At 70.5% G+C, this 57,671-nt stretch carries 43 protein-coding genes (2 of these 43 cut by a window edge); 22 read left to right on the plus strand and 21 right to left on the minus strand.

Features of this window, described 5'->3' with window-relative positions:
- On the plus strand, positions 1–1,026 hold the 3' end of the coding sequence (locus OG878_RS07580) for an NADP-dependent isocitrate dehydrogenase (RefSeq protein ID WP_328886061.1). Its footprint begins 1,194 nt before the window's first position; the window shows 1,026 of its 2,220 coding nt (coding positions 1,195–2,220); its start codon lies off the left edge, out of view; it ends in the stop codon at positions 1,024–1,026.
- A 142-nt stretch (positions 1,027–1,168) separates the two neighbouring features.
- Here the strand turns inward: OG878_RS07580 and OG878_RS07585 are convergent, their stop codons facing one another.
- The 8 genes from OG878_RS07585 to OG878_RS07620 all read right to left on the minus strand — a co-directional run bounded on the left by OG878_RS07585 (position 1,169) and on the right by OG878_RS07620 (position 10,824).
- Positions 1,169–1,408: a LapA family protein gene (locus OG878_RS07585; protein ID WP_328886062.1), complete on the minus strand. Its 240-nt coding sequence runs from the start codon at positions 1,406–1,408 to the stop codon at positions 1,169–1,171.
- Positions 1,409–1,553: 145 nt separating this feature from the next.
- Positions 1,554–3,368, minus strand: a complete 1,815-nt coding sequence (locus OG878_RS07590) for a CocE/NonD family hydrolase (RefSeq protein ID WP_328886063.1) — start codon at positions 3,366–3,368, stop codon at positions 1,554–1,556.
- A 127-nt stretch (positions 3,369–3,495) separates the two neighbouring features.
- Complete coding sequence (locus OG878_RS07595) at positions 3,496–4,440, minus strand: S66 peptidase family protein (protein WP_328886064.1); 945 nt, start codon at positions 4,438–4,440, stop codon at positions 3,496–3,498.
- Positions 4,437–6,425: a dipeptidyl-peptidase 5 gene (locus tag OG878_RS07600; RefSeq protein WP_328886065.1), complete on the minus strand. Its 1,989-nt coding sequence runs from the start codon at positions 6,423–6,425 to the stop codon at positions 4,437–4,439. Before OG878_RS07600 ends, OG878_RS07595 begins: the two co-directional genes overlap by 4 nt.
- Positions 6,426–6,447: 22 nt before the next feature.
- Positions 6,448–7,791 (minus strand): M20/M25/M40 family metallo-hydrolase, encoded by a 1,344-nt coding sequence (locus OG878_RS07605; RefSeq protein ID WP_328886066.1) that lies wholly within the window; start codon positions 7,789–7,791, stop codon positions 6,448–6,450.
- The gene (locus OG878_RS07610) at positions 7,784–8,617 is read right to left on the minus strand and encodes a M55 family metallopeptidase (protein ID WP_328886067.1); all 834 of its coding nucleotides are present in this window, start codon (positions 8,615–8,617) and stop codon (positions 7,784–7,786) included. Before OG878_RS07610 ends, OG878_RS07605 begins: the two co-directional genes overlap by 8 nt.
- A gap of 177 nt (positions 8,618–8,794) precedes the next feature.
- Positions 8,795–9,619 carry an alpha/beta fold hydrolase gene (locus OG878_RS07615; RefSeq protein WP_328886068.1) on the minus strand — a complete coding sequence of 275 codons (825 nt, stop codon included), beginning with the start codon at positions 9,617–9,619 and terminating at the stop codon, positions 8,795–8,797.
- A 212-nt stretch (positions 9,620–9,831) separates the two neighbouring features.
- The gene (locus OG878_RS07620; RefSeq protein WP_328886069.1) at positions 9,832–10,824 is read right to left on the minus strand and encodes an aldo/keto reductase; all 993 of its coding nucleotides are present in this window, start codon (positions 10,822–10,824) and stop codon (positions 9,832–9,834) included.
- Positions 10,825–10,942: 118 nt separating this feature from the next.
- On the opposite strand from OG878_RS07620, the gene OG878_RS07625 reads away from it, so the two are divergent.
- Positions 10,943–11,845: a LysR family transcriptional regulator gene (locus OG878_RS07625; RefSeq protein ID WP_328886070.1), complete on the plus strand. Its 903-nt coding sequence runs from the start codon at positions 10,943–10,945 to the stop codon at positions 11,843–11,845.
- Between the two features lie 10 nt (positions 11,846–11,855).
- Here OG878_RS07625 and OG878_RS07630 read toward each other — a convergent pair whose 3' ends face one another.
- Positions 11,856–12,896, minus strand: a complete 1,041-nt coding sequence (locus OG878_RS07630) for a chitinase (protein ID WP_328886071.1) — start codon at positions 12,894–12,896, stop codon at positions 11,856–11,858.
- A 307-nt stretch (positions 12,897–13,203) separates the two neighbouring features.
- On the opposite strand from OG878_RS07630, the gene OG878_RS07635 reads away from it, so the two are divergent.
- From OG878_RS07635 to OG878_RS07645, 3 genes are read left to right on the plus strand one after another with little or no spacing between them, the layout of a single operon-like run.
- On the plus strand, positions 13,204–13,608 hold the full coding sequence (locus OG878_RS07635; protein ID WP_328886072.1) for a hypothetical protein: 405 nt from the start codon (positions 13,204–13,206) through the stop codon (positions 13,606–13,608).
- A gap of 6 nt (positions 13,609–13,614) precedes the next feature.
- Positions 13,615–15,876 carry a bifunctional polysaccharide deacetylase/glycosyltransferase family 2 protein gene (locus tag OG878_RS07640; RefSeq protein ID WP_328886073.1) on the plus strand — a complete coding sequence of 754 codons (2,262 nt, stop codon included), beginning with the start codon at positions 13,615–13,617 and terminating at the stop codon, positions 15,874–15,876.
- Positions 15,876–16,982: an acyltransferase family protein gene (locus OG878_RS07645; RefSeq protein ID WP_328886074.1), complete on the plus strand. Its 1,107-nt coding sequence runs from the start codon at positions 15,876–15,878 to the stop codon at positions 16,980–16,982. The genes OG878_RS07640 and OG878_RS07645 overlap by 1 nt, the downstream gene beginning before the upstream one ends.
- Positions 16,983–16,990: 8 nt before the next feature.
- Here the strand turns inward: OG878_RS07645 and OG878_RS07650 are convergent, their stop codons facing one another.
- The 4 genes from OG878_RS07650 to OG878_RS07665 form a co-directional block, all read right to left on the minus strand.
- On the minus strand, positions 16,991–17,710 hold the full coding sequence (locus OG878_RS07650) for a class I SAM-dependent methyltransferase (RefSeq protein WP_328886075.1): 720 nt from the start codon (positions 17,708–17,710) through the stop codon (positions 16,991–16,993).
- Positions 17,711–17,822: 112 nt separating this feature from the next.
- Positions 17,823–20,321, minus strand: coding sequence for an ATP-binding SpoIIE family protein phosphatase (locus OG878_RS07655; RefSeq protein ID WP_328886076.1), 2,499 nt, complete (start codon positions 20,319–20,321; stop codon positions 17,823–17,825).
- Between the two features lie 183 nt (positions 20,322–20,504).
- Complete coding sequence (locus tag OG878_RS07660) at positions 20,505–22,958, minus strand: MFS transporter (protein ID WP_328891165.1); 2,454 nt, start codon at positions 22,956–22,958, stop codon at positions 20,505–20,507.
- Between the two features lie 189 nt (positions 22,959–23,147).
- The gene (locus tag OG878_RS07665; protein ID WP_328886077.1) at positions 23,148–23,591 is read right to left on the minus strand and encodes an SRPBCC family protein; all 444 of its coding nucleotides are present in this window, start codon (positions 23,589–23,591) and stop codon (positions 23,148–23,150) included.
- A 149-nt stretch (positions 23,592–23,740) separates the two neighbouring features.
- Here OG878_RS07665 and OG878_RS07670 point away from each other — a divergent pair, with 149 nt between their 5' ends.
- The 3 genes from OG878_RS07670 (at position 23,741) to OG878_RS07680 (ending at position 27,235) form a co-directional block, all read left to right on the plus strand.
- Positions 23,741–24,781, plus strand: coding sequence for an Rv2578c family radical SAM protein (locus tag OG878_RS07670; protein ID WP_328886078.1), 1,041 nt, complete (start codon positions 23,741–23,743; stop codon positions 24,779–24,781).
- Positions 24,782–24,967: 186 nt separating this feature from the next.
- Positions 24,968–26,569, plus strand: coding sequence for an alpha/beta hydrolase (locus OG878_RS07675; RefSeq protein ID WP_328886079.1), 1,602 nt, complete (start codon positions 24,968–24,970; stop codon positions 26,567–26,569).
- A gap of 96 nt (positions 26,570–26,665) precedes the next feature.
- Positions 26,666–27,235 (plus strand): GNAT family N-acetyltransferase, encoded by a 570-nt coding sequence (locus OG878_RS07680; RefSeq protein ID WP_328886080.1) that lies wholly within the window; start codon positions 26,666–26,668, stop codon positions 27,233–27,235.
- Here OG878_RS07680 and OG878_RS07685 read toward each other — a convergent pair.
- Positions 27,207–27,785: an adenylosuccinate lyase gene (locus OG878_RS07685; RefSeq protein WP_443049072.1), complete on the minus strand. Its 579-nt coding sequence runs from the start codon at positions 27,783–27,785 to the stop codon at positions 27,207–27,209. The genes OG878_RS07680 and OG878_RS07685 overlap by 29 nt on opposite strands.
- Positions 27,786–28,140: 355 nt before the next feature.
- Here OG878_RS07685 and OG878_RS07690 point away from each other — a divergent pair, with 355 nt between their 5' ends.
- From OG878_RS07690 to pssA, 10 genes are all read left to right on the plus strand, one after another.
- Entirely contained in the window at positions 28,141–29,922 is a 1,782-nt protein-coding gene (locus OG878_RS07690; protein WP_328886082.1) for a 3-hydroxyacyl-CoA dehydrogenase family protein, read from the plus strand.
- A 136-nt stretch (positions 29,923–30,058) separates the two neighbouring features.
- Positions 30,059–30,877, plus strand: coding sequence for a TetR family transcriptional regulator (locus tag OG878_RS07695; RefSeq protein ID WP_328886083.1), 819 nt, complete (start codon positions 30,059–30,061; stop codon positions 30,875–30,877).
- A 135-nt stretch (positions 30,878–31,012) separates the two neighbouring features.
- Positions 31,013–31,813 (plus strand): GNAT family N-acetyltransferase, encoded by an 801-nt coding sequence (locus OG878_RS07700; protein ID WP_328886084.1) that lies wholly within the window; start codon positions 31,013–31,015, stop codon positions 31,811–31,813.
- 392 nt (positions 31,814–32,205) lie between these two features.
- On the plus strand, positions 32,206–33,543 hold the full coding sequence (gene ccrA, locus OG878_RS07705; RefSeq protein ID WP_328886085.1) for a crotonyl-CoA carboxylase/reductase: 1,338 nt from the start codon (positions 32,206–32,208) through the stop codon (positions 33,541–33,543).
- Position 33,544: 1 nt separating this feature from the next.
- Positions 33,545–35,557 (plus strand): protein meaA, encoded by a 2,013-nt coding sequence (locus OG878_RS07710; protein WP_328886086.1) that lies wholly within the window; start codon positions 33,545–33,547, stop codon positions 35,555–35,557.
- The gene (locus tag OG878_RS07715; RefSeq protein WP_328886087.1) at positions 35,554–36,519 is read left to right on the plus strand and encodes an HpcH/HpaI aldolase/citrate lyase family protein; all 966 of its coding nucleotides are present in this window, start codon (positions 35,554–35,556) and stop codon (positions 36,517–36,519) included. The genes OG878_RS07710 and OG878_RS07715 overlap by 4 nt, the downstream gene beginning before the upstream one ends.
- Before the next feature lie 2 nt (positions 36,520–36,521).
- A complete protein-coding gene (locus OG878_RS07720; RefSeq protein WP_277329471.1) occupies positions 36,522–37,049 on the plus strand; it encodes a MaoC family dehydratase in 528 nt (175 codons plus the stop codon).
- 2 nt (positions 37,050–37,051) lie between these two features.
- On the plus strand, positions 37,052–38,257 hold the full coding sequence (locus OG878_RS07725) for an acyl-CoA dehydrogenase family protein (protein WP_030971711.1): 1,206 nt from the start codon (positions 37,052–37,054) through the stop codon (positions 38,255–38,257).
- A gap of 181 nt (positions 38,258–38,438) precedes the next feature.
- The gene (locus tag OG878_RS07730) at positions 38,439–39,086 is read left to right on the plus strand and encodes a phosphatidylserine decarboxylase (RefSeq protein ID WP_328886088.1); all 648 of its coding nucleotides are present in this window, start codon (positions 38,439–38,441) and stop codon (positions 39,084–39,086) included.
- Complete coding sequence (gene pssA, locus OG878_RS07735; protein WP_328886089.1) at positions 39,073–39,927, plus strand: CDP-diacylglycerol--serine O-phosphatidyltransferase; 855 nt, start codon at positions 39,073–39,075, stop codon at positions 39,925–39,927. Before OG878_RS07730 ends, pssA begins: the two co-directional genes overlap by 14 nt.
- A gap of 578 nt (positions 39,928–40,505) precedes the next feature.
- On the opposite strand, the gene OG878_RS07740 is transcribed toward pssA, so the two are convergent.
- The 4 genes from OG878_RS07740 to OG878_RS07755 form a co-directional block, all read right to left on the minus strand.
- Positions 40,506–43,952, minus strand: a complete 3,447-nt coding sequence (locus OG878_RS07740; protein ID WP_328886090.1) for a S8 family peptidase — start codon at positions 43,950–43,952, stop codon at positions 40,506–40,508.
- Complete coding sequence (locus OG878_RS07745; RefSeq protein WP_328886091.1) at positions 43,949–44,215, minus strand: sulfurtransferase TusA family protein; 267 nt, start codon at positions 44,213–44,215, stop codon at positions 43,949–43,951. The genes OG878_RS07740 and OG878_RS07745 overlap by 4 nt, the downstream gene beginning before the upstream one ends.
- Positions 44,216–44,312: 97 nt before the next feature.
- Positions 44,313–47,879: an ATP-binding protein gene (locus OG878_RS07750; protein WP_328886092.1), complete on the minus strand. Its 3,567-nt coding sequence runs from the start codon at positions 47,877–47,879 to the stop codon at positions 44,313–44,315.
- A 143-nt stretch (positions 47,880–48,022) separates the two neighbouring features.
- Positions 48,023–50,530, minus strand: coding sequence for a SpoIIE family protein phosphatase (locus OG878_RS07755; protein WP_443049073.1), 2,508 nt, complete (start codon positions 50,528–50,530; stop codon positions 48,023–48,025).
- 326 nt (positions 50,531–50,856) lie between these two features.
- On the opposite strand from OG878_RS07755, the gene OG878_RS07760 reads away from it, so the two are divergent.
- Positions 50,857–53,211 (plus strand): discoidin domain-containing protein, encoded by a 2,355-nt coding sequence (locus OG878_RS07760; RefSeq protein WP_328886093.1) that lies wholly within the window; start codon positions 50,857–50,859, stop codon positions 53,209–53,211.
- A gap of 63 nt (positions 53,212–53,274) precedes the next feature.
- On the opposite strand, the gene OG878_RS07765 is transcribed toward OG878_RS07760, so the two are convergent.
- From OG878_RS07765 to OG878_RS07775, 3 genes are all read right to left on the minus strand, one after another.
- The gene (locus OG878_RS07765; RefSeq protein WP_328886094.1) at positions 53,275–53,733 is read right to left on the minus strand and encodes a CBS domain-containing protein; all 459 of its coding nucleotides are present in this window, start codon (positions 53,731–53,733) and stop codon (positions 53,275–53,277) included.
- 113 nt (positions 53,734–53,846) lie between these two features.
- Positions 53,847–54,146, minus strand: a complete 300-nt coding sequence (locus OG878_RS07770) for a hypothetical protein (RefSeq protein ID WP_328886095.1) — start codon at positions 54,144–54,146, stop codon at positions 53,847–53,849.
- A gap of 282 nt (positions 54,147–54,428) precedes the next feature.
- Complete coding sequence (locus OG878_RS07775; RefSeq protein WP_328891167.1) at positions 54,429–55,544, minus strand: glycerate kinase; 1,116 nt, start codon at positions 55,542–55,544, stop codon at positions 54,429–54,431.
- A 153-nt stretch (positions 55,545–55,697) separates the two neighbouring features.
- Here OG878_RS07775 and OG878_RS07780 point away from each other — a divergent pair, with 153 nt between their 5' ends.
- The 3 genes from OG878_RS07780 to OG878_RS07790 all read left to right on the plus strand — a co-directional run.
- A complete protein-coding gene (locus OG878_RS07780) occupies positions 55,698–56,192 on the plus strand; it encodes an NUDIX hydrolase (protein WP_328886096.1) in 495 nt (164 codons plus the stop codon).
- A gap of 152 nt (positions 56,193–56,344) precedes the next feature.
- A complete protein-coding gene (locus OG878_RS07785) occupies positions 56,345–57,088 on the plus strand; it encodes an SIR2 family NAD-dependent protein deacylase (protein WP_328886097.1) in 744 nt (247 codons plus the stop codon).
- Positions 57,089–57,458: 370 nt separating this feature from the next.
- Positions 57,459–57,671 carry the beginning of a TMEM165/GDT1 family protein gene (locus OG878_RS07790; protein WP_328886098.1) on the plus strand. 372 nt of this gene lie beyond the right edge of the window, so 213 of the gene's 585 nt are visible here — the first part of the coding sequence; it begins with the start codon at positions 57,459–57,461; its stop codon lies beyond the right edge, outside the window.

Below are 57,671 nucleotides of genomic sequence, written 5' to 3' on the forward strand. Positions count from 1 at the left end.
CCGTCCACCATGGGCTCGGTCTCGAACGTCGGCCTCATGGCGCAGAAGGCCGAGGAGTACGGCAGCCACGACAAGACGTTCGAGATCCCCGCCGCGGGCACCGTGCGCCTCGTCGACCAGGCGGGCAACGTCGTACTGGAGCAGCAGGTCGGCCCGGGCGACATCTTCCGCGCCTGCCAGGCCAAGGACCTGCCGATCCAGGACTGGGTCAAGCTCGCCGTCACCCGCGCCCGCGCGACCGGCGCCCCGGCCGTGTTCTGGCTCGACGAGGACCGTGCGCACGACGCCGTCCTCATCGAGAAGGTCCGGACGTACCTCGCCGACCACGACACCGAGGGTCTGCAGATCGAGATCATGTCGCCGGTCAAGGCGACGGCGTTCTCCCTGGAGCGCATCCGCCGCGGCGAGGACACGATCTCCGTCACCGGCAACGTGCTCCGCGACTACCTGACCGACCTGTTCCCGATCCTGGAGCTCGGCACCAGCGCGAAGATGCTGTCGGTCGTTCCGCTGATGGCGGGCGGCGGTCTCTTCGAGACGGGTGCCGGCGGCTCCGCCCCGAAGCACGTCCAGCAGCTCGTCAAGGAGAACTACCTGCGCTGGGACAGCCTCGGCGAGTTCTTCGCCCTCGCGGCCAGCTTCGAGCACCTCGCGACGACCACGGGCAACGCCCGTGCCCAGGTCCTCGCCGACACCCTCGACCGCGCCACGGGCACCTTCCTCAACGAGGACAAGTCGCCGAGCCGGAAGCTGGGTGGCATCGACAACCGCGGCAGCCACTTCTACCTGGCGATGTACTGGGCGCAGGAGCTGGCGAAGCAGACGGACGACACGCAGCTCGCGGAGGCGTTCGCCGGTCTCGCCAAGACGCTGACCGAGCAGGAGCAGACGATCGTCGACGAGCTCATCGCCGTGCAGGGCTCGCCCGTCGACCTCGGCGGCTACTACCGCCCGGACGCCGCCAAGGCCTCGGCCGCCATGCGTCCGTCGGCAACGTTCAACGAGGCCATCGCGTCCCTCGGCTAGAACAGCATCGCCCTGTCCCCCGGGCAGGGCGTCCGAACCGCCCCGGCTGCACTTCTGTGCGGCCGGGGCGGTTCCCGTTCACGGCGGTACGGACCCCGCCGCGGATGAGCGTGCCCGGACATCCGGACCGCTTTGGGCGGGCTCACTTCGGGCGACGTCGGAAGAGGTAGCCGCCGCACACCATCCCGGCGACGAACATCGCCAGCAGCGCCAGCGAGAGCGGCATCGTCACCAGGGGGATCAGCAGACGGATGGTGACCTCATCGGCGTTCTCCACGATGAGGACGAGCGACAGGATCGCGATGACGAGAACGACGATGCGCTGCGGCGAGAACGCCCCGATGGGGCCCTTGGCGCCGCTCGACACATCCTTCGGGCTCATGTGGTCCGGCCCCTTCCCTGGTCCTGGTGCTCCGCCGCCCCCGCCACCAGGATGTCTCCATTCCGGCGCCCGGGGGCGGTGGTGCGCGGCCGTACGGGTGACGGCCTGTCCCCCGTCGGTCGGCCCGCTGTCGGTCCGGCCGGTGTCAGTTCACCCGGCCGGCGACCACGGGCAGCTCCAGCACGCCCGTGTCGTCCGGGGCGCTGACGACCGTGACCGGCTTGATGCCGCGGTTGCCGACGTACGCGCTGTCGCTGGCCGCGATCACGAATTCGAGCCGGTGACCCGCCGCGTACCGGTGCACGATGCCCGGCAGCTGCAGGGTGAACGACCGGGTGACGTCCGCTACCCGCACCGGCGACACGAGGCGGTTCACCAGGGTCCTGGAGCCGTCCGGTGCCACGTCGTACACCTTGGCGAACAGGACCAGCTTGTCGGCGGCGTCACCGCTGTTCTGCACCCGCTCCGTCCTCGGCGAGACGACCTTCAGCGTGGCCTTCGGCGCGCCGACGACATCGACGGCGGAGGTCAGCGGGGCGCTGGTCCAGCCGAGGTAGGTGCCCTTGGTGTCGTACGGTTCGGGGTCGGGCAGTCCGATGAGGCCGGCCAGCGAGCTCTCCGAATGGCTCGTCGGGACGAGCCGGTTGGTGTACTGGCGGCTGCCGCGGGCGACCTTGGAGCGGTTGTCGACGAGTTTGCCGTCACCGGAGAGGTAGATCTTCTGCGACAGCGCGGGCACGGCGGCCGCGGTGCCGTAGCCGCTCGTCCAGTCACGGTAGTAGGCGAACTCCGGCCCGGTGTCGGTGTTCTTGTGGTGTCCGAGGTAGCGGTCGAACCAGGCGAGGACGCGCTGTCCGACGTAACTGGTCTCCAGATTGCCTTCACCCAGGTCGAGTTCACCGGGCACCTGGCCGCCGCTGTGGCCCCAGGACTGCCAGATCATCTTGGTGGTGGTGCCCTGCGACGTGAGCGTCCGGTACGTGGCGGTCGCCTCGTTCAGGTTGAACAGGCTGTCGGTCTGGCCCTGGACCAGCAGGGTGGGTGCCTTGACCTTGCCGAGGTAGGAGACCGGCGAGACGCTGCGCGCGTACGCGAGCATCGCCGCCGCCTTGTCGGCGGGGTAGCGGCCGGAGTTGAGCAGCCGGATCGTGTCGCAGGCCTGCGTGGCGAAGTGCAGACAGGTGAGACTGCCGAACCGGGACGGGTCGAGGCCGGGAGCGGTGATCGTCTGCCCCTCCCCCAGCAGGTAGAAGCCGTTGGTCCACTGCCACTTGAAAACACCGGGGGTGTCCGAGGAGACGCCCTTGCCGGTGGCCGTGTTGTCGGGCGCGAGTGCGTACGCGAGGTCGTTCCAGGTGATCAGCGGGACGAGGGCGTCGACGCGGCGGTCGACGGAGGCGGTGGCCAGCTGGATGGCGCCGCCGTACGAGCCGCCGATCATGCCGACACGCGGGTCGCCCTTGCCGTCCTTGGTGACGAAGTCGGCCCGCGTCCCGTCGTCGGCGGCGCGGGTCCCGGCGAGGAAGTCGATGAGTCCGGTGGCGGCCCTGCCGTCGACCGCCGGGTCGTCGAGCGTGATCAGGCAGCCGGACTTGCCGAAGCCGAGGCCGGAGTAGACGAGTCCGACATAGCCGCGGGCGGCGAAGGCCTTGCCGATGGCGTCGGTCGAGCCGTCCGACTTGCTGCCGCCGAAGCCGTTGGTGGCGAGGACCGCGGGGGCGGGATGCCGGGCGTCGGCTCCGGCGGGGCGGTAGAGGTCGGCGTCGACGGTGCAGGAGCGGCTGCCCGCCCCGACGGTGAACTTCAGTGCGGTGACGGTGTATGCGGAGGCCGCCGATGCGGTCCCGGCGTGTGCCGTACCGGTGAGGGCCAGGGGGGCGACGAGCGCCGCCCCGGCCACGTGGGCGAGTGACGTGCGGGACAGGGACCTGCGAGCAGCGCGCGACACGAAGACCTCCACACCGAGGACACCTTACCGACCGGTAAGTACCGGGTCGCGCCCATGCTGTGACATATGTCATGGCAAAGTCAACGACCGTGACGGTGTTTCCTGAGGGTTGTTCAGCTTCTTCGCATACGCGCGCGGTTCAGATCAGCGCGGGCACCTCGACGGTCAGCGTGCCCGGGCTTCCGTCCTCCGGGGCGTCCAGTACGGCGGGGACACCGAACGGAATCGTGAGCGCCGTCGGACCGTGCCCGAAGCCCAGCTCCTCGACGACGGGCACACCCAGCCCGCCGAGCCGGTCGGCCAGCACCGTCCGCACCTCCTCGTACGGCCCGCAGTCCGCCCAGGAGCCACAGGCCACTCCGGATATCCCGGCGAACGCCCCGGCCCGCAGCAGCTGGGTGAAGATGCGGTCGAGATGGTACGGCTCCTCCGTCGTGTCCTCGATCATCAGCAGCCCGCCCCGGGCCGACGTCCACGCGTGCGGGGCACCGATGCCGGCGGCGAGCAGGCTCACACACCCGCCGTACGTGATGCCGCGGGCCCGGCCGGGCACCAGTACCCCGGCCGTGCGAAGCCCCAGGGTCCGTACCGACTCCGGCTCGAACAGGGTGGCCCGCAGCGACTCCTGGGTGTCCGGGTCCTTGAGGAAGGTTCCCGTGGCGACCATCGGGCCGTGCAGCGTCGAGAGCGCCATACGCCGGGCGAACGCCTCATGCAGCACGGTGATGTCGCTGTAGCCGACGAACACCTTCGGCCCGGCCGCGCGCATCGCCGCCCAGTCGACCAGGTCGACCATCCGGTGCGCCCCGTACCCCCCGCGCGCGCACAGCACCGCGTCGACCGACGGATCGCACCAGGCCTCCTGGAGGTCCCGGGCGCGCGCCTCGTCCGTACCGGCGAGATAGTCCAACTCCGGGTGCACAGCACGAACGTGGGGCATCTCGACGGGCTCGAGGCCCCAGCCCAGCAGGACATCGAGGCCCGCTTCCAGCCGGTCGGCGGGCACCGGCCCGCTGGGCGCCACGACGGCGACCCTGGCCCCCGGTCGCAGACGGGCGGCACGGGTCAGAGGAGTCGGAGTCACTTCTTCAGCTCCAGTTGCGGTACGTCGGGGCGGTCGATGCCGAACGTCTGGGCGTAGAGGGAGAGTTCGGCCTCCAGCGCGGCGATCATGGTGTCGGCTCGCCGGAATCCATGGCTCTCCCCCTCGAACGCGAGATACGCATGCGGGATGCCTCGGCCTTCGATCGCAGCGAGGAACCGCTCGCACTGAGCCGGCGGGCAGATCACGTCGTCGAGCCCCTGGAGCAGCAGGAACGGGGTGGTCAGCCAATCCGTCCGGTTGATCGGCGACCGTTCGCGGTAGCGGTCCGGGACCTCGGCGAGCGGGCCGACCAGGGACTCCAGGTACTGCGACTCGAAGTCATGGGTCTCGTCGGTGCCCCAGCCGGTCAGGTCGAGGATGGGGTAGCTGATGGCGCCGCATGCGTAGACATCGGTGCCGGTCAGCGAGGCGGCGGTGGTCCAGCCACCGGCGCTGCCGCCGCGGATGGCGAGCCGGTTCGGGTCGGCCGCGCCCTCGGCCGCCAGCGCCTGGGCCACGGCGGCGCAGTCCTCCACGTCGACGACGCCCCACTGTTGGCGCAGCCGGTTGCGGTACGTCCTGCCGTAGCCGGTGGAGCCGCCGTAGTTGACCTCGGCAACGCCGATGCCGCGTGAGGTGAAGTAGGCGATCTCCAGGTCGAGCACGAGCGCCGCATGGCCGGTGGGACCGCCGTGCGCCCACACCACGTAAGGCGGCAACTCGCCTTCCGGACCGACCCGTTCGGGGTTGCGCGGCGGGTAGATGTGGGTGTGGATGTCGCGGCTGTCGGGCCCGGTGAAGGTGCGCTCGTGAGGTTCGGGGTAGTACGCGGGATCGACTTCGTCCCGGTGCCGGGCGCCGATGATCCGGCTGCGGCCGGTCGTGGTGTCCAGCTCCACGATCTCGTACGCGCTCCGCGGGCTCGCGGCGACACCGATGACCCGGCTGCCGTGCACGGCGAGCGTCTCGGCCCATTCGGTCCAGGGCCCGGCGATGTCGGCGAGTTCGCCGGTCTCCGGATCGAGGATGCCGAGGGTGGTGGTGCCCTTGCCGTGGATGGTGGCGATCAGTCCGTTCTCCAGGGGCCGGAACCAGCCGAGCCCGATCTTCCAGAGCGGCCCGGCGAACTCCTGCTCCCGTGTGCAGAGCGCCACCGTGCCCCGGTGCGGATCGGCACGGTACAGGTTCCACCAGCCGCTGCGGTCGCTCGCGAACAGCAGCTGCCCGTCGGCGGCCCATTCGATCTGCGGCACCGATTCCTCGGGTCCGCCGCCGAAGCTCCGGGCGCTGTGGAACGTGCCGTCGTCGGCGACGTCGGCGAGCATCACCTCGGTGCCGTCCCACGGCATCCGCGGATGGTCCCAGGCGATCCACGCCACCCGGTTCCCGTCGGGCGAGACCTTCGGTCCGGTGACGAACCGGTGCCCGTCGCCGGTGAGTTCGCGCACCGCGCCGCGGTCGTCGGCCGCCGATCCGTCGAGCGGCACGGCGGCGATGACGCGGCGCACATCGGTGGGCCGCTCGCCGGTGAACTCCTCCAGGACGCACCACACCTCGCCCTGCTCGCCCCGGTCGAGATGCAGCTGCGGATCGGCCCAGCGCAGTCCGTCGCCGACGTCCGACAGCGGGGTGAGCGGCCAGGGATCACCGGGCCCGTCCGGCGCATGCGCGTACAGCCGCTGGTCGGTGAAGTCCACGAAGACGACGATCGGTCCGCCGTCGGCGCGGACGGCCCCGGCCCAGGGTCGTCCGCCGTACTCGATGACGCGGCTGCGGACGTTCCACGGCGCGGGCAGCACGGAGTCCGTGCTGCCGTCCGCCCTGCGGCGGACCAGGGCGCGGCGGCCCGCCTCGGCAGGGCGCGGCTCCGTCCACCACACCTCGTCGCCGACCGTGCCGACGAACTCCGGGCGGCCGTCGTGCGACGCGGCCAGCCGTGCGTCGATCGGCGACGGCCACGTCCCGTAGGCCCCTGTGGACACCATGATCAATCTCCCCCCGTGCGGGTCAGGCCGTACGCAGATAGTGGTCGAGTACGCGGACGCCGAAGTGCAGCGCCTCGACAGGGACGCGTTCGTCCACGCCGTGGAAGAGCGCCTGGTAGTCGAAGCCGGCCGGGAGCTTCAGCGGCGAGAAGCCGTAACCCGTGATGCCGAGCCGGGAGAACTGCTTGGCGTCCGTGCCACCCGACATGCAGTACGGCACGACATGGCCGTCCGGGTCGAAGCGCTCGACGGCGGCACGCAGTTTCGCGTACGTCGGCGAGTCGACCGGGGCCTGCAGGGGGACCTCGCGGTGGTGGAACTCCCACTCGACATCGGGTCCGGTCAGCCGGTCGAGGGTGGCATGGAACTCGTCCTCGCCACCGGGCACCATCCGGCCGTCGACATACGCCGTGGCGTGGCCCGGGATCACGTTGACCTTGTAACCGGCGTCCAGCATCGTCGGGTTGGCGCTGTTCCTGACGGTCGCTTCGACCAGTGCGGCGGCCGGACCGAGCTTGCCGAGGAGTTCGTCGACGTCGAAACCGGGGGCGTCGACGTCGACATGGATACCGTGCAGCGCGGCGATCTCGGTGAGGGCGGCACGCACCGTCGGGGTGAGCCGCACCGGCCATACGTGCGCGCCGATCCGGGCGACGGCGGCGGAGAGCGCGGTGACCGCGTTCGCCTTGTTGACCTTGGAGCCGTGGCCCGCCTTGCCGTGCGCGGTGAGCTTCAGCCATCCGGTACCGCGTTCGCCCGCGGCGATCGGGTAGAGCTGCATCCCCGGTCCGGCGTGGAAGGTGAAGGCACCGGACTCGCTGATGCCCTCGGTGCACCCTTCGAAGAGATCGGCGTGCTGGTCGGCGAGAAAACCGGAGCCGTCGGCCGCGCTGGCCTCCTCGTCGGCGGTGTACGCGATGACGATGTCGCGGCGGGGGCGGATGCCGGCCCGCGCCCAGGACCGGACGACGGCGAGGATCATCGCGTCCATGTTCTTCATGTCGACGGCGCCACGGCCCCAGACGACCCCGTCGCGGACCTCTCCGGAGAACGGGTGCACGGTCCAGTCGTCGGCCTCGGCGGGCACGACGTCCAGATGTCCGTGAACGAGAAGCGCGTCGGCGGACGGGTCCGTGCCCTCGATCCTGGCGACCACGTTCGTGCGGCCCGGCGTGCGTTCCAGCAGCGTGGGCGTCAGTCCGGCGGCGGCGAGCCGTTCGGCGACGTACTCGGCGGCCGGGCGCTCCCTGCATTCGCCGTCGCCACGGTTCGTCGTGTCGATCCGGATCAGTTCGGAGGTGAACGTCACCGATTCGTCGAGCGCCAGATCGTCGACGGAGTCCTGGGGGGTGGTGGCCTCAGCCATACTGCTCCTCCACGGCCGACGACACGATCGTCGTCACGGCCTTGAACGTGCGAATGCCTTCGTACATCGTCGTGCTGGTGTAGGCGACACGTCGTTCGCCGCTGGGCGCCACGCCGGGAACGACGGTCGCGGCCGCCGCCAGATGCTCGGCGTCGAACTCCAGCTCCACGGTGAACGAACCGCCCCGCGCCGGTTCGCGACGCACCGCGAGCGCGGTCGCCTCCTTGGCCGCCGCACGGATGTCCGCGGCGGTACGGGTCGGGGTGCGGCACACCGCCGCGTACCGCGACACGTAGTCCTTCACCGCGACCTTGCGGGCCTCGGGGGCGTATCCGTCCGCGTCCACGCAGGTCAGGTCGTCGCCGGTGACGAGGACGACGGGCACACCGTACTCGGCGGCGACATGGGCGTTGAGCAGCCCCTCGCTGGCGCGGACACCGTTCAGCCAGACACCGGTGATCGAGTTGGCGAGGTAGGTGTGGGCGAGCACGCCCTCCGTACCGGCACCGGTGTGGTAGCCGATGAACGCGACCGCGTCGACGTCACCGTGCTGGATGCCCTCCACCATGCTGAGGGACTTGTGCCTGCCGGTGAGCATCTGGATCCGGTCGTCGAGCTGCTCCAGCAGCAGGTTGCGCATGGACCAGTGGGCCTCGTTGACGAGCACCTCGTCGGCGCCCCCGTCGTAGAAGCCGAGAGCCGCCGCGTTCACATCGGAGGTGAACATCGAGCGGCAGCGCTCCCACTGCGGGGTGCCGGGCAGCACGTCGGCAGGCCAGGTCACCCCCGTGGCCCCCTCCATGTCCGCGCTGATGAGGATCTTCACGATGTACCAGTCCTCCCACAGGTCAGAATTCTGTGCAATCTTCCTGCCGCCACACCGTACGCGGCGACAGAGCCCCAGGCCAGCGGCGTTTTCGGCTCCAGAGGTCCAGTCCTTTGCCGGGCTGCTCATGGTCCCTGCCCGCGGGCCGTGCAGAACTCGGCCGGGGCCGGGGTCCGGTCAGCGTGTGGGTTCGCGCCGCTTGCGGGCGGCCCCGATCAGTCCGCAGCCCGTCAGCACGGTCACGCCCGCGAGACCACCGAGTCCCACGAGGGCCAGGGTGCCGACACTGCCCGTCGCGGCCATCGCCGGCTGTGCGGGTGGCGCGTCGGCGGCGGCCTGGCGGATGAGTGCGGTGATGGCCACCGCGTTCGGCACCGGGGCGAGGCGGGAGCCGGCGGTCGTGACGGCGGAGACCCCGGGGAGGTTCGAGGCCAAGGTCTCGTGGGGCCTGGCGGTCTGCACGTAGAGGTCGGACACCCCCGTGCCACCGTTGTTCCGGAGCGGTCCGGCCCGCAGGGCCGAGCCGGGTCCGCCGCCCAAAAGCCCGCCACGCAGGACGTCGGGGGCCGGGCCCTTGTCCGGAGTGAGCGGGGAGACGTACACCAGCGACTTCACCTGGGGGTTCCCGGCGGCGGCGGTTCTGATCGCGGCACCGGCGTAGGAGTGGCCGACCAGCACGATCGGCCCCTGGATGCTCTTGAGGAAGTCGGCTATGTACAGGGAGTCCCGCGCCAGTCCGCGGAGCGGATCGGCCGGCGCGAGAGCGCCGTATCCGTCGTGCTGCAGGCATTCGGTGACACCGTCCCAGCCGGAGGCGTCGGCGCACGCGCCCTGCACCAGCACCACGGTCGGCTTGGTACCGACGTCGGCTGCGGCCGTTCCGGCTGCTGCGGCGAGGACCGTCGTGGTGAGCACGGCGATTGCCCGCCCGCGGCGCGAACACAGCGAGAACATCGAACGTATCCACCGGTTCCGGGGGGCGAGGACGGGTGACACTGTCATGCGGATCTCTCTTCGGAAGGAGGGACGACGCACCCAGCGTTTCCGGGGCCGGCCGGTGTGGCGCGGTCCGGAAAGCAGCGGAGTGACGTCGGCCCACCGTCCGGGTGAAGACGGCACCCGATCGCATGCCGACGGGGAGATCGGGGCATCCCTGCGGGCCGCCCGGCCGGCTGCGCCCCACGACGACGCAGCCGTTCCCGACGCGAGGGGCTTCAGGCGGTCTTCAGAAGGTCCTCGATCCGGGCCAGTTCCACGTCGCTGAACTCCAGGTTCCGTACCGCGTCGACGCTGTTCTCCAGCTGGGCGACACTGCTCGCCCCGACCACGGCGGACGTGACCCGTCCACCTCGCAGCACCCAGGCCAGCGCCAGCTGCGCCAGGGACTGCCCGCGCTCCGAGGCGATCGCGTCGAGCGCACGCAGGCGGCTGATCAGTTCGGGGGTGACCGCCTCGGGTGTCAGGAAGGGGCTGCTGCCCGCCGCGCGCGACCCCTCCGGGATCCCCTGCAGATATCGGTCGGAGAGGATGCCCTGTTCCAGGGGCGAGTAGGCGATGGAACCGACGCCCAGTTCGTCCAGCGCGGTGAGCAGTCCGTCCTCGGGCCGGCGGTCCAGCATCGAGTAGCGCGGCTGGTGGATGAGCAGCGGGGTGCCGAGGTCCTTGAGGATCCGGGCCGCCTCCCGGGTCTGCTCCGGCGAGTAGTTGGAGAGGCCGACGTAGAGCGCCTTGCCCTGCCGGACCGCCGAGTCCAGCGCCCCCATCGTCTCCTCGAGAGGGGTGTCGGGGTCGGGCCGGTGGGAGTAGAAGATGTCGACGTAGTCGAGGCCGAGCCGGGTGAGGCTGCGGTCGAGGGAGGCGAGCACCGACTTGCGGGACCCCCACTCGCCGTACGGCCCGTCCCACATGAGGTAGCCCGCCTTGGTGGAAATGACGATCTCGTCCCGGAGCCGGGCGAAGTCCGTGCTCAGGGCGCGTCCCATCGCGCTCTCGGCGGCGCCGGGCGGCGGGCCGTAGTTGTTGGCGAGATCGAAGTGGGTGATACCGAGGTCGAACGCCCTGCGGAGGATCTGCCCCTGGGTCTCCGGGGTCCGGTCGCTGCCGAAGTTGTGCCAGAGGCCGAGCGAGAGCGCGGGGAGCAGCAGGCCGCTGCGTCCGGTGCGGCGGTACGGCATGGCCTGGTAGCGGTCGGGCGACGGGAGGTACATGCGGGTCTCCACGGGGAGGAAGGGGGTGCGGCGATGCGCGGGGCTCCAGCCTTCCCGACAACGATCCAGCAGTCCAACAGAAGATTCAGGTTGGATTTATCGTCTATGTTTCTCAATCATGGAGCTGCGCCAGCTGGAACATTTCATCGCCGTCGCCGAGGAACAGCACTTCACGCGCGCCGCCGAGCGCGTCGCCGTGTCCCAGTCCGGGCTGTCGGCCTCCATCCGCTCCTTGGAGCAGGAGTTGAAGACCCCGCTGTTCAGCCGGACCACCCGCACCGTGCGGCTGACCGAGGCGGGCCGCGCACTGCTGGTGGAGGCGGAGCGCACGCTGGCGGGAGCACGGGCGGCGAAGGACGCCGTCGACGCGGTACGGGGACTGCTGCGCGGCACACTGACGGTGGGCGTCGAGCAGTGTGTGGCCGGGGTACAGGTTCCGCGGCTGCTCGCGGCGTTTCACCACAAGCATCCGCAGATGGAGATCCGGCTCCGTCAGGAGGGCACATCGAGCCTGGTGGACGGGGTGGCGGGCGGCCGGCTCGACGTCGCGTTCGCCTCGACGGTCAGCGCCGGGGAGTGGCGTGGCGGCCTCGTGCCGCTGGCGCGGGAGCGGATGGTGCTGCTCTGCGCCCCCGGTCACCGGTTCGCACCGTCGGTCCGTGTCGCGTGGGACGAGCTTCCCGGCGAGTCGTTCATCGACTTCCATCCGGACTGGGGTCCGCGGCGCGCCGCCGACGAGGCGTTCGCCGCCGCGCGGGTGCGCCGCACGGTGGGCCTCGAGGTGAACGACGTGCACACCTTGCTGGAACTGGTGCACGAGGGGCTGGGGATCGCGGTGGTGCCGCACCACTTCTCCCGGAAGCCGGAGGCCCGGGGGCTGGTCGCCGTGGAGCTGGACGGGGCGGCCCAGCCGTTCTACGAGAGTGTCGTGGTCCTTCCGGCCGCCGGGGCGATGAGCCCCGGCGCGCGGTCGCTGATGGCCCTGGTGCGCAGCGACGTGCACGACGGCGCCGTGCGCTGACCGCGACGGGTCACCCGCCCAGCGCCGTCGCGAAGGCTCCCGGCTTCTGCTCGACTCCGCTGCATGTGTCGCTCGCCGTCGAGGTGTCCTCGCCGGCGGCGCACTCCCGGTCGCGGAAGGTGGCCCACATGGAGAGCGCGCCGACGCCTGTCCGTCGGGCGAAGGCGCGCAGCGAGGCCGCGTCGGCGAGGGTGAACGTCTCCCCGGCCATGTCGTTGACACCGAGCATCACCGTGATGTGCAGCGCCTTCCAGGCCGCGGTGTCCGACAGGCCGAGTACGTCGGTGAGCTGGTCGTGGGTGGCCTCGGCGGCCTGCTGCGCATAGTCGCTCATGTCGCCGTCGTGGGACGTGCTGTAGTTCATGGCCATGATGTTCACCGCGGAGAGGTCGACCTTCTGCTCGGCGGCGTCGTCGAGGAGGTCCGTACCGGTGGACTCCAGGCCGTCCGGCATCACGGGCAGGGTGTACGTGACGTCGAGGTGCCGCTTCTTCTGGAGCAGGCGGAGCGCCTTGTCGCGGAGCGTGATGGACGCCCGGTCGGTGAGTGCGTCGCCCTCGATGTCGAAGTCGGCCTTGGTGGCGCCCACGGCGTCGAGCACCCCGGCGTAGGCGTCGGCCAGTTCCTCGGCGCTGTCGCAGGCGAGTGCCAGCTCGGTTCCCGCGGCCCCGCCGAACGAGACCCGGATGTCCGCGCCGGTCGCGGTGAGTGCGGCGACGCGTGAGGTCACCGCGGTACTGGTGGGCTCGGCGGTGCCGCCCCAGAGCGGGGTGCAGGCGTCGTCGGCGACGACGAAGGCGAGGTTGTACGTGTCGGGCGAACCGGCGGAGTCGGTACCGGCCGCGGTCGTGGCGCTGACGTACGGGGTGTAGGCGGTCGTGGCGACGGAGGCCGTGGGGCCGCCGGAGCGGGAGCGGGAGTCTCCGCCCTGCTCCGCCGCAGCGCCCGTCGTGCACGCCGAGCAGGCGAGCCCGAGTGCGACGAGTCCGGCGACGGCGGCGGTCACCCGCCTCGCGCGGCCCCCCGGAGAGCGCCCCGGTGACATACGCATGAAGTGTGCACCTGCTCTCGTGAGAATTGTTCCGGAACAGCAACAGCGAAGAAAGCTGAACACCGAAAACCTCTCACACATCACCATGTGTCCGAATCCGGAGAATTTTCTCCCGAGTCCGCCGAGACACTTCATGGAATTGCCCATTCGGCCACCGGCAAAGTCCATATGACGATGCGTCATGCAGGTCGGAAGCCACGTGGAGAGCCGTCATGTTCTCAGTCCGCCCACAGGCTTCCCCCGTTCTCACAGCGTTCGGCCAGGAACGGCTCAGACTTCGCACAAAGCAGTTCGTCAGCATGCGCACATGCATTCCGACACCGCCATCGAGAAGAATCCGACCGGACACGGCCGGCGCAGACACGCCGGTGGACGCAGGCCCCGGACCGGCGCCGAAGCGCAGGAAGGTCCCGTCTTCGTGGACAGTTCCGGACGCCGGGCCCGGCTGCTCCGCCGCGCGGGCGTCGCTCTGGGCATCGCCTGCGTCGGTTACGCGGCTGTGCTGGGGCTCGCCTTCATGGGCGGCATCTCCATGTCGCCCTCGGATCTGCTTCCCTTCGACGGCGCCCCTTCCGCCCAGGGTGGCCCGCAGGGGATCACGCCGCCGGGAGTGACCGGCGCATCCCCGAGCGGCCCTCCCGCCGACGGGGCGGGCCCGTCTCCCTCGGCGTCCGTATCCGTGTCCCTGTCCGCGACCGCGGCGACCGGCTGATCCTCGATGAACCGGAATCAGCTGCGACCCCAGGGACGCCACGCCACACCGAGCCGGATCGGACGGGTCCGCCGCCAGGCCGTTCCCGGACCGCGGGCGATCATCGCCCTGCTGCTCCTGCTCGGTCTCGTCTCCACGATGCTGCTCGACGGCTATCTGCGGGCCGAGGTCGGAAACGACCAGCGTGTCCGCTCCGAGGCGAGCGCGAGCAAGGTGCCGGACAGCGTCCTCGACGGCGGCCCGTTCCTCAGCTTCGAGGGCGGCACGGCGCGGACCCGGTCCGTGCCGGACAAGACGATCGTGCTCACCTTCGACGACGGCCCGGACCCCGAGTGGACGGAGCAGGTGCTCGACATCCTGGACGACAACGACGTGCCCGGCACGTTCTTCCTGGTCGGCTCGATGATCTCGCGCTATCCGGACGTGGTGCGCCGGATGGTCGACGACGGCAACGAGGTGGGCGTCCACACCTTCACCCATGTCGATCTCTCGTACCGGAGCGCGGCCCGCGTCACACGGGAGATCGCACAGACCCAGCTCGCCCTGGCCGGCGCCGCGGGCATCACGACGACCCTGTTCCGCGCCCCGTACTCGTCGACGAACGACGCGATCGACAACTACAGCTGGCCCGTCTACAAGAAGCTCGGCGCGATGGGCTACACCAGCGTCTTCATCGACACGGACAGCGAGGACTGGCAGCAGCCGGGCGTGTCCAAGATCGTCAAGTGGGCCACGCCGAAGGCCGGGAAGGGTGCCTCGGTGCTCTTCCACGACGCGGGCGGCAACCGCACCCAGACGCTCGAAGCGCTGCCCCGGTACATCAAGACGATGAAGTCGAAGGGCTACACCTTCACCACGGTCAGCGGCGCTCAGCAACAGGCACAGGGGCAGCAGGCACAGCAGCAGGCACAGGCACCCCAGGGCGCCCCCGGAGCCCTGGGCAACGCCCGGCAGAGGAACCCCGAGCAGGCCGCGCACCGCACGGCCGACACCGCCACGCTCTGGGAGGGCCGCGCCCTCCTCGGTGCGGTGGCCGTCGCGGAGTGGACCGTGCCCGGTCTGGCCGCCGTGCTGGCGGTCGTGGGCGTCGCCGTACTGGGCAGGTTCGCGATGATGCTCGTCCTCGCCCGGCGCCACCACCGGCTACGCAACGGACGGAGATTCGTCTGGGGCCCCGAGATCACCGAGCCGGTCAGCGTGATCGTCCCCGCATACAACGAGAAGGAGTGCATCGCCAACACCCTCAACTCGCTGGCCGCCAGCACCCATCCCATCGAGATCGTGGTCGTCGACGACGGTTCGACCGACGGCACCGCCGAGATCGCCGAGTCCCTGGGACTGCCGAACGTGCGGGTGATCCGCCAGGCGAACGCGGGCAAGCCCGCCGCGCTCAACAACGGTGTGCGGCATGCGCGTCACGACATCGTGGTGATGATGGACGGCGACACCGTCTTCGAACCCGACACCGTGCAAAGGCTCGTGCAGCCGTTCGGCGACCCGGAGGTCGGCGCGGTCGCCGGGAATGCCAAGGTCGGCAACCGCACCACCGTGATCGGCGCCTGGCAGCACATCGAGTACGTGATGGGCTTCAACCTCGACCGCCGGATGTACGACCTGCTGCGCTGCATGCCCACCATCCCGGGTGCGATCGGGGCGTTCCGCCGCGAGGCGGTGCTCGGAGTCGGGGGAATGAGCGAGGACACGCTCGCCGAGGACACCGACATCACGATCGCACTGCACCGCGCCGGATGGCGGGTCGTCTACGCCGAGCACGCGCGTGCCTGGACCGAGGCGCCGGCCTCACTGGGGCAACTGTGGCGGCAGCGCTACCGCTGGAGCTACGGCACGATGCAGGCGCTCTGGAAGCACCGCAGATCGGTCATCGACCGGGGGCCGTCCGGCCGCTTCGGCCGGGTCGGCATGCCGCTGGTGGTCCTGTTCCAGATCGTCACACCCGTCTTCGCGCCACTCATCGACGTGTTCACGGTCTACGCGTTGATCTTTGTGGACTTCCGGGCGTCGCTGCTCGCCTGGCTGGCGGTGCTTCTCGTCCAACTGGTCTGTGCCGCCTACGCGTTCCGGCTCGACCGGGAACGGTACCGGTATCTGCTCATGCTGCCGCTGCAGCAGATCGCGTACCGGCAGCTGATGTATCTGGTGCTGATCCACTCGTGCGTCACTGCCGCGACCGGCGGCCGGCTGCGCTGGCAGAAGCTGAAGCGCACCGGCGAGGTCGGGACACCGGCCCCCGGCACGGGGGCGCGCTGATGGGGGGCGCACACCGCAGGGGTGGACCGCAGACCGCCGTCCGTACGGAGAAGGCCGCCGTCACGCCCGTGGCCGCAGCCGTCCCGAGGGACGGCCGCGACCGCTGGTTCGACGCGCTGCGGGCGTTCGCACTGGTCCGCGTCATCACCTACCACACCTTCGAGTGGCCCTGGCTGGGAGTGGTCTTCCCGTCCATGGGCGTGATGTTCGCACTCGCCGGATCGCTCATGGCGCGGTCGCTGGAGCGGCCCGCACTGCGTGTCGTCCGCAGCCGGCTGCGGAGACTGCTGATCCCGCTCTGGGCGTTCGCGCTGGTCCTCGGTACGGCGATGCTGCTGCACGGCTGGCTGCCGGGACCCGACGTCCTGTACTGGGTGCTGCCGGTGGGCGATCCCCCCGGCAGTGCGTGGGGCGAGCAGGCCTGGTCGGTGCTCTGGTACCTGCGGACGTATCTGTGGTTCGTGCTGCTGTCGCCGGTGCTGCTGCGCGCCTTCCGCCGGGCTCGGCTGCCCGTGCTCGCGCTGTCCCTGGTGCCCGTCGTCGTCCTGGAGACCGTGGGGGGTGTGCCGGACGGGCGCCTCGGCAGTACCCTCAGCGACCTGTCGGTCTTCCTGTTCTGCTGGCTGCTCGGCTTCGCCCACCGCGACGGCGTCCTCGACCGGATGCGCCCCGCACGCGTCGTCACGGTGGCACCGGCCCTTCTGGCGGCGGGCGCCTGGTGGGCCTTCCGCCACCGGGTCGACGGTTCCTACGATCTCGACGACATCCCGCTCGCCCAGGCCCTGTGGTCCGCGGGATTCGTCCTGCTGCTGCTCCGCTTCCGGCCCGACTTCGCCGGGCTCGCGCGTTGTCGCGTGGCCGACCGGATCGTGAAGGTCTTCAACGCCCGTGCCGTGACGATCTATCTGTGGCACGAGGTCGCGCTGATGGCGAGCGTTCCGCTGATCGATCTGATGTGGAACGTACCCGCGTTCGAACGGGATCTGCCGCTGGACAGCGCGTGGTGGCAGTTCGCGGTCGCCTGGGTGCTGATCGCGGCGGCCGTGGCCCTCTTCGGCTGGATCGAGGACATCGCGGCGAAGAGGCGGCCACGACTGCTGCCGTGACCCCCGGATCAGTCGGCTGCGAGGACGAACCAGCGGGCGGGCAGGTCGATGCGGGTGCCGTCGGGGAGGTACTCGGTCTGGGCGAGTGCCCTGTCGCCGGTGGCGAGCGTGGTGAGCCCCGCCGCCAGCAGCAGCTCCGGAACCTCCTCCTCGGTGGCACTCGCCGGCTTGAGCCCGTGCTCGAATACGCGCCGCAGTTTCGCGGGCGGTCCGCCCGGTGCCTGGGCGGCCTGCTGGAGCACGGTCTTGGAGGCGGGGGTCAGCTCGGTGACGAACGCCCGGCCCCGTTTCCCGATCAGCGTCGCCACGGCCGCGGCGACGGCGGGCCGGGCGGCCGGCTCGCTCTGGTGGATCACCGCCCGCATATAGACGTTGGTGTCGCCGATCCGCTCGTGCAGGGCCTGCACCGCATCACCGTCGACCAGGTTGAGCTGGGCGAACTCGGCGACGCCCGCACGGTCCGCGCGTCGTGCGTGCTCGATGGCCGCGTGCGAGAGGTCCACGCCGATCGCGCGCGCGAAGCAGGTGGCGAGGTAGCGGGTCTGGGTGCCATTGCCGCAGCCGAGGTCGACGACGGGCAGGGAGGCGTCGGCGTACGGGAGCAGCAGCTCGCTGTCGCGTACGGAGGTCAGCTCGGGTTCCGAGTCCCAGATCGCCTCGCCGGGTGTGTCGGAGGTGGCCGACCAGAACCCCTCCCACGCCTCGCGGTAGCTCTGTGACACGTCCATACGCACTCCCGAGTCCGTTGCCTGCACGGCTGTTTGCTCAGGTACGGACTACCGTCCCCACGGGTGCAGGGGCAAGGGTGTGTACCTCGTCCGCCGGTCTGGGCGACGTCTTTCACCTGGTGTTCGACCGGGCGTGCGGGAAGCGGCTGAGCGCCTGTTCGAACCAGACGGTCTTGCCGCGTGCCGTGGTGCTCGTCCCCCACTCGCGGGCGAGACTGCTCACCACCAGCAGTCCGCGGCCGGACTCGTCGTGGGCGGAGGCGTTGAGGAGCGCGGCGGGGGCCGGTTCGTCGTCGCTGACCTCACAGAGCAGGGCACCGGTCCGGACGAGGCGCAGCCCGATGTGGTGGGTGCGCCCGTGTTTCACGGCGTTGGTGACGAGTTCGCTGACCATCAGTTCGGCGGACTCGACCGCGTCCGGCAGCTCCCAGTCGAGCAGCCGGCCGCGGACCAGCCGCCGGGCGCGGGCCACTTCGCGCGGGTCCAGGGCGAGTTGCCATTCGGCGACGTCCCCGTCCGCAATGCCGTTCAGCCGGGCCATCAGCAGGGCCACGTCGTCCTTGCGGCCGTCCTTCGGGTTCAGGGCGCGGATGATCGCGTCGCAGGCGTCGTCCATGGACGCGGCGGGGTGCGCGGCGGAGGCGCAGAGTGCGGCGAGACCGGCGCCGATGTCCTGACCGCGCACCTCGACCAGGCCGTCGGTGCAGAGCACCAGCCGGTCGCCGGGTCGCACCCGCACGGTCGCGGTCTCGAAGGCGACACCTCCGACACCGATGGGCGCACCCGTGGGCAGGTCGAGGAGTTCGGCCCGGCCGTCCTCGGCTCGGACCAGCACGGGTGGGATGTGCCCGGCGTTGGCGATCTGGAGCTCGGAGCGGATCGGGTCGTAGACCGTGTAGAGGCAGGTCGCCAGATACCGCTCGCCGAGCCGCTGGGCCAGGTCGTCGAGGTTGCGCAGGAGCTGGGCGGGCGGCATCTCCATGGTGGCCATGGTCAGTACCGCGGTGCGCAACTGGCCCATCATCGCGGCCGAGTTCAGGCCGTGTCCCATGACGTCGCCGACGACGAGCGCGGTGCGGGATCCGGGCAGTTTCACCGAGTCGAACCAGTCGCCGCCGATCCGGCCGAGCCGGGCACCGGGCAGATAGCGGGTGGCGATGTCGCAGCCCGCCATGCGCGGTTCGACCTGGGGCAGCATGCTGTCCTGGAGGGTGTCGGCGACATTCTCCTGGTGCGTGTACATGCGGGCGTTGTCGAGCACGAGCCCGGCCCGGGCGGCGAGTTCGGCGCCCGTGGTGCGGTCCATGTCGTCGAAGGGCTCGCGGCCGGGGCGGCGCATCAGGACCATGAAGCCGAGCACCACGTCGCGGGCCTTGAGCGGCACGATCAGCAGGGACCGGTGGGTGATCAGCGGGCGCAGATCGCGCTTCTCGAACTCGCCGGAGATCCGGTTGCTCAGCTCCTCGCTGACGTACGGAATGAGGACGGGCTCGCCGGTGACCATGCACTGGAAGAACGGCGTGTGCTCGGGGAAGGCGATGGATTCGCCGACCGGGACGGTGTCGTCCCAGCGGCCGGGTTCGTCGTTGTGCTCGACCCAGACCCGGTGCCAGACGGTGGTGACGTCGGGCGGCCCGTCCGGAAAGCCCTCACCGGCGAGGACCGCGGCGCGCAGATGCGTGCCGGCGAAGTCGGTGAAGCGGGGGACGGCGGCGCTGGTGACCTCACGGATGGTGCGTTCGAGATCGAGGGAGGTGCCGATGCGGCCGCTGACCTCGTTGAGGAACTCCAGCCGTTCGCGGACCGCACCGTATTCGAGGTCGAGTTCGGGGCGGGGCACGGACCGGGGCGCGGGCGACCCGTCGTGGGCGGCCTCCGGATCCTCGGCCGGGCGGCTCGGGGCGCGGCGGGGCACACCCCAGTCGGGGGTGACCGGGACCCGCTCACGCTGACTGAACTCCAGAATCGGGTAACCGAGTTCGAGAACCTGCGAGACGATCCGGGTGGCCTGATGGACGCTCATGTTCGGCAGGATCTCGGGGAGCCGGCCGGCCAGTTCCCGGGAGCCGGGGAAGTCGGTGTGGAGGGCGAAGCCGGGCGCGATCGTCTCGCTGTCCCGGCCGCCGCCGTCGCCCAACTGCCCGCCGTCCGCGGCGAGGACGAGGAGCCGTTCGGTGCCGGGCCCGACCAGCGGGTAGGCCCACCACAACACGTCGATCCGTCCGCGCTGCGACTCGTCGACCCGGGCGCGTCCCGCCGCCGGATAGGCGGTGCTCCCGCTGAGCGAGCCGCCGAGCCCGTGGCCGGGGCCGGCGTACGCACCGTCGCCATGACCCGGCCCGGGGTACGCACCGCCGCCGTCGCCGGGTCCGGTGTACGCACCGTCGCGCCACGGCTCCCCGTCACCCCTCAACGCACCGGAAACTGGAAGGAGTTCACCGGCCGGGCAGCCGATGGCTTCCTCCCTGGCGACACCGAAGAGCCGTCCGGCCCCACTCGACCAGTGCGACACGAGTCCGGCCGTGTCGACGACGACCACGGCGAGCGGCACACGTCCCGTTGCGGCGTCCCGGGGCTGCGGTGCCCTCTGCGGCGGTACACCAAGGTCCATGGCTGGAAGGCTCCTTCCCTACCGCAAGGCTCTGCGGCATGTGACTCCACGGTACGACTCCGTGTCCGGCGCCCGCCGGTCATCGGCGGAATCGCCTCCCGGGGTGGTGCGCCCCGCGCGCGCCGCCGCGCAGGACCGGGCCGGCTGCCGCGGGAGGCGGCCTGCGGCCGCGCGCCCCGGCCGTCAGTCCTCGTGCCCGAGCTGGAGGTCGCGTTCGGTGCGCCCGCCGCCGGCGACCTGGAGGACGGTCGCCACCGGCGGGTACCCGGCTGCGATCACCGTGTACTCGCCGGACGACAGGTCCACGAAGCGGAACGCCCCGTCGGGCCCGGTGGTCAGGGTGTCGACGACATTGCCCGCCGCGTCGAGGAGCGTCACCCGGGCGTCCTCGACGGGCCGGCCGCCGCTCGCCCGCACGATGCCGCGAAGCACCGCCCCGCCCGCCAGTTCGATGTCCTGCCGGGTCTCCCTGGCCGCCTGCACGCTGACCGGCAGCGCGGCGGGCCGGAAGGCGGGGGCGCTGGCGGCGAGGGTGTACTCCCCTGCCACCAGCTCCGAGATCACATAGCCGCCTTCACGGCTGCTGCGGGTGGACGCGACGACCTCTCCGCGGACATCGGTGAGGGTGACGGCGGCGTCCCGCACCGGGATTCCGTCGGCCGTGACGACCGCCCCGGCCAGTCGGCCCGCACCGCCGAGCACCACATCGAGCTCGACCGGCCGTTCGCCGACGGTGACGCTGACGGCCTGAGGCTGATGCCCGCCGGCCGCCGCGATCAGGACGTAACTGCCGGAGCCCGGCACGCTCAGCGCGTACCGCCCGTCGTCACCGCTCGCACCCCGCCCGACCTGCTGTCCCTGGACGTCGATCAGGGTGAGAGCGGCGCGCGGGACCTTCGTGCCGTCGGGGTGCTGGACGCTGCCGCACACGGGCACGCCCGAGAGGTGGACGTGCGGCGCGGTGGCGGTGATGCGGGCGGCGGGGATCGAGGCGGACTCGGCGGCTGTTTCGGGGCTGTGGTGGGACACCAGCGGTTTCTCCTTGAGGAAGCAGGCGATGACGAGGCCGAGCACGAGCACCGGCACGAGGTAGAGGAAGATCCGTGGCATCGCGTCGGCGTACGCCTGGATGTAGCTGTCGCGGAGCGCGGGCTCCATCGCGTGGACCAGCTGCGGAGTGATCGACTCGGGGTCGGGGAGGTCGGCGCCGGACGGCAGGCGGACGGCCAGGGCATCCGCGAGGCGGCCCGCGAAGAGCGTCCCGAACACGGCGGCGCCGACGCTGCCGCCGATCTGCCGGAAGTAGTTGTTCGCGCTGGTGGCGGTGCCGAGGTCGGCGGGCGGGACGGAGTTCTGCACGGCGAGGACGAGCACCGGCATGATCAGGCCGATCCCGATGCCCAGCACGGCCTGCGCCACGCTGTATTCGAGGCGTGGGGTGTCGGTCTCGAGGCGGGAGAGCAGCCACATGCCGACCACCGAGATCGCGCTGCCGAGGATCGGGTAGACGCGGTAGTGGCCGGTACGGGAGATCAACTGGCCGGAGGCGACGGACGCGCCGACGATGCCGCCCATCATCGGGAGCATCAGGAGCCCCGATTCGGTGGCGGTGGCGCCGTCGACCATCTGCAGAAACGTCGGCAGATAGCTGGCGGCGCCGAACAGGGCGACGCCGACGACCGCGCCGACCAGCGCGGTGACATTGAAGATCGAGTCGCGGAACAGCCGCAGCGGGATGACGGGTTCGGGTGCGTGGTGCTCGACCACGAGGAAGAGCAGTGTCGTTCCGGCAGCCCCGGCGGCCAGCCCCAGGATGGTGCGCGAGCCCCACGCGTACTCCGTACCGCCCCAGCTGGTCAGCAGCACCAGGCAGGTGGAGGCGGCGGCCAGCAGCAGTGCGCCGAGCACGTCGAGGCGGGGCCGGACGGTGGGTTTGGGGAGCTTCAGCACGACGGTGATGACGGCGAGGGTGATCAGGCCGAACGGGACGTTGATGTAGAAGCACCAGCGCCAGGAGGCGTGGTCGGTGAAGAAGCCGCCGAGGAGCGGTCCGGCGACGGACGCCAGGCCGAAGGCGGCGCCGATCAGTCCCATGAACCGGCCGCGTTCGCGGGGCGGTACGACGTCCGCGATGATCGCCTGGACCCCGATCATCAGGCCGCCGCCGCCGACACCCTGGACGGCGCGGAAGGCGATCAGCTCGTCCATGGTGCGTGACCAGCCGGCCAGCGCGGAGCCGGTGACGAAGACGACGATCGCGAACTGGAAGACGCCCTTGCGGCCGAAGAGATCGCCGAGTTTGCCGTAGATCGGCAGCCCGATGGTGGAGGCCAGGAGATAAGCGGTGACCGCCCATGACATCTTCTCCAGGCCGTGCAGTTCCCCGACGATCTTCGGCAGCGCGGTGGCGACGATCATCTGGTCGAGCGCCGCGAGCAGCAGGGTGAGCATCAGCCCGAGGAAGACCAGCCGGATACGGCGGGGGCCGATCTCCTGTTCGGCCGGATCCTGCGAGGTCGGGACGGACGGTGGCGAGGACGGGAGCACGGACTCGATGCCGGGCGGGGCGGCCGTCTGCGCACCGGTGTCTCCCGCACCGTCCGGCTCGTCCTTCACCAGAGTGATCCCGCCGCCCACCACGTGCCGCTCCCCTCGTCGCATCTGCGCCGCCCATTTCTCGCATTGCGCGACAAGGGAGGCAAACGCGACGAGGGGGCGCTGACGGCGCACTTGGGGGCTTATCCCCCGGTGGGAGCCACTACGGCGCGCAACTGACGGCCTGGGAAAACCACCCGAACCGGTGAGTCCGGTACGGGGCGCCCGGTGCTACTTCTCGACCTCGGTCGCGAGGTTCTGCAGCAGCTCGTCGTAGATGCGGCCAAGCCCCTTGGGCGCAAAGGTCTTCTCGAAGAACCCGCCGATGCCGCCCGCGCCGTTCCAGACGGTCGAGACGACAGCCTTGGACCTGCCCTCGCCCGCCGGCGTGACGGTCCAGGTGGTGACCATCGACGAGTTGCGGTCCTTCTCGACGAGCTGCCCGTCGGTGGGCTCGCTGACCTCCAGCAGGCAGTCGCGGACGCGCTTGCTGGTGGCCTGGAGCTTCCAGTGGACGACGGTGCCCTCGCCGTCGCCGCCCTCGCGCACCTCGTACTCGCTGAAGTGGCCGGGGAGCACCTTGCCCCGGACCTCCTTGTAGTCGGCAAGCGCGTCGAACACCGCCTCCGCGTCCGCGTCGATGATCCGCTCTGTCGTGGCCTCGACCTGCGCCATGGCTGTTCCTCCACCACTCGGTTGTTCGGGGTGTGCTGAGCCAATCACTTCGGGCACTCCGCTCAAAATCCGGACCGGGGACGAAGGGGAGAAAGCGATCAAGGGAACAAGTGTTCTATTCTGTCGCCAGTGCTACCGAGGAGGCGTCCATGCGCTGGGAGAATCTGGTCGAGAACACCCGGGGGGCCGGAACCGGCGCGCTGTTCGCCGCCGACGCGGTGACCACGCGCACCTTCGACACACCCGAGTTCCGGGGGATCACCTTCCATGAGATCCGGGCCCGCTCGATCGTCAACCGGGTGCCCGGCGCATCGCGGATGCCGTTCGAGTGGACCGTGAACCCGTACCGGGGCTGCACGCACGCCTGCGTCTACTGCTTCGCCCGCAAGACCCACAGCTATCTGGACCTCGACACCGGGCTCGGCTTCGACTCGCAGATCGTCGTCAAGATCAACGCTCCCGAGCTGCTCCGCCGCCACCTCGCCTCCGGCCGGTGGCACGGCGCGCACATCGCGATGGGCACCAATGTCGACTGCTACCAGCGCGCCGAGGGCCGCTACCGGTTGATGCCCGGCATCATCGAGGCGCTCCGCGACCACGCGAACCCCTTCTCGATCCTCACCAAGGGCACGATCGTCCTGCGCGACCTCGAGCTGCTGCGGCAGGCCGCGGAGGTCACCGAGGTCGGCATCTCCGTCTCGGTCGGCTTCGTCGACGCCGAGCTGTGGCGCACGGTCGAACCCGGAACCCCCTCCCCCGAGCGCCGCCTCGACGTCGTGCGGACGCTGAGCGAGAACGGCATCGACTGCGGTGTCCTGATGGCGCCCGTCATCCCGTTCCTCGGCGACCGCCCGGAGCAACTGCGCGCCACGGTCCGTGCGATCGCCGAGGCCGGGGCGACCTCGGTGACCCCGCTCGTACTCCACCTGCGGCCCGGCGCCCGCGAGTGGTTCATGCAGTGGCTCGGCCGGCACCACCCCCAGCTGGTACGGCGGTACGAGCGGATGTACGCGGACGGGTCTTATGCACCCACCTGGTACCAGCGGGCCATCACCCGCCGGGTGCACGAGTTTGCGGCCGAGTACGGGATCGGTCCGGCGCGCCGGGGCGAGGCCCGCCGGATCCCCGCACAGCAGGAGCTGCAGGCGCCGGCGGACGGCTCCGGCCCCACCCAGCTGAGCCTGCTCTGAGACGACGGTTCGACGCCAGGATCCGGGCGGGCCGTAGCAGCAGGTCCGGCATCGGGCCCGTGCGGACCGAGAGCGGGCAAATGGGTCAACTCTCCCCAGAACATGTCCCTCCGTCCCCGAATGTGGGGAGCATGCGGCGGGGGCTGTGCCACGCGCAGCCGCGTTCCCCCCACCACGGGAGGCCATATGACGAACCGTTCAGGAATTCTGTTCGCCGTCGGTGCGACGCTCGCCGGTCTGGTGACCGTCGCACCGTCCCCGACGACCGCCGAAGCGGCTGCGCCACCTGCCGCGCCGCTCCACTGGACCGGCTGCGGCACCAAGAAGTACCCGAAGCTGCAGTGCTCAACCGTGCGCACGCCGCTCAATCATGACGACCCGTCGGGCAGGAGCATCACTCTCGCCCTGTCCCGGATCCCGCACACCGCGAAAACCTCCCAGGGCCCGCTCCTCGTCAACCCGGGCGGCCCCGGCGGCAGTGGGCTCACGATGGCCGGCTTCGTGGCGGGCACGCTGCCCGCGAAGGTCGCCGCGCAGTACGACGTGATCGGCTTCGACCCACGGGGAGTGGGGAAGAGCTCCCCGGCGCTGAACTGCGTACCGGAGTACTTCAAACCGATGCGCCCCGACTCGGTGCCGCTGGACCCCGAGGACGAGCAGGCCAACCGCGACCGTGCCGCGTCCTTCGCCGCGGCGTGCGGCAGCAAGTACCCCGATCTGCTGCCGTACATGGACACGGTCAGCGCCGCCAAGGACCTCGATGTGATCCGGCAGGCCCTCGGCTCCCAGCAGCTCAACTACTTCGGGTACTCGTACGGCACCTATCTGGGCGCGGTGTACGCCAAGCTGTACCCGGTGCGGGTGCGGCGCCTGGTACTCGACTCGAACGTCGACCCGGACGGGGTCTGGTACGACGACAACATCGGCCAGGACTACGCGTTCGACGCCCGCCAGAAGGCGTTCGCCGCCTGGGTCGCGAAGCACAGCTCGACGTACCGGCTCGGCAGCGACCCGGCGGAGGTCGAGGCCGCCTGGTACCGGATGCGCGAGGCGGTCAGGAAGAAGCCCGCGGGCGGAACGATCGGCGCGAGCGAGCTGGAGGACACGTTCCTGCCGGGTGGCTACTACAACGGGTACTGGCCGTACCTGGCGAACGCATTCGCCCGGTACGTGAACCACAAGGACCAGAACGCGCTCGTCGACGCGTACAAGAAGCTCGGCGCCGTCGACGCCGAGAAGGACAACGGCTATTCGGTCTACACCGCCGTGCAGTGCCGCGACGCTCCGTGGACGCGCGACTGGAACACGTGGCGCAACGACAGCTGGCGGGTGCACGCGAAGGCACCGTTCTTCGCCTGGAACAACGCCTGGTACAACGCGCCGTGCGTCTCCTGGCCGGTCGAGTCGCTCAACCCGGTACGGGTCTCCAACGAGGCGCTCCCGCCGGCGCTGCTCTTCCAGGCCACGGAGGACGCGGCCACACCGTACGAGGGCGGGGTGACCATGCACCGCAGGCTCGACGGCTCCAGCCTGGTCGTCGAGCAGGGCGGCGGCAATCACGGCATCACGCTGAGCGGCAACGCGTGCCTGGACGGGTACTTGGCGGACTACCTCGACAAGGGCACCGTCCCGCGCGGCGGCGGCAGCAGCTCCGACGCGGACGCGGTGTGCGCGAAGTCGCCCGACCCCGAGCCGGAGGCTGCCGGGGCGTCGGCGAAGTCGGCACGGAGCGCTGCGGCGGACCCCGCGGGCGCCACGCTGCACGGCATGCTCGGCTTCCGCCGCTGACGGGGTTCGCCGGCTCCCGGCCCGGAACCCCGGAACGGCTCCGGATCCGGTAACCCGGCCGCAGGCCTTCGGGGGGCGTACGCCACCATGGTCCGTATGACCATACGGACCACCTCCGCGTACGCCCCCGGCCTGTCCGTCCGGCCCATGACCGTCGACGACTGCGAGGCCGTCGCGACGGTCCGGGTGCGCGGCTGGCAGGCCGCCTACGCCGGACTGATGCCGCAGGCGCATCTGGACGCCATGGACATCGCCGAGGACGCGGAACGGCGGCGCGGATTCTTCGCCGAGGGCAACACCGTCGTGAACGTGGTGGCCGAGCGGTCGGGCCTGGGAGTGATCGGCTGGGCCTGCTACGGCCCGTACCGCGAGAACGGCAGGCGCCTGGCAGGGGGCGAGCTGTACGCGATCTATGTGCTGCCCGAGCACATCGGCACGGGGGCCGGACGCGCCCTGATGACGGAGATACTCACCCGCGCCACCGCGGACGGCTTCCCGGACCTGGCGCTCTGGGTCCTGGAGGAGAACGCCCCGGCGCGCCGTTTCTACGAACGCGCGGGCTTCCTCCCCGACGGCGCCGAGGAGCCTTTCGAGGTGGACGGCGTACTCGTGCCGGAGGTTCGGTACGTACGCACCCTCACGCCTTCCGTTCCCTCAGCCGGCTGAGGGCTTCCCGCGCCGCGCCGCCCAGCCGCGGGTGCGGCAGCGCCGCCTCCAGGAGCGGGCGGGCCTGTTGGTCCCCGAGCTGTCCGAGCCCTTCCACGCAGGCGAGCGCGACCCGCCAGTGCGGGTCGTCCGTAGCCAGCAGCCGCCTCAGGGTGCTCATCAGCGCCGGCACGGACTCCGGAGCCCCGAGCGCGGTGAGCAGCCGCACCGGGTGCAGGGCGTACGCGGTGCGCAGGGTGTTCGTCGCCAGGGCCGCGGCGGCACGGGGCGTGCGCGGATCACCGAGGCGCACCAGGGCGTGGGCCGCGGAGACACAGCGCTCCGGGTCGCGGTGGTTGAGCAGCAGGACCAGCGCCTCGAAGGCGCGTCCGTCGCCGCTGCAGCCGAGCCGGAACGCGGCGATCTCGCGCGCCCAGAGCGGACGTTCCCGCTCGACGAGGACCCGGGCCAGCTCCTCGTCGTCCTCGGTGGCAAGCAGTCTGCGGTAAGCCGCCGACTCCCCCGCCTCGTCCGCCAGCCGGTCGGCCAGCGACCGGAACTCCTCGTCCATGACTGTCAGCCTATCGGCGGACACGGTGAGTGTGAGCGGGCCCACAGTGATTCGGGGCTGGCGCGCTCGTTACCCACCAGTTAAGCTCATGTGAGCGGGACACACTCCCCGCCGACTCCAGTGGCCTGGTGACGCAGCCACCCGGAGTGCTTGTCGGTTCGGCAGCTTTGCGCGACGTGACTCCGGGACAGAGTCCGTCACCCCCATCCCGGTCCGGGTGTGCTCCACGCATCCCGGCCCTGGGCACCACGACACGCAGTTCCCGCACGCCATGCGCCGGTTGGGCTTCGCGGCCCCACCTGATCCGTACGCACAGTGCGCCCACACAGTCGTCACTCATCCCTGGAGTCCCGTGATGGACATCCCTCTCTCCACCATTGCCGTCGTCGGTCTCGGCACCATGGGCACCGGCATCGCCGAGGTCCTGGCCCGGGCCGGCCGCGAGGTCATCGGTATCGACATCAGCGAGGCGGCCGCCCGCCAGGCCGTCGCCGCCCTGGAGGCCTCCACCGCCCGCAGCGTGCAGAAGGGGCGGATCACCGAGGAGGAGCGCCACGACGTCCTCGCCCGGTTCCGTACCTTCTCCGACCTGCAGGCCGCCGCCGAGGCCCAGCTCGTCATCGAGGTCGTGCCCGAGTCGTACGAGATCAAGCAGCAGGTCTTCCGGGAACTCGACGCGATCACCTCGCCCACCGCGATCCTGGCGACCGGCACCAACGCCCTGTCGGTGACCCGGCTGGCCGCCGAGTCCCGGCGTCCCGAGCGGGTGCTCGGTCTGCACTTCTTCAACCCGGCGCCCGCGATGAAGCTGGTCGAGGTGGTCTCCTCGGTGCTGACCGCGCCGCAGGCCGTCGAGGCGGTCACGGCGCTCGCCCGCGAGCTGGGCAAGGAGCCGGTCGCGGTGGGCGACCGGCCGGGGTTCGTGGCCGACGGGCTGCTGTTCGGCTACCTCAACCAGGCCGCCGCGATGTACGAGGCGAACTACGCCTCCCGTGAGGACATCGACGCGGCGATGAAGCTGGGCTGCGGGCTGCCGATGGGCCCGCTGGCCCTGCTCGACCTGATCGGGGTCGACACCGCGCGTACCGTCCTGGAGGCGATGTACTCCGCGTCGCACGACCGGCTGCACGCCCCGGCGCCGATCCTCAGGCAGCTCAGCGAGGCCGGGCTGACCGGCCGCAAGTCGGGCCGCGGCTTCTACACGTACGCGGCGACCGGCAGCCAGACCGTCGTGCCGGACGCGAAGACGCCGCAGGAGAGCGCCGGAGCGGTGGCCGGACGCACCGTGCGGTCGGTGGGTGTCGCCGGTTCCGGGACCATGGCCTCGGGCATCGCGGAGGTCTTCGCGAAGGCCGGCTACGACGTGGTGCTCGCCGCCCGCAGCCAGGAGAAGGCGGACACCGCGAAGGGCCGGATCGCCAAGTCGCTGGAGCGTTCGGTCACCAAGGGGCGGCTGACGGCCGAGGCGCGGGACGAGACCCTCGGCCGCATCACCACGGCCGGTTCGCTGGACTCGTTCGACGACGTCGATCTCGCGGTCGAGGCGGTCGCCGAGGACCTGGCGGTCAAGCAGCAGCTGTTCACCACGCTGGACAAGGTCTGCAAGCCGGGTGCGGTGCTCGCCACCACCACGTCGTCGCTGCCGGTCGTGGCGTGCGCGCGGGCCACCTCACGTCCGCAGGACGTCATCGGGATGCACTTCTTCAACCCGGCCCCCGCGATGAAGCTGGTCGAGGTGGTCCGCACGGTGCTCACCGCGGACGACGTCCACGCCACCGTCCGTGACGTGTGCGTGAAGATCCGCAAGCACCCGGTGGACTGCGGGGACCGGGCCGGGTTCATCGTGAACGCGCTGCTGTTCCCGTACCTCAACAACGCGATCAAGATGGTCGGCGAGCACTACGCGACGCTCGACGACATCGACGCGGCGATGAAGCTGGGCGGCGGCTACCCGATGGGCCCGTTCGAGCTCCTCGACGTCGTCGGGCTCGATGTCTCGCTCGCCATCGAGAAGGTGCTGCACAGCGAGTTCCGCGACCCGGGCCTGGCCCCTGCACCGCTGCTGGAGCATCTGGTGGCCGCGGGCTGCCTCGGCCGCAAGACGGGGCGCGGCTTCCGCGAATATGCCCGCCGCTGAGGGCCGGCCGACGGCCGCGGGGCCGGCCGGCCCCGCGGTTCCGGGGCCGGGGGCCGGCTGGGGCGGGCTGCTCGATCCTCCGGGCGGTCCGCCCCCGCAGGCGCGCTCCCCTGCGCCGATGCAGTACGTTCACACCATGTCCCAGCCTGCCAGGTCCCCCCGTGCCTCCGCCGCGCCCGACGCCCCGGAGAGTGCCGCAGGCACGCGCGCCGCCGCCCAACGGCTCAAAATGCGCCGCGAACTGGCCGCTGCGGCGATGGAGCTCTTCGCCACCAAGGGGTACGAGGCGACTACGGTCGACGAGATCGCGGGCGCCGCAGGAGTCGCCCGGCGGACCTTTTTCCGCCACTTCCGCTCCAAGGAAGAGGCGATCTTCCCGGATCACGACGACACCCTCGTCCGGGCCGAGGCCGTCCTCAATGCCGCTCCTGCGCACGAGCACCCGCTCGACACCGTCTGCCGCGGCATCAAGGAAGTCATGAAGATGTACGCGGCCAAGCCCGCGGTCTCCGTGGCCCGCTACAAACTGACCCGTGAGGTCCCCACGCTGCGGGAGGCCGAGATCGCGTCGGTGGCCCGCTACGAGCGGCTGTTCACGCGCTATCTGCTGGGCCATTTCGACGAGCGCGACCACCATGTCGGCAACGACGATCCGCTGCTGGCGGAGGTCGCGGCGTCCGCTGTCGTCACCGCGCACAACCACGTGCTGCGCCGCTGGCTGCGGGCAGGCGGCCAGGGCGATGTGGAGGCCCAGCTCGACCACGCGTTCGCGATCGTCCGGGACACGTTCGGGACCGGGATCGGTGCGGGCCGGATCGCCGGGACCGAACCCCCGTCGACGCCGCCCGCCGCTTCGGTGAGCACGGAGGGCGAGGTGCTGGTCGCGGTGGCGCGCACCGACGCACCGCTCGACGAAGTGATGCGCACGATCCAGCAGGCGCTCAAGGACCGCTGAGCGGGGGCCAGTCGGCCGATCCGCCGCGTCGGACTACACGCCGGACGGGCTCGCTGCCGAGCCCGCCCGGCGTTCGCGTACCCGGGCGCCGAAACCTGGTTGCTCGCCCGGATCCCCCGGTGTTGTGGTGGGCGCATGACCCCTGATCACAACACCTTGCTGTCCCTCTTCGACCACGAGATGCGCGAGCACGCCCGCCCCGACGGCCCCGGTGTCCGCGTCGAGCGCACCGCCGACGTCGTGCGTCAGGTCGGCGCGGCCGACGACTGGAACGGCGTCGTCTGGTCGGCGCCGGATCTGGACGGCGTCCGGGCGGATGCCGCGATCGCGGCGCAGGTGGAACACTTCGGCGCGCTCGGCCTCGACGAGTTCGAGTGGAAGCTGTACGCGCACGACCGGCCGGCGGACCTGGGACAGCGGCTGCGGGCGGCCGGCTTCGTCGCCGAGGAACCGGAGACCCTGCTGGTGGCCCCGGTCGCGGACCTCGCGACCGCGGTGGAACTCCCCGAGGGCGTCCGGTTGCGTACGGTGACCGACGCGGCCGATGTGGAGCTGATGGCCCGGGCCCATGAGCAGGCGTTCGGCTCGGACTGGTCACGGCTGCGGCATCAGGTGCTGGCCCGGCTGACCGAGGACCCGGACAGCTTCGTCGGGGTGCTGGCCATGGCGGGCGACGAGCCGGTGAGCTCGGCCCGCATGGAGCTGTACTCGGGTACCGGCTTCGCGGGCCTGTGGGGCGGCGGCACGGTCGAGCCCTGGCGGGGGAAGGGCATCTACCGGGCGCTGGTGGCCTTCCGTGCCCGGATCGCCGCCGAGCGCGGTTTCACGTATCTGCAGGTCGACGCGTCCGACCAGAGCCGTCCGATCCTTCAGCGGCTCGGCTTCAGGGTGCTCGGCACGACTACGCCGTATGTGTACCGGCGCTGCTCCGTCTGACCGTACCGAGCGGGACGGAATCCGGCGAAACACCCCACATGCTGCTCATGTGTGCCCGCCGGATGACAAGTGAGAGAAATTGTTGGCACCGAGTGCCTTGCCAGGTGTCACGGAGTGCCATACGTTGAAGTTGTCCGGGCGGCCGGCGTGCAGAGACCTCACGTACGCCGGCTGTCCCCGCAAGCCATGTGCCTGCGCGCCCGGGCGCCTGCGTCACAGGCAACCCTTCTGCTCCACCAGAGCAAGCCGAAGCCTTACCAGCCGAACCGACGGCAGCACCTCCACATCGCACCGCACCCCCCCGTTGGCAGGGACCTCAAGCGTTCCCTCGACGCATTCCCCGAGCTCTCGGCTCCGCTCGAGCAGGGGAAACCCCATTTCGGAGGCACACCGTGAAGGAAATCCTGGACGCGATCCAATCGCAGGACAGCACGGCCGCAGATTTCGCGGCGCTGTCCATCCCCGAGTCGTACCGCGCGGTGACCGTGCACAAGGACGAGACGGAGATGTTCGCCGGGCTCGACACCCGCGACAAGGACCCCCGCAAGTCGCTGCACGTCGACGACGTCCCGGTCCCCGAGCTCGGGCCCGGCGAGGCGCTGGTCGCCGTCATGGCCAGTTCGGTGAACTACAACTCGGTCTGGACCTCGATCTTCGAGCCGATGTCCACCTTCGGCTTCCTGGAGCGCTACGGAAGGCTCAGCGAGCTCACCAAGCGCCACGACCTGCCGTACCACGTCATCGGCTCCGACCTGGCGGGCGTCGTCCTGCGCACCGGCCCCGGCGTCAACGCCTGGCACCCCGGCGACGAGGTCGTCGCGCACTGCCTCTCGGTCGAACTGGAGTCCTCGGACGGCCACAACGACACGATGCTCGACCCCGAGCAGCGGATCTGGGGCTTCGAGACCAACTTCGGCGGCCTCGCCGAGATCGCGCTCGTCAAGTCCAACCAGCTGATGCCGAAGCCGCAGCACCTCAGCTGGGAGGAGGCCGCCGCTCCGGGCCTGGTCAACTCCACCGCGTACCGCCAGCTCGTCTCGCGCAACGGCGCCGGCATGAAGCAGGGCGACAACGTGCTGATCTGGGGCGCCAGCGGCGGACTCGGTTCATACGCCACGCAGTTCGCGCTGGCCGGTGGCGCCAACCCGATCTGCGTCGTCTCCAGCGAGCAGAAGGCGGAGATCTGCCGGAAGATGGGCGCCGAGGCGATCATCGACCGCAACGCCGAGGGCTACAAGTTCTGGAAGGACGAGCACAACCAGGACCCGCGCGAGTGGAAGCGGTTCGGCAAGCGCATCCGTGAGCTGACCGGCGGCGAGGACGTGGACATCGTCTTCGAGCACCCGGGCCGCGAGACGTTCGGTGCCTCCGTGTACGTGACCCGCAAGGGCGGCACGATCGTCACCTGCGCGTCCACCTCGGGCTACAACCACGAGTACGACAACCGCTACCTGTGGATGTCGCTGAAGAAGATCGTGGGCTCGCACTTCGCCAACTACCGCGAGGCGTGGGAGGCCAACCGGCTGGTCGCCAAGGGCAAGATCCACCCGACGCTGTCGAAGGTCTACTCCCTGGAGGAGACCGGCCAGGCCGCGTACGACGTGCACCGCAACCTGCACCAGGGCAAGGTCGGCGTCCTGGCGCTGGCCCCGCGCGAGGGTCTGGGCGTGCGCAACGAGGAGCTGCGCGAGCAGCACATCGACGCCATCAACCGCTTCCGGGACATCTGACATGAGTGGCCGCCAGAAGGACCGCCCGTGGCTCATGCGGACGTACGCCGGTCACTCGACCGCCGAGGCGTCCAACGAGCTCTACCGGCGCAACCTCGCCAAGGGCCAGACGGGTCTGTCGGTCGCCTTCGACCTCCCGACCCAGACGGGTTACGACCCCGACCACATCCTCGCCCGCGGCGAGGTCGGCCGGGTCGGGGTTCCCGTCTCGCACCTCGGCGACATGCGGCGGCTGTTCCAGGACATCCCGCTGGAGCAGATGAACACCTCGATGACGATCAACGCCACCGCGATGTGGCTGCTGGCGCTCTATCAGGTGGTCGCCGAGGAGCAGGGCGCCGACGCCACCAAGCTCCAGGGCACGACGCAGAACGACATCGTCAAGGAGTACCTCTCGCGCGGGACGCACGTCTTCCCGCCCGGCCCGTCACTGCGGCTGACCACCGACATGATCACGTACACGGTCAACCGCATACCGAAGTGGAACCCGATCAACATCTGCAGCTACCACCTGCAGGAGGCGGGGGCCACTCCGGTCCAGGAGATCGCGTACGCCATGTCGACTGCGATCGCCGTGCTCGACGCGGTCCGTGACTCCGGGCAGGTGCCCGAGGAGAAGTTCGGCGATGTCGTCGCCCGCATCTCCTTCTTCGTGAACGCGGGCGTCCGCTTCATCGAGGAGATGTGCAAGATGCGCGCCTTCGGCCGCATCTGGGACCAGGTCACGCGCGAGCGGTACGGCATCACCGACGCCAAGCAGCGCCGCTTCCGCTACGGCGTCCAGGTCAACTCCCTCGGGCTGACCGAGGCACAGCCGGAGAACAACGTCCAGCGCATCGTCCTGGAGATGCTGGCCGTCACCCTCTCCAAGGACGCCCGCGCCCGGGCCGTCCAGCTGCCGGCCTGGAACGAGGCGCTGGGGCTCCCCCGGCCCTGGGACCAGCAGTGGTCGCTGCGGATCCAGCAGGTCCTCGCGCACGAGAGCGATCTGCTGGAGTACGAGGACATCTTCGCCGGATCGCATGTCATCGAGGCGAAGGTCGACGCCCTGTTCACCGAGTCGCTCGCGGAGATCGACCGGATCCAGCAGATGGGCGGCGCCATGGCCGCCGTCGAGTCCGGCTACCTGAAGTCGGAGCTGGTCTCCTCGCACGCACAGCGGCGGGCCCGGATCGAGGGCGGCGAGGAGAAAATCGTCGGCGTCAACATCTACGAGACGACCGAGCCGAACCCGCTCACCGCGGACCTCGACGGCGCGATCATGACGGTCGACCCCGCCAACGAGGCAAGGGTGGTCGCGGCGCTCCACGAGTGGCGCGACAACCGGGACGAGACCCGCGCCTCCGAGGCGCTGGCCGCGCTGAAGAAGGCCGCGGCGGGCACCGACAACATGATGGAAGCGACCGTCGAATGCGCCCGAGCGGGTGTCACCACCGGCGAGTGGTCGTGGGCGCTGCGCGATGTGTTCGGCGAGTTCCGGGCCCCGACGGGCGTGTCGTCCGCACCGGTCGCGGTGACCGCAGAGGCGGGCACGCCGCTCGCTCTCGTACGGGAGAAGGTCGCCCGTACCGCCGAGGACCTCGGTGCCGGGCGGCTGCGGCTGCTGGTCGGCAAGCCGGGTCTGGACGGGCACTCCAACGGCGCCGAGCAGATCGCCGTACGGGCCCGTGACGCCGGGTTCGAGGTCGTCTACCAGGGGATCAGGCTGACCCCCGAACAGATCGTCTCGGCGGCACTCGCCGAGGACGTGCACTGCGTCGGTCTGTCGATCCTGTCCGGCTCGCACGCCGAGCTGGTGCCGGACGTGCTGAACCGGCTGCGCGAGGCCGGCGCCAACGACATACCGGTGATCGCGGGCGGGATCATTCCGCCCGCCGACGCCACCGCGCTGATCGAGGCGGGCGTCGCCGCCGTATTCACCCCGAAGGACTTCGGTATCACGGAGATCATCGGCCGTATCGTCGACGAGATCCGGAAAGCGAACAAGCTCGACCCTCTGGAGGTCCCCGCATGACCCAGCCTGTGAACCGTCTGCGTCCGCGCCGCTCCTGCCTGGCTGTCCCGGGCTCGAACCCGCGGTTCCTGGAGAAGGCCCAGGGCCTCCCGGCCGACCAGGTCTTCCTGGACCTCGAGGACGCCTGCGCCCCGCTCGCCAAGGAAGGCGCCCGGCATCACATCGTCGACGCGCTGAACAACGGCGACTGGACGGGCAAGACCCGGGTCGTGCGAGTGAACGACTGGACGACGCACTGGACGTACCGCGATGTGATCACGGTCGTCGAGGGCGCCGGCCAGAACCTCGACTGCATCATGCTGCCGAAGGTCCAGGACGCCCAGCAGGTCGTCGCGCTCGACCTCCTGCTGACCCAGATCGAGAAGACGATGGGCTTCGAGGTCGGCAGGATCGGCATCGAGGCGCAGATCGAGAACGCCAAGGGCCTGGTGAACATCGACGACATCGCCGCCGCCTCGCCGCGCCTGGAGACGCTGATCTTCGGCCCCGCGGACTTCATGGCGTCGATCAACATGAAGACCCTGGTCGTCGGTCAGCAGCCGCCCGGCTACGGCGCGGACGCGTACCACTACATCCTGATGCGCATTCTGATGGCGGCCCGTACGCACGACCTCCAGGCGATCGACGGCCCCTTCCTCCAGATCCGCGACGTGGACGCGTACCGCGAGGTCGCGGGCCGTGCGGCGGCGCTGGGCTTCGACGGCAAGTGGGTGCTGCACCCCGGTCAGGTCGACGCGGCCAACGAGGTGTTCTCTCCCTCGCAGGAGGACTACGACCACGCCGAGCTGATCCTCGACGCATACGAGTGGTGCACCTCGGAAGCGGGCGGCAAGAAGGGCTCGGCGATGCTCGGCGACGAGATGATCGACGAGGCCAGCCGGAAGATGGCCCTGGTCATCGCGGGCAAGGGCCGCGCGGCCGGGATGCAGCGCACCTCCAAGTTCGAAGCTCCGGAGGCCTGATCATGCAGTTCGGACGCACGTATGAGGAGTTCGAGGTCGGTGCGGTCTACAAGCACTGGCCGGGAAAGACGGTCACGGAGTACGACGACCACCTTTTCTGTCTGCTGACCATGAACCATCACCCACTGCACATGGACAGCAACTACGCGGAGAAGACGACCGATTTCGGCAAGAACGTTGTCGTCGGCAACTACATCTACTCACTGTTGCTCGGCATGTCCGTCCCGGATGTCTCCGGCAAGGCCATCGCCAACCTGGAGGTCGAGTCGCTGAAGCACGTCGCGCCGACCTTCCACGGCGACACGATCTACGGCGAGACGACCGTTCTCGACAAGATTCCGTCAAAGTCCAAGAGCGACCGCGGAATCGTTTACGTGGAAACCAAGGGATACAAGCAGGACGGCACGCTCGTCTGTGTGTTCCGTCGCAAGGTGATGGTCCCCACCGAGACGTACATCAAGGAGCGCGGCGGCGAGCAGCCCGGCCGCCCGGAGCTGAACCAGCCTTCGCAGAAGAACGTGGAGAAGTAGCCATGACGCGACTCGCCCAGACCGCCGGTCTGAACGACATCCAGCAGGAAATCCTCTCCACGGTCCGGGATTTCGTCGACAAGGAGATCATTCCGGTCGCCACCCAGCTGGAGCACCGCGACGAGTACCCGACGGAGATCGTCGAGGGGCTCAAGGAGCTCGGCCTGTTCGGGCTGATGATTCCCGAGGAGTACGGGGGTCTGGGTGAGTCGCTTCTCACATACGCACTGTGTGTGGAGGAAATTGCCCGCGGCTGGATGAGCGTGTCGGGGATCATCAACACGCACTTCATCGTGGCGTACATGCTCAAGCAGCACGGCACTCAGGAGCAGAAGGACACGTTCCTGCCGCGCATGGCGCTGGGCGAGGTCCGGGGCGCATTCTCGATGTCCGAGCCGGCGCTGGGCTCCGATGTCTCGGCGATCACCTCGAAGGGTGTCAGGGACGGCGACGAGTACGTCCTGAACGGCCAGAAGATGTGGCTGACGAACGGCGGCACGTCGTCGCTCGTCGCCGTGCTGTGCCGAAGTGACGAAGGACACCCCGAGGGCACGGCCCGGCACAAGTCGATGACGACCTTCCTGGTGGAGAAGGAGCCGGGCTTCGGCGAGGTCCGGCCGGGGCTCACCATCCCCGGAAAGATCGACAAGATGGGTTACAAGGGCGTCGACACGACGGAACTCATCATGGACGGACTACGCATTCCGGCCAATCGTGTACTCGGCGGGACCACCGGCCGAGGGTTTTACCAAATGATGGACGGCGTCGAGGTCGGCCGGGTGAATGTGGCCGCACGTGGCTGCGGAGTCGCCCAGCGTGCATTCGAGCTGGGCGTTTCCTATGCCCAGCAGCGCCACACCTTCGGAAAGCCGATCGCCCAGCACCAGGCCATCCAGTTCAAGCTGGCCGAAATGGCCACCAAGGTCGAAGCGGCCCATGCGATGATGGTGAATGCGGCACGCAAAAAGGACTCCGGGGAACGAAACGACCTGGAGGCAGGGATGGCGAAGTACCTCGCCTCCGAGTACTGCAAGGAAGTCGTCGAGGACGCCTTCCGTATCCACGGCGGTTACGGCTTCTCCAAGGAGTACGAGATCGAGCGCCTCTACCGGGAGGCTCCGATGCTGCTGATCGGTGAAGGTACCGCCGAGATCCAGAAAATGATCATTGGGCGCCGACTCCTCGAGGAGTACCGGTTCCAGGGTTGATCATCCCCTTTGTGGCGATTTGACCGCGAAGAAGATCACACCCTGTCATCCTCACCCGGTGCCTTCCAGCCGTCCGACTCGGCTGCTGGCTTGCCCAGTTGCGGGCCGCAACCGATAGCATCGCCGGAAAAGCCGCCGTCCCCCGTTGCCAGCGCGGCATCATCCGCTACGAAGGTCATCCATGCCCGACAGCCAAACCTCTGCACCACGCGGCGGAGTCCGCCTTGCGCGCGGAGCTTCGCCGTGGCTCCTCCCGACCGTCGCCACCGCGGCACTCAGCCTTGCCCGGGCCCGCAAGTCCGGACGCTGGGCCGCCGTGGCGGTGCCCACCACCGCCCTCGCCGCGGGCATGCTGTGGTTCTTCCGCGACCCCGAGCGCGAGATCACCCAGGGCCGGGTCATTTCGCCGGCCGACGGCGTGGTGCAGAGCATCATGCCGTGGAAGGACGGACGTACCCGCGTCGCGATCTTCATGAGCCCGCTCAATGTTCACGTCAACCGCGCGCCGCTGGCCGGCACGGTGACGTCGGTCGAGCACATCCCCGGTGGGTTCGTTCCGGCGTTCAACAAGGAGAGCGAGAACAACGAGCGCGTTGTCTGGCACTTCGACACCGAGCTCGGCGACATCGAGATGGTGCAGATCGCGGGTGCGGTTGCCCGGCGCATCGTCCCGTACGTCCCGCAGGGAACGAAGGTGGAGCAGGGCGAGCGCATCGGCCTGATCCGCTTCGGCTCCCGGGTCGACATCTACCTTCCGGAAGGTATCGATGTCGCGGTCGAGGTCGGCCAGGCCACCACCGCGGGGGTGACTCGAATTGACCGTGATTGATCCCGACACGCAGGCCGGCTGGGTCCCGGAGGGCGAGTGCGAGGCGGACGCCGAGGACATGCCGCTCTCTCTGCGGCTGTCGATAGCGGACACCCTCACTCTCGGTAATGCCACGTGCGGTTTCATGGCGGTGTACTTCACCACCACCGGGATCCTCATCCCGCACCTCACCGGCAGCGACGAGAGCGGCATGGCCCGGCACTCCGCGGCCACCGCCGTGATACTGATGCTCCTCGCCGCGGTCTTCGACCTCTTCGACGGGCTGGTGGCGCGCAAGCTCCGCTCGTCGCCGATGGGCGCGGAGCTGGACAACCTCTCGGACCTGATCAGCTTCGGCCTCGCCCCGGCGTACTTCGTGCTGGTGTACGGCATGGTCGCGGACGACGCACACCAGAGGGTGTCGGCGCTCGCGGCGATCGTCGTGCTGCTGGCGGTGGTGCTGAGACTTGCCAGATTCTCCTGCGTCACCATGAAGGACGGCATGTTCCAGGGCATGCCGAGCCCCTTCGGAGCGCTCACGGTCGTCTCGATCGTGCTCCTGGAGCTGCCCTTCGTACCGACGCTGCTCGCCATCGTGGGAGTGGCGTGGCTCATGGTCAGCCGGGTCGAGTACCCGAAGCCGCGGGGTGTCCTCGCGGTGGCGATGCTCAGCTGGATCGTGGGCGCGATGGGGCTGCTCGCCGCCTGGGCGTTCGACGCCCCCGGCGGTCAGCTGCTCCTGCAGACCGGCTGCGCGCTGCAGGTGGTCCTGGGAGCGGTCATCCCGCTCTTCGCCACGGCGCGGCGGGTGAACACCTTCCGCGACAACCGGCGCGAGGCACGGGCGGCTCAGCTGCCCTAGCGGTACGGAACGCGTCATGACGCACGAGGGCCCGGGTGCTCCCCAGCACCCGGGCCCTCGTGCATGCCGTGGTGACGCGCCTTCTCGGTACGATCTTCTCGACAGCCCTCATCCGCAGGCTTCCCTCTCAGGCGCCGAGGACCGCTGTGCTTCCCCCGGCCCGTGCGGCGGATGTACGGACCGGACCGCCGCCGGGGCCCGCCCGGAACATCGCGCACGTGACGCAGCGACGGCGTTCTGTTGAGCTGGGCAGCCTTCGGCATGCGGTTCCGCGGTTTCGGTGCGGTCCTTCCGAATCTGTCGGTGCGGGGACGGAGTCGATCTCGCGGGACGCGAGCGTGGTCACGTTTCGTACGGGGCAGGGCAGCCGGATCGAGTGGTCCGCGCTGCGGGAGTCCGTCATGTATTACGGCGCACCGTCGCGGAGGACGACGAAAGGGCGTGGGCGGTCCGGCTCTCGTGGGGTGTCCGCGGTGCCCTTCGGTGTGCACCGGCTCGTCCCCGCCCCGGGCATGGTGCAAGGGGGCCGGGCCCGGGAAGAGTTCCCGGGGCCGGCCCCCTTGCAGATCATCCGTGCGTCAGCGAACCAGGGCGGCTCGCAGCAGCGTCTGGGACAGCGAGTTCCCGGCACGGTCCTGGGTGGTGAACCGTACTCCGAGCCAGGTTCCGGTCTTCAGGCCGGTGCCGGGCACGGTGAACCGGTAGTGGCCCCTGGTGTCGACCGCCTGGGCCTTGACCGACCGCCAGGTCTTGCCACCGTCGAGGGTGTAGGCGGCCAGTGCCCCGGTGAAGCGCCGGTCCGCCGGGTCCAGGGCGGTGCTGGTGGCCTGCACGTCCAGGACGGTGCTGCGGCCGGCGGTCAGTCGACCGGACAGGTCCAGGCTGCGGGCGCTCCAGACCACGTTGGCCAGAGGCAGGAGTGCCGGGGAGCCGTCTGCGTTGGCCTTCACCGGTTCGGTCTCCCAGACGGACGAGATGCGTCCGCCGCTCGGGAAGACGTTCTGCGCGTCGTAAGCGCGCTCGATGCGGTACGAGGCTTCGGTCGAACCGTCGACCGGGGTGTTGCCGCCGGCCGAGGTGAGCGCGACACCGTTGCGGTAGATGCGCATGCCGCCCGTGCCGACCTGCGGGAAGGTGAACTCGCCGTAGCTGCCGAGGTGACCGTCGGAGTCGGTCAGGTCCTGCATGTTCGTCCTGAGGTTGTCGCCGATCAGCGCCGCCTGGCCGTTGGCGCCCAGCGGGCCGCCCCACCAGCGCTCCGAGGTGTGCTGGCCGTCCTTGTACGTGATACCGAGCTTGGAGAGGTTGGTGGAGAGCGAGCCGCCCTTCACCATGTCCGAGTGGAAGCCGAGCTTGGCCCAGTAGATGCCGTTGGCGGTGTAGTACCGGGTCTGGTGGACCGGTGCCTGCACGTAGGAGGGGGTGGTGACGTTGAGGCCGACTATCTCCTCACCGATCGCCGTGATGCCCATCTGGTTGCGGTGAGCGTCCTCGTTCAGGCCGTAGATGTCGGTGTCGACCTTGGCCAGGCGCTTGATGTCGTCCTTGTCGAGGGTGTGCACCGGGTTGGCGGGCACGCTGCTGCGGTGCCAGACCAGGTCGTAGAGGCGGGTGGCGTCGCCGGTGGTGTTGCTGCTGTCCTCGTTGGCGAGCGTCCAGTGCTCGTCCAACCAGACGGTGCCGTCCTCGGCCTTGCCCTTCGTGGGGCTGATGCGCATCGCGCCGCGCTCGAGAGGACCGTAGGCGCCGCCGCCGATCATGCCGTTGGAGATCAGCGAATGCGTGGTCTCGTTGACCCGGCTGAGCTGGTAGAAGCCCATCTCCTCGCGGGTGCCGCCCTGGTGCAGGTCGGCGTAGATCGGGACGGCCGTCTTCGCCTCCAGGGCGATGCTGTTGGCCGCCGCCGGGACATCAGCGGTGACGACGCTGTTGATCGGTTTGCCGGCGGCGTCGCGCTCCTGAATGGTGCTGGTGACCGCGAGGCGGCCGGGGAGCACGGGGACGCGGACGCTGCCCGAGGCGCCGAGCTGGCCGGAGGTGTAGGTGCCGTTGTCCAGGTTGAGGACGGCGGTGAAGGCACCCGCGGCGGGTGCGCCCGTGGTGGTGTGGGCGTTGATGGTCAGCCAGCGGGTGCGGGAGGCGGCCACGGGAAGGCGCAGCGCCGTACCGCTGTCGGGAGTGACCGTCAGCGCGCCGGTGAGGCTCGTCGCGGTCGTACCGATGACCGGGACCTTGCTGCCGTCCACGGTGACGGTGGCCTCGACGGATCCGCCCGCCGGGATGGTCGCCTGGGCCGGGGTGACGCCGAGCGCCGCGGCCGGGACGTCGGAACCGTCGGTCGTGGAGCCGAGCTTGACCGTGGTCGGGGCGTCCCCGGTGTTGGTCAGGGTGACGGTCCTGGAAACCGGGTCGGTGGACTCACCGAGCGGGAAGTCGAACTTGCCGGTGTCGGTGACCACCTTGGCCGCGAGGGCGGCCGGGGCGTTGGCCTCACCCGCGCCGACTGCGTACGTACCGCCGGAGGCTGCCGTCGCGGTGCCCATGAGGACGGCCTTCAGCCGCTTCCAGGACCAGTCCGGGTGCTCCTGCTTGAGCAGTGCGGCAACTCCACTGACGTGCGGCGTCGCCATGGAGGTGCCGCTCATGGTGACGTACTCGGGGTCGGGGGTGGTCGCTTTCATGCCCGAGGACTTGGGGGCGGTGATCGCCACGCCGGGTGCGGCGATCTCCGGCTTCATGGCGCTGTCGCCGGTGCGCGGGCCGCGGCTGGAGAAGGAGGCGACGGTGTTCGTCGAGTCGACCGCGGCGACGGCGAGCGCGTCGTCGGCGCTGGCCGGCGAGGAGACGCTGCTCGCGGCGGGGCCGGTGTTGCCGGCCGCGACGACGAAGAGGGAGCCGTACTGCTCACTGAGCTGGTTCAGCGCGGCGCTGACCGGGTCGGTGCCGTCGGTGGGGCCGGAGCCGAGCGACATGCTGACGATGTCGGCGCCGTTCTGGGCGGCCCACTGCATGCCCTGGACGGCCCAGGACAGGTCGCCCTGGCCGGTGTCGTCCAGGACCTTGCCGATCATGAGGCGGGCGCCAGGGGCGACGCCCTGACGCACGCCGGGGGCTGCCGCGCCGGTGCCGGCGATGGTGCCCGCCACGTGGGTTCCGTGGCCGACGATGTCCATCATGGACGGCGCCGAGGTGAAGTTGGCCTCGGCGTCGACCTTTCCGGCCAGGTCGGGGTGGTCGGCGTCGATGCCGGTGTCCAGGACCGCGACCTTCACGCCCTGCCCGGTGACACCGGCGTTCCACGCGGTCGGGGCACCGACCTGGGTGAGGTTGACGTCCCAGTCGGCGGCCTTCACCTTGCCGTTGAGCCAGATGTGGCTGATGCCGGCAAGGCGGCCGGCCTTGCCCGCCAGCTGGGTCCTGGGGACGACGGATCTGCGGTCCTTGGCGGCCTTCACGTCGGCCTTCGGGACGGCGGTCGTCGCTGCGTCGGTGAGCTGCTTGCCGAAGTCTCCGGTGGCGGACTTCTTCAGCTTCGCCGCGTACGCGCCGAGCACGTCGACGGAGTGTCCCTCGGTCAGGCCGCTGACGCCGGAGACGGTTTCGCCGTCGGCGCGCTGCACGATCAGGGGCACGCTCATGGTGTGCGCGTCGTCGAGCCCCTCCTTGACCAGGCGGGTGATGTTGAAGAGGTTGCGGTCGAGCACCCCTGAGGCTCCGGCGAGTTCCGCGACGTCGGAGGGGATCAGATAGGTGTCGAGGCCGACGGTGTTCACCGAGAAGGTGACGCCGGTGCGGTCGACGCCGGGGACGGGCGCGATGGAGTACGAGGGCTTGCCGTCGGCGCCGGTCGTGATGGTGACCCGGTCACCGGTGATCAGTGTGACGGTGGATGTCTTGGTGGCGTCGTCTGCCGTGGGGGCCGGTGTGCCGGGGGCCGCTGTCGCGGACCCTCCGGCCAGCCCGGCTGAGCAGACGAGCACGGCCGCTGTGGCAGCGGTCAGCGCGGTACGGACGAGCGGTCTCACGGAACCTCCGGGAGTGACAGACTTCCAATGCGTATGCGGAAGCTGGTCGAGCCGTTCCTGTCGGTGGTGGCCTCCAGGACGACTCCCTTGCGCGTGCACCAGCCGGGTACGGCGGTGCGGACACCCGGGTTCGCGGTCACGACTTCGAGCACGCCGTGATCGGCCATCTCCTGGGTACGGCGGTCCAGCAGCGGCTCGACCCGGAACCAGGGCTCCCCACCCGCCTCGACCACTACGGCCGCTGCGGGGTGTCGTGCTGGCATGGGGGCTCCTCGCCGGTGTTGACCTGCTTCCGACGGGGACAGTAGAGGCCGCGCGTTACCGAGAAGTTCACACGTGGGTTCCCTGGTAACAGCGCTCCTACGCGGTGGACGCCGCCGCGCTCATGAGCCGTTCTTCCGCCGTACGGTGGCCCATCGCGCGGGCCAGTCGCAGGGCGCCGCGCAGCTGCCGCTGCGCCTCGTGCGGCTCGTGCGAGTGGTGGAGGGCCAGGGCCAGGACCCGGCGTGCCTCCACCTGGGCCGGCCGGTCCCGGCCGGCCCGTGTCCGCGCCAGTGCCCGGCGGGCGAGCTCGGCGGCTTCGGCCGGTCTGCCGGAGGCGAGCAAGGCCTCTGCCTGAAGGATGAGGGCGCCGCTTCCCACGGCCGTCGCGCCAGGGGCTCCGGGAGCGGGTGCGTCCGTGCCGACGGCCTCCCCGGCCTCGCGAAGCCTGGCGAGCGCACGCTGCGGCTCGCCCTCGGCAAGGTCGAGCTGGGCCAGGAGTACGCGCGCCGCGTGCTCCGCCTGGTGGTCACCCAACTGCCGTGCGGAGGCGGCCCCTTCGTTCAGCCAACGGCTCGCTCCGGCCAGTTCGCCCGTGCGCAGTTCCACCTCACCCCGGCTGATCAAGCAGTACGGCAGGCACCAGCTGGAGCCGTACGGCCGCGCCTCGGCAATCGCGGTGCGGGCCTCCTCGCGGGCCTCGTCGAGCCGGCCCCGCCAGAGGTGCACCCGGGCGAGGCTGGCCCGTGAGAAGGCGACCGCGGCGGGGTCCCCGGTGCGTACGGCAAGGACGAGAGCCTTGCGGGCGTACTCCTCCGCCTGGTCGAACCGGCCGCTCTGCTCGGCGAGTTCCCTCAGTGTGGAGAGCAGCAACGCCTGCAGGGAGAGATCGCCGAGCGCCTGCTCGGCGATGGGCAGCGCCTCTTCCGCGGCGGCCCGTGCCTCGCTCTGGCGGCCGATCAGCAGCAGGCAGGCGGAGCGGACGTGCAGCGCCCTGCCGAGCAGACCCGCCGCCCGGTCCGCGGTTGCCGATCGGGCGGCGAGGACCGCCTGCGCGGCACTGGCCAGCGCGTCGTCGTACCGCCCGACGAGGAACCAGAGCTGGGCCAGCGAAAGGTGGTGCGCGGCGACGGCGTCGGGGCCGGTGGTGGCGACCGGCACCGCCACCGGGTCGTCCAGGAGCTCGATCCCCTCGTTCGGCCGCCCCGCCCTGCCCAGCACCTCGGCCAGGAGTGCGGCGGCGCACACGGCCGTGTCCTGGTCGCCGAGTCTGCGCACGGTCTTCAGTGCGGCGCGCAGCACCTGTTCGGCTTGTGCGTGGCGGGCCTGGCGGACCAGTACACCGGCCCAGGCGAGGCGGGTGCGGGCGGCCTCGGCGCCGTCGTCGGGTGCGTTGTCCAGCCGGGCGACGAGGTCCGCGTAGTAGCGGGCTGCGCTGTCGTCGGCGTAGAGGTGTGCTGCGCGTTCGGCGGCGCGGCGCAGCCAGACGGTGGCCTCGGGCGCGTCCGCACGGTCCAGGTGGTGGGCGAGTGCTTCGACGGCTTCGGGGCGGTGGCGGCGTACGACCTCTGCGTGAGCGAGATGGAGCTGTCGCCGAGCTGCTGAGGTGAGTCGTTCGTAGACGGCGAGTCCCACCACCGGGTGGCGGAAGGTCAGCCCTTCGACTCTGCGGCCCAGGTGCACGATCCGGCATTCGTCGATCACTCCGGCGGCCACCAGTGCGTCCAGTGCGGCAGTGAAGGCGGGGCCGTCGATCGGGGGGTGCACACCGGACAGCGCCACTTCTGCGGCCTCGGCGAGCGCGGCTTCACCGCCGGCTGCGGCCAGCACTCCCAGCGTTCTGCGGACATGCGGCGCGAAGCGTGCGACACGGAGGGCGACCACCTCGCGGACCGACTCGGGCACCCGGTCCTGGCGGTGGGGGTGTTCGTACGTACCGCCGTCGGCGCTCTCGCGGGCCACGCGAACGAGTTCGGCGGCGAACAGGGGGTTGCCGCGCGAGAGGCGGTAGACGCTGTCCAGCATGAGCGGCGACGGGACGGTCCCGCTGTCGGCGCCGACCTGCTGCGGCGGGCCGGCGAGGGCAGTGCGTGCGACGTCGGCGGCGAGCAGGTCGCAGTCGGCGCGGGCCAGCCGCATGAGCTCGACACGGTGGACCAGTCCCTGGCGGGTCGCCGCGGCGAGCACGGTACGGCGCTCGTCGCCCTCGTCCAGGTCCTCCTCGCGCAGCGTGGCCAGAAAACGGACGGGGCGCGCGCCGACCGTGCGCACGAGGTGGTGCAGGAGCCTGAGCGTGCCCAGGTCGGCGGCGTGCAGATCGTCCAGCACCACGAGCACCGGGTGGTGCTCGGCCAGGGAGGCGAGGAGCGCGCCCACCGCGCGGTAGAGACGCGCACGTTCCTCCTCGGCAGTGCGGCCGGGCGGGGGCTCGGTGCCGAACGCGGGCAACAGGGCGCCCAGTTCGGGGTGGGCTGTGGCAGCGGCGGTCCGTTCGGCGGGCGGCCTGTCGGCGAACCAGCCCGACAGGGCATCGGCTATCGCCCCGTAGGGAAGGGGGCCTTCGGCCTCGTGGGCGGCGCCCCACAGCACGGCGATGCCGTCGGCCGCGGCGACCCGGGCGGCCTCGGCGGCGAGCCGGGTCTTGCCGACTCCGCTCTCCCCGCTCACCACGGTCAGCGGGGCTCCCCGTCCGCCGGCGCCGTCCGGATGTCCGGTTGTGGCGGGCAGCCCGGCGAGTACGGCGGCGAGCGTACTGGCGCGGCCGCGCAGCGGGATGGCTTCGGCCCGCCGCAGCGCCGCAGGTGGAGCGGGAGGGGCGGGAGGCGCCGACGGTGCGGGGCGGGTACGGGATCCGTCGTTCGGCGCGGCGCCGTGCACGGCCCTGCGGTACAGCTCCTGGGTCTCCGGTTCAGGGGCCGTGCCCAGCTGCTGATGCAGCAGCTCCCGCAGCCGTCCGTACTGCTCGGCGGCCCTGCTGTGGTCGCCGGCTGCCAGATGCGCACCCATCAGGCGCCGGTGGAGAGCCTCGTCGAGCTCGTCGGCGGCCACCTCGCGCTCCAGGACCCAGACCGCCCGCTGCGCACCGTGCGCGGAGCCGGGAAGGTCGGCGAGCACAAGGGCGAGGCGGCGCCGCAACGAGGCGAGTTCACGCCGCCGGGTGTCCGCCCAGGCCGCGTACCGGTCCTCCGGGAGCAGTTCCTGACTGAGCATGGTCCAGGCGGCGGCGAGGGCGTCCTGGCTTCCGGAGTCGAGTGCCGCGACGGCGGCACGCTCGGCGGCCACCACGTCCACTTCGACTGCTCCGGGCACCAGGCTGAGGAGGTCGCCGTCGGTGGCGAGGTAGGACGAGACGCCGCGCGGCGCGAGTTCGGGTTCCAGGGTGTGGCGGGCTGTGTGCAGGCTCACCCTGAGGCTGCGCCGTGCAGTGTCCAGGTCGGCGTCCGGCCAGCACGCCTCGGTGACCTGGTCCCGGTGCAGCCGGTGGCCGGGAGCGAGGGCCAGCATCTTGACGACGGTGCGGGCGCCGGGACGCCGCCACCGCTCCGCGACCGGTCCGGCTTCGCCGCGCTCGGCGCGGAAGCCGCCGAGCAGGCACAGACTCAGCAACGGGACCCCGGCGCCGCGGAGGGCCGGGCGCCTGCTCCGGTCCTGGGGATCCTGTGTCATGGTCACGGGACTGTACTGGGCACCTGCCGGAAGATGCCAGGCTGCCGGGGCGGACCGGCGAGCTCACGGCCATGTTCCGGTGCGCCGGAGGCGCGGACGCGATGTCCAGGCGCGCGAAGCGCGCGGAAGCGGCGGGGTGACCGTTACGCGGAGTCCCAGCGGGCGGCGAGCAGCAGTGCGATGTCGTCGGGCCGGTCGGCCTCCCGCTTCGCCTCCCGGATCACCAGGTCCGCCATATCGGCGAGGGACGGCGAATCGGCGCGCTCGATCGTGCAGCGCAGCCGCTCGATGCCCACATCGATGTCGGTACCGGCCTGCTCGACCAGCCCGTCGGTGAACAGCGCCAGACCCGCGCCCGGAGCCAGCAGGAAGTCGCTGACCGGGTACGACGCGTCGGGGGTGACGCCGAGCACGATGCCGCCGGGGAGGTCCAGGATCTCGGTCGTACCGTCGGGATGGCGCAGCAGCGGATGCGGGTGCCCGGCCCGGACGGCCTGGGTGCGACCGGTGACGGGGTCGAGGAGGACGTAGCAACAGCTGGCGAACTGGCCGGAGTCGAGGTCGATGAGCAACCGGTTCGTACCGCTCATCACCTCCTGCGGCGTATGCCCGCTCAGAGCGAAGGCCCTTACGGCGCTGCGCAGTTGGCCCATGGTCGCGGCTGCGGCGACCCCGTGCCCCTGGACGTCCCCGATCACCAGGGCCAGCCCGCGGTCCGTCTCGACGACGTCGTACCAGTCGCCGCCGACGTCCATGCCCAGGGTGCCGGCGAGGTACCGCCCCGCGGTGTCGACGTGATCGAGTACGGGCAGCCGGTGCGGCAGCAGGGCGTTCTGCAGCCCCTTGGCCAGGGCTGCCTCGGTGTCGTAACGCTGGGCCCGTTCGAGGGACTGGGCGATGAGTCCGGCCAGCGCGGTGAGCACCGTGCGCTCCTCGGGGGTGAAGCCGCGCGGCTGGTCGAAGCCGAGGATGCACGAGCCGACGGGGCGCCCGGAGGCGATCAGCGGCAGGAAGGCGCGGGCCCCGACATCGGCGTCCAGCGCAATGCCGGGGTAGGAGGCGGCCAGGCGCTCCATCGACTCGAAGAAGATGGGACGGCCGGTGGTGAGCGTCTCGACGCCCGGCAGATGCGCGTCCAGTCCGACGCCGTCGAACCGGTCGAGGAAACCGTGCGGGAATCCGGTCTCCCAGGCCAGGTAGAGGTGCCGCTCGCTGAGCAGATAGATCGCCAGTTGTCTGCCGCCGAACGCCGGCAGCAGCTCCTCCGTGACCACCACCGACACCTGCCGGGCCGTGACGGCCTCCGTCAGCGCGATGGCGAGGGCGACCGGCCGGTACAGCGCGGACGCCCGGTCGGCCGGGGAACCGAGTCCCGCACCCGGTGTGACGACGGACCCCGGCGCATACGCCGGCTGGTCCGTGGCGGTGAGCGTCCCGGTCACACCGTCGTGACCGGGGTAGAGGGACACCGACAGCCAGTCGTCCGGGTCGCGCCGTGCGAGGAAGTGGACCGGTTCGTGGGAGAGCATGGCGGCCCGGTGGTGGTCGTCGTACGCGGGGTGTCCGAACCACGGCAGGACCTCCCACAGCACGCGTCCGACCAGTTCGGCCCTCGTCCTGCCGAGCACCTCCTCCGCCAGATCGTTGACGTACGTGATCCGCCCGAGCCGGTCCAGCGAGAAGATGCCGTGCGGGATCCGGTCGGCCGCCTCCGCGACGGCCGGTCCGACGCCGAGGTCGACCAGAAAACCGGTCAGATGGCCGGCCGTGGCGTCACCGGGCGTCCGGGCCCGGCAACTGGAGATCTCGAGGAAACTCGTCCGGCCGTCGACGCCGCGCAGCTGCATCCGGCGTACCACCGGGCCGGCCGACCTCGCCGCCCGGCGGGCGACGGCCTGCAGTCCGTACGCGTCCTCCGGGGCCAGCAGCGCCGTCAGCGCGTCGATGGTGCCGGGGAACCGCCCGGGCTCCGTGCCGAGGATCGCGCACAGCGCGGCGTCGGCGTCGACGGCGCCGGTGCCGAGGTCCCAGTCGAGGTGCCCGATCCTGACCGGAGGCACGGCGATCGAGGGCAGCTGGACGGAGGCCGGCTCGCCGTCCCAGACGACCTCCAGGTCATGGGCCACGAGCTCCGCCAGGTCGGCGCCGAGCTGCTCGGCTACCTCCTGCAGCCGGTGGCGATCGGCTTCCGTGACCTGCTCCCCGGGACAGGCTGCCTGGCGCATCACCACCAGCACCCCGAACTTCTCGTGCCCTCCGACGACGGGCACGTACAGCGAGCCGAACGGGAACGGCAGACCCGCCATCAGCTGCGGGAACCGGCGCATGGCCTCCTCGGCGTCGGCAAGCATGATCGGCCGGCGTGAGCGGTAGACCTCGGCCACCGGGAAGGGCCGGTTCACATGCATGCGCCACCAGGGGCGGAACAGCTGACTCGGCAGCCCCGCGAGCACCGCGAGCCTCAGCAGCTCAGGGACGCGCGAGCACAGATATACGCCGCCGGCGAACCCGCCGACGGCCTCGGTCGCGCTCACCGCGGCCTGCGCAAGCACCAGGGACAGTTCGTCCGGCACCCGGCCGCCCATCACCGCCCCCGGCACCGCCCCACTCTCTGCGCGCGGGCTGCGCCGGGCCGCGCCGTACCAGGTCACACAGTCAGGATGCGCCCTGGCTGTCGTGACCCGCACCCGGTGGACGGGGTCACGACAATGAGCGACATCTTCCAACATCATGTGAGTATTTTGCGTGAGATAAGGGTGCAGTCATGCGCACGATAGAGGGGCCGGTCATCGAAGGGGCGCGGATCCATCCGTACCATCCGTCAGCATGTGGGAAATTCCTCGTAAATCGTCCGCCTCAGTGTTCTTATTTTGAGCGATCAAGCCATTATTTTGCGCACAGCATGGACGTCTTTGCGGTCTGCTCCTAGCCTGTGGGCGTCCGAAGAGCCCCCACGAGCCGCAAGGACGACGATCACGTGACCCCACCACCGAAACGCCTCCTGCTCAGACGCTCTCTGTCCGCCTCCCTCTCCCTGGCCCTCGCCGCGTTCGGCACCGCCGCCGCGGTCGTCCTGTCCAGCGCCCCGCCCGCCCGCGCCGCGGGTGTCCCCGCACCCTCCCCCCTCGCGGTTCCCGGCCGCGGTGCAACCGTTCCGTTCAAGGAACAGGAAGCCGAGTACGCCGCCACCAACGGCACGCTGATCGGGCCGAACCGGCTGTACGGCACGCTGCCCTCCGAGGCCTCGGGCCGGCAGGCCGTGAGCCTGGACGCCGTCGGCGAGTACGTCGAGTTCACCCTCACCGCCCCGGCGAACGCGATGTCCTTCCGGTACTCGCTGCCGGACAGCGCCGACGGGACGGGCCGGGACGCCTCGATCGACGTGCGTGTGGGTGACGGGGCGCCGAAGAGCATCCCCGTCACGTCGAAGTACGGCTGGTACTACGGCGGTTACCCGTTCAACAACAACCCGGGCGACACCAACCCGCACCACTTCTACGACGAGGCCCGCACGATGTTCGGGTCGACGCTCGCCGCCGGCACGAAGGTACGGCTCCAGGTGTCGTCCACCGCCGCGTCGCCGACGTTCACCATCGACCTGGCCGACTTCGAGCAGGTCGGCGCGCCGACCGGAAGGCCGTCGGGGGCGCTGGACGTGGTGAGCGACTTCGGCGCCGACCCGACCGGGGCCGCCGACTCCACCGGCAGAATCCAGGCAGCCGTCGACGCGGGGCGGGCCCAGGGCAAGGAGGTGTACATCCCGCAGGGCACCTTCCAGGTCCGCGACCACATCATCGTCGATCAGGTGACACTGCGCGGCGCCGGTCCCTGGTACAGCGTGCTCACCGGGAGGGATCCGTCGAACCGGAGCAAGGCGGTCGGTGTCTACGGCAAATACGCCGGGGCCGGCGGCAGCAGCAACGTCACCCTCAAGGACTTCGCCATCATCGGCGACATCCGCGAGCGGGTGGACAACGACCAGGTCAATGCCGTCGGCGGGGCCCTGTCGAATTCGGTCGTCGACAACGTCTGGATGCAGCACACCAAGTGCGGCGCCTGGATGGACGGGCCGATGGACAATTTCACCGTCAGGAACAGCCGCATTCTGGACCAGACCGCCGACGGCGTGAATTTCCACTACGGCGTCACGAACTCCACCGTCACCAACACATTCGTCCGCAACACCGGTGACGACGGTCTGGCGATGTGGGCGGAGAACGTACCGAACGTGAAGAACAAGTTCACGTTCAACACCGTGATCCTGCCGATTCTCGCCAACAACATCGTGACGTACGGCGGCCGGGACATCACCATCTCCGACAACGTCATGTCCGACACGATCACCAACGGAGGCGGACTGCATGTCGCCAATCGCTATCCCGGGGTGAATTCGGGTCAGGGCACGGCGGTCTCCGGTACGACGACCGCCGCCCGCAACACACTGATCCGCACCGGGAACAACGACTTCAACTGGCGGTTCGGGGTAGGTGCGATCTGGTTCAGCGGACTCAACGAACCCATCAACGCCACGGTCAACATCACCGACACCGAGATTCTGGACAGCTCGTACGCCGCGATCCATCTCATCGAGGGCGCGACCAACGGACTGCACTTCGACCATGTCAGGATCGACGGCGCGGGCACGTACGCGCTGCAGATCCAGGCGCCGGGTACGGCCACGTTCAACGACGTCGTCGCCACGCACATCGCCCAGTCGAACCCGATCCACAACTGTGTCGGCAGCGGCTTCCAGATCACCCGGGTGGGGAGCGGAAACTCCGGCTGGTACGCCGATCCGCCGGCCTGCACCGGCACCTGGCCGGACCCGGTGTGGACCAACGGCGGGGTGCCGGGCGGCGGCACCGACCCGACGGACCCGCCGACCGACCCTCCGACCGATCCGCCCACCGATCCCGGCAACCTCGCCCTGGGCCGTCCGGTCACCGAGTCGGGCCACACGGACGTCTACGGCGCGGGCAACGCCGTGGACGGCAATGCGAACAGCTACTGGGAGAGCACCAACAACGCCTTCCCGCAGACCCTCACCGTCGACCTGGGCGCCCCCAAGGCCGTCAAACGGCTGGTCCTGAAGCTGCCGCCGGCGGCAGCGTGGGCGACCCGCACGCAGACGCTGAGCGTGTCGGGCAGCGCCGACAACTCCTCGTACAGCTCGCTCAAGGGTTCGACCGGCTACACCTTCGACCCGGCCTCCGGCAATACGGTCACGGTCACCCTGCCCGGCACCTCGGCCCGCTACCTGCGGCTGACGTTCACCGCGAACACGGGCTGGCCCGCGGGCCAGCTATCCGAACTGGAGGCGTACACCACCTGACGACGCGACCGGCTGCGGGACGGGCCCCTGCCCGTCCCGCACCTGCGCGGTCCGACGGCAGCCTCAGCCTTCGGACCGGCCGGGCGCCCCGGCAGTCGCGTACACGTGGCTCGCGAATTCGGCGATCTGCTCGTCGCTCAGGTTCTTCGCAAGATCGGCCTCCGTGATCATGCCGACCAGGCGGTGGCCGCTCCGGACGTCGATCACCGGCAGCCGCTTGATCTGATGCTCCTCCATGGTCGTCAGGACCTCGGCGGCGTCCGCTTCGGCATCGATCCAGTGCACCTTGGCATTGAGGGATCCGGCCTGTACGGACGCGGGGTCGACGCCCTCCGCGCAGCACTTGACGACGATGTCACGATCGGTGATCAAACCCGTGAGACGGTTGTTGTCGCCGCAGATGGGCAGGCAGCCGACGCCCAGGTCGCGCATCATCTTCGCCACCTCGAACAGCGACTGATGCGCCCCGACACACTGCACCCCACCGGTCATGATGTCCCGCGCCAGCAGCTTCTCAGCCATGATGGCCTCCCGTCCTGGACCGCGTTGTTCCCCCGTCATCGACCACAACACGAATGGCGCGGCACCGCTCCCCGGATGTGCCGGCGAGGTCGCGGATCCCCCAGCACGGACGGTCACGGCTCCATGTGGCTGAATCCCACTTCGAAGTGCTCGACCGCTACGATCCGCTGGCCTTCCCTGTGCGCGACCTCCTCGCGAAGCTGGGTGGCCCGGTCCTCGCTGGCCTGCATCGCCTGCTCGTCGCCCCACAGAGTCAGCGACACAGCTTTCCCGGAGGCCCGATCGACGAGGTAGAACACGCCCCGAAAGCCGGCAGCCTCGTGCATATCTTGGAGCATCGCTTCCCAGTTCGCGGTCAGGTCTCCCTCCGCAGGAACCGGTGAACCCTGGTAGGTGCTCAGCCTCGCAAACATCGCTGCCACCCTTCCCTGACAGACTGCCGGTCGGGAGACAGGCAGCTTCAGGACCAGCCTGCTCCGGCGGGCTGCACGTCGCACGCCGAACAGCCGTTCTCCCGTCCAGGGGTCGGGTGGGGGCCGGTCGGCACGGTACGGGATGTGCGCCGGCCGGCAACCCGATGTCCGGCGGCGCACCTCGAAAGCCCCGTACCTGCCGGGCACGCGACCGAAATCAGCTCGTGCCCGGCCCGGCCTTCCGCACGGCCGCCGCTCGCACCCGTATCGTCCCGGCCCGGTTCAGGACAGGAAGTCGCGCGCGATCCCCTCCGCCACCCGCTCCAGCAGCGGCCCCGCCTGGGCCATGCACACCGCAGGGTCCGGCTCCAGCTCGGTGAGGGCGTACGCGCGCCTGATGCCCGCTCTGCCGAGCTCCTCCGGAGGCAGCGCCAGACGGCCGCAGACCGCCACCACCTCCAGCCCCGCGGCGCGGGCCGCGGCAGCGACGCCCGCCGGAGCCTTGCCGTGCAGGGTCTGTCGGTCGAGGGAGCCCTCACCCGTGATCACGAGCGTGGCGCGGGCCAGCGCCGGTGCGAAGCCCAGGACGTCGAGCATGACCTCGATGCCGGGGCGGAACCGGGCGCCGAGAGCGACCAGCGCCCCGTAGCCGATGCCGCCCGCCGCACCCGCTCCGGGCAGCGTCGCCCGGTCCGGGCCGAGGAGGGACGCGTAGTGCGCGAGTGCCGCGTCGAGGACCGCGATGTCGTCCTCGGTCGCACCCTTCTGCCGCCCGTAGACCTCCGGGGCGCCCTTCGGGCCGGTCAGCGGGTTGTCCACATCGCTGGCGAGGACGAGGTCCACCTCGGCAAGCCGCGGGTCGAGGCCGGACAGGTCCGCCTCGGCCAGATCCACGAGGCCGCCGCCACCGGGGCCGACGGGCTTGCCGTCCGCGTCCAGGAACCGGGCGCCGAGCGCGGTCAGCATGCCCGCGCCTCCATCGGTCGTGGCGCTGCCGCCGACCCCGAACACAATGGTCCGGGCGCCCGCGTCCAGCGCCGCGGCCAGCAGCTCGCCGGAGCCGTACGTGGTGGCGGTGAGCGGGGCGAAGACCCCGTCGGGGAGGTGCTGGAGGCCCGAGGCCTCGGCCATCTCCACCACCGCGGTGGTGCCGCGCAGCGCGTACGCCGCGGTCACGATCTCCCCGCGCGGCCCCGTCACCTGCGCCTCGCGCCGCTCGAACCCGGCGGCCACCGCCGCCGCCACCGTGCCGTCGCCGCCGTCCGCCACGGGCAGGGTCTCGACCTGCACCCCGGGCACCACGCGCCGCAGCCCGGCCGTCACCCGCTCCGCGACCTGCACCGCGGTGAGCGAGCCCTTGAACTTGTCCGCCGCGACGAGCACTCGGGCGGTCTCCATCACTGCTCCGTCCGTCACCTTGCATCCCTTGCTTTCGAACAGGCAGTCGCGCCGCCCCGACCCTATCCGGAGCATCCGCCCTCTGCCCATGGGTGTCCGGGCCCTGGACGTGCGTTCCGGCCCACGGCCCGGCGCCCCCACTACGCTGCGCACGTGACGACCACTGACTACGCCACGTACATCGCAGGGCTGCCCAGGGTGCTGGCCGCCGCGGCAACCGTCTTCCGGGACGGGGAAGGACGGGTGCTGCTCGTCGAGCCCAACTACCGGGACGGCTGGGCGCTGCCCGGCGGAACGATCGAGTCCGACGACGGCGAGACCCCGCGCCGGGCCGCGCGGCGCGAGACGGCCGAGGAGATCGGTCTCGATCTGGAGCCGGGGCGCCTGCTCGCGATCGACTGGGTGCGCAGCCCCGTACGGCCTCCGATCGCGGCGTATCTGTACGACGGCGGAGTCCTGGACGACACGCAGTTGAAGGCGATCCGGCTGCAGGAGGAGGAACTCGTGTCCTGGAAGCTGGTGGAGCGCGAGGCACTCGACCGGTATCTGCTCGGTTCGCTCGGCCACCGGTTGCGCGCGGCGCTGCAGGTGCTGGACTCCGGGGCGGGCGCGGTGGAGCTGGAGGACGGCAGGCCGGTCGCCTTCTGACGCGGATGGTCGAGTCTCTCGTCGCGCATCCGCCCTGCACCGCCCGATGGTGACAGTGCGTCCCCCCGCGAATCCCGCCGGACGGGCGGTGACCCGGCAACCGCCGGATAACGCCTCGCGGCCTGCCTCGACCGCTGCGTACGCTCGACCGTATGACTCTTGTCGCGATCCTCAGCGGCGCCGGCATCTCCACGGACTCCGGCATTCCCGACTACCGCGGGCCGAACGGTCTCTGGCGGAAGGACCCGGAGGCCGAGAAGCTCGTGACGTACGACTTCTACATGACCGATCCCGAGATCCGCCGCCGCTCCTGGCAGATGCGGCGCACGAGTGCGACCTGGCACGCGGAGCCGAACGCCGCTCACCGGGCCGTGGCGGACCTGGAGCGGTCCGGTGTCCCGGTGCGGGTGATCACGCAGAACGTCGACGGGCTGCATCAGCTGGCCGGTGTCTCCCCACGCAAGGTCCTGGAACTGCACGGCACCGTACGCGAGGTGACCTGTACCCGCTGCCATGCCCGGTCGCCGATGGCCGAGGCGCTGGAGAGGGTCGAGGCGGGCGAGGAGGACCCGTCGTGCGCGGTCTGCGGCGGCATCCTGAAGTCGGCGACGGTCATGTTCGGCGAGCGGCTCGATCCGGTGGTGCTGGGCGAGGCGATGTCGATCGCGAAGGCGTGCGAGGTGTTCATCGCGGTCGGTACGTCGTTGCAGGTGCAGCCCGCCGCGTCGCTCGCCGGGATCGCGGCGGAGCACGGTGCGCGGCTGATCGTGGTGAACGCCGAGCCGACGCCGTACGACGAACTGGCCGAGGAGACGATCCGCGAACCCATCGGGACCGCGCTGCCGTCGCTGCTCGCGCAGCTGACCGCCGAGGCAGGTACGCGGGCGCAGGGCTGAGCAGTGGGGGCGGCTGCCCCCGTACGCGCACGCGGAACGGTGGTGGAACTGCTCAGCCGCGTGATGCGCCAACAGGAGACGTCATCGAACACCCGTTCCCCTACGTCTCCTGGGGCTCCGGGCCGGTGAGGTAGAGTGGAGCACGCGAAGGGGAGTAGCCCCGCAAACCGGTCGTCGACACACTGGAACCTCCGGGTTCCCGGTGGCCGGGCTCGTGGAACGTCACGGGCGGGCGAGACCTTCGGTCAGGTATGACGCGTCCGCGTACCCGCGGGCGCTGTAGTCATGCCGGGCCGAGTGGTCCTCCGAAAAGCCCGAGTGGCACTTTGCGGAAAGGCCCGGGGCCCGGCTCTCACAGAAAGCCACCCGGATGCATCTCGACCCCCTGGCGATCATCACCGCCTTCGGGCTGATCTTCCTCGCGGAGCTCCCCGACAAGACGATGTTCGCATCGCTGGCCATGGGCACGCGTATGCGCCCGCTGTACGTCTGGTTCGGTACGTCGTCCGCGTTCCTCGTGCATGTCGCGATCGCCGTCGGTGCGGGCGGCCTGCTCGGGCTGCTGCCCGGCTGGATCGTCAAG

The sequence above is a fragment of the Streptomyces sp. NBC_00316 genome (assembly GCF_036158715.1).
Lineage (GTDB): Bacteria > Actinomycetota > Actinomycetes > Streptomycetales > Streptomycetaceae > Streptomyces.

Excerpts from the sequence above, each read along its gene's own strand:
- OG878_RS07770 (WP_328886095.1), bottom strand. The coding sequence starts at position 54,146 with ATGTTTGCGAGGCTGAGCACCTACCAGGGTTCACCGGTTCCTGCGGAG.
- OG878_RS07730 (WP_328886088.1), top strand. The coding sequence starts at position 38,439 with ATGCCCGACAGCCAAACCTCTGCACCACGCGGCGGAGTCCGCCTTGCG.
- OG878_RS07715 (WP_328886087.1), top strand. The coding sequence starts at position 35,554 with ATGACCCAGCCTGTGAACCGTCTGCGTCCGCGCCGCTCCTGCCTGGCT.
- OG878_RS07690 (WP_328886082.1), top strand. The coding sequence starts at position 28,141 with ATGGACATCCCTCTCTCCACCATTGCCGTCGTCGGTCTCGGCACCATG.
- OG878_RS07655 (WP_328886076.1), bottom strand. The coding sequence starts at position 20,321 with ATGGACCTTGGTGTACCGCCGCAGAGGGCACCGCAGCCCCGGGACGCC.
- OG878_RS07665 (WP_328886077.1), bottom strand. The coding sequence starts at position 23,591 with ATGGCGCAGGTCGAGGCCACGACAGAGCGGATCATCGACGCGGACGCG.
- OG878_RS07650 (WP_328886075.1), bottom strand. The coding sequence starts at position 17,710 with ATGGACGTGTCACAGAGCTACCGCGAGGCGTGGGAGGGGTTCTGGTCG.
- OG878_RS07720 (WP_277329471.1), top strand. The coding sequence starts at position 36,522 with ATGCAGTTCGGACGCACGTATGAGGAGTTCGAGGTCGGTGCGGTCTAC.
- OG878_RS07680 (WP_328886080.1), top strand. The coding sequence starts at position 26,666 with ATGACCATACGGACCACCTCCGCGTACGCCCCCGGCCTGTCCGTCCGG.
- OG878_RS07675 (WP_328886079.1), top strand. The coding sequence starts at position 24,968 with ATGACGAACCGTTCAGGAATTCTGTTCGCCGTCGGTGCGACGCTCGCC.
- OG878_RS07700 (WP_328886084.1), top strand. The coding sequence starts at position 31,013 with ATGACCCCTGATCACAACACCTTGCTGTCCCTCTTCGACCACGAGATG.
- OG878_RS07600 (WP_328886065.1), bottom strand. The coding sequence starts at position 6,425 with ATGGTGTCCACAGGGGCCTACGGGACGTGGCCGTCGCCGATCGACGCA.
- OG878_RS07620 (WP_328886069.1), bottom strand. The coding sequence starts at position 10,824 with ATGTACCTCCCGTCGCCCGACCGCTACCAGGCCATGCCGTACCGCCGC.
- OG878_RS07750 (WP_328886092.1), bottom strand. The coding sequence starts at position 47,879 with ATGACACAGGATCCCCAGGACCGGAGCAGGCGCCCGGCCCTCCGCGGC.
- OG878_RS07605 (WP_328886066.1), bottom strand. The coding sequence starts at position 7,791 with ATGGCTGAGGCCACCACCCCCCAGGACTCCGTCGACGATCTGGCGCTC.
- OG878_RS07725 (WP_030971711.1), top strand. The coding sequence starts at position 37,052 with ATGACGCGACTCGCCCAGACCGCCGGTCTGAACGACATCCAGCAGGAA.
- OG878_RS07615 (WP_328886068.1), bottom strand. The coding sequence starts at position 9,619 with ATGACAGTGTCACCCGTCCTCGCCCCCCGGAACCGGTGGATACGTTCG.
- OG878_RS07685 (WP_443049072.1), bottom strand. The coding sequence starts at position 27,785 with ATGGACGAGGAGTTCCGGTCGCTGGCCGACCGGCTGGCGGACGAGGCG.
- OG878_RS07745 (WP_328886091.1), bottom strand. The coding sequence starts at position 44,215 with ATGCCAGCACGACACCCCGCAGCGGCCGTAGTGGTCGAGGCGGGTGGG.
- OG878_RS07785 (WP_328886097.1), top strand. The coding sequence starts at position 56,345 with ATGACTCTTGTCGCGATCCTCAGCGGCGCCGGCATCTCCACGGACTCC.
- OG878_RS07775 (WP_328891167.1), bottom strand. The coding sequence starts at position 55,544 with ATGGAGACCGCCCGAGTGCTCGTCGCGGCGGACAAGTTCAAGGGCTCG.
- OG878_RS07635 (WP_328886072.1), top strand. The coding sequence starts at position 13,204 with ATGCATTCCGACACCGCCATCGAGAAGAATCCGACCGGACACGGCCGG.
- OG878_RS07765 (WP_328886094.1), bottom strand. The coding sequence starts at position 53,733 with ATGGCTGAGAAGCTGCTGGCGCGGGACATCATGACCGGTGGGGTGCAG.
- OG878_RS07710 (WP_328886086.1), top strand. The coding sequence starts at position 33,545 with ATGAGTGGCCGCCAGAAGGACCGCCCGTGGCTCATGCGGACGTACGCC.
- OG878_RS07640 (WP_328886073.1), top strand. The coding sequence starts at position 13,615 with ATGAACCGGAATCAGCTGCGACCCCAGGGACGCCACGCCACACCGAGC.
- OG878_RS07695 (WP_328886083.1), top strand. The coding sequence starts at position 30,059 with ATGTCCCAGCCTGCCAGGTCCCCCCGTGCCTCCGCCGCGCCCGACGCC.
- OG878_RS07585 (WP_328886062.1), bottom strand. The coding sequence starts at position 1,408 with ATGAGCCCGAAGGATGTGTCGAGCGGCGCCAAGGGCCCCATCGGGGCG.
- OG878_RS07670 (WP_328886078.1), top strand. The coding sequence starts at position 23,741 with ATGCGCTGGGAGAATCTGGTCGAGAACACCCGGGGGGCCGGAACCGGC.
- OG878_RS07630 (WP_328886071.1), bottom strand. The coding sequence starts at position 12,896 with ATGCGTATGTCACCGGGGCGCTCTCCGGGGGGCCGCGCGAGGCGGGTG.
- OG878_RS07645 (WP_328886074.1), top strand. The coding sequence starts at position 15,876 with ATGGGGGGCGCACACCGCAGGGGTGGACCGCAGACCGCCGTCCGTACG.
- OG878_RS07625 (WP_328886070.1), top strand. The coding sequence starts at position 10,943 with ATGGAGCTGCGCCAGCTGGAACATTTCATCGCCGTCGCCGAGGAACAG.